This is a genomic window from Aliirhizobium wenxiniae (assembly GCF_019511445.1).
Classification (GTDB): Bacteria; Pseudomonadota; Alphaproteobacteria; order Rhizobiales; family Rhizobiaceae; genus Neorhizobium; species Neorhizobium wenxiniae_A.
In genome coordinates, this window is sequence record NZ_JAEUAN010000009.1 from 1 (window position 1) to 57671 (window position 57671).

A 57671-nucleotide genomic window follows, 5' to 3' on the forward strand; every position below is an offset into this window, starting at 1 on the left:
CCCCACAAGGGGGAGGGCTTAACCCAGCCGATCCGCCGAGTTCGTGTCGGGCAAGACGGGGCCGCAGGTTTTCTCCCCCCTTGTGGGGGAGATGGCCGGCAGGCCAGAGGGGGTTTCATCATCCGCGTCGCTCACCAGCAAATGGGATGCTACTTAATGTCTACCCATACGGAAATTCACACTCAGGTCACTCCTGAGGAGATAGCGCATACCTTTGACGAGGCCCCCGCCGAAGTCGATCTCAAGGTCTATGCCTTCGAAGACTGGATCACGCTCGGCCTATTCTGGCTGATGACGGGCTGCGTCTTCCTGCAATTCTTTACCCGCTACGTCTTGAACGACAGCTATGCCTGGACCGAGGAAATCGCCGTCAACTGCCTGATCGGCGTGGTATTTCTCGGCTCCGTCATGTGTGTGCGCATGTCGCGCCACATCCAGGTGGACGTGCTCTACCACTATCTGCCCGCGCATGTGACACGCGTGATGGCGACGATTGTCGACATCATCCGCATCGGCTTCTTCGCCTACGGCTCGTGGCTGATGTGGCGTTACATGGAAGTCGTCGCCGGCGAGGAAATGGTCACCGTCGACCTTCCGCGCGACATCATCTTCTATTCCGTGCTCGCGGCATTCGTCCTGATGCTGTTCCGTTCCATTCAGGTCTTCATCGCCAATATGCGCCGCGGTTATTCGGTGCTCGAGCGACCCGAAGCCTTCCAGAGCGAGGGCTGAGATATGCTGCTTCTCATTGGTTCTTTTCTGGCGCTGATGCTGCTCGGCGTGCCGGTCGCCATTTCGATGGCCGTGTCGTCGGTGTCCTACATCATCTTCTATGGTGTCGCGCCGGATATCATCGCCGCCCAGCGTCTTATCGCCGGTGTCGAGAGCTTTCCGCTTCTCGCCGTTCCCTTCTTCATCCTTGCCGGTAACCTGATGAATGTCGCCGGCGTCACCGGCCGCATCTATTCCTTCGCCGTCGCCCTCGTCGGCTGGATGAAGGGCGGCCTGGCGCAGGTCAACATCATCGGCTCCGTTGTGTTCTCCGGCATGTCCGGCACGGCGCTGGCCGATGCCGCCGGTATCGGCACGATCGAAATCAAGGCGATGAAAGACCATGGTTATCCGGTCGAGGCCGCCGTCGGCGTCACCGCCGCGTCTGCCACACTCGGCCCCATCTTCCCGCCGTCGCTGCCCTTCGTCATCTACGGCATGATGGCCAACGTCTCGATCGGCGCGCTGTTCATGGCCGGCATCGTGCCCGGCGTCGTCATGACGGTGCTGATGATGGTCACGGTCGCCGTCTTCGCCTTCGTCAAGCGCTGGGGCTCGGATACGCCGTTCAACATCCGCAACCTCTTCGGTGCGTCGCTCGAAGTCATGGTCGTCATGATGGTGCCACTCGGCATCTATCTCCTGACCTTGATGGGCCTGTCGCTGAACTTTGCAGTCGGCATCGCCCTGATCGTACTCATCGCCGCCGACTGGTATTTCGACTTCTCCGCCGTCATGGCGCTGATGACCCCGGTCATCCTGATCGGCGGCATGACGATGGGTTGGTTCACGCCGACGGAAGCAGCGGTCGCCGCCGTTCTCTGGTCGCTGTTCCTCGGGCTCGTGCGCTATCGCACGATGACCTTCCGGACCCTTGCCAAGGCAACGATGGATACGATCGAAACCACGGCCTCCGTGCTGTTCATCGTCGCCGCAGCCTCGGTCTTTGCCTGGTTGCTCACCGTCAGCCAGACGGCGCAGCTTCTGTCGACCGCGATCACCAGCCTTACCGACAGCAAATGGGTGTTCCTGATCCTCGTGAACCTGCTGATGCTGTTCGTCGGCTGCTTCCTCGATACGATCGCGGCAATCACCATCCTTGTGCCGATCCTGCTGCCGCTGGTGCTGCAGTTCGATATCGACCCGGTGCATTTCGGCCTGATCATGACGCTGAACCTGATGATCGGCCTGCTTCACCCGCCGCTCGGCATGGTGCTCTTCGTCCTCTCGCGCGTGGCCAAACTCTCGGTCGAACGCACGACGATGGCGATCCTACCCTGGCTGGTACCGCTGTTCATCGCGCTGATCCTCATCACCTTCATCCCGGCCATCACGCTCTGGCTGCCGACCGAGATGGGCCTGATCCGCTGACGATACTCCGCCTGCGCCGCCAGACGGCGCAGGCAACAAATTCCAACTGAAGGCATCATCATGTTGACGAAGATCGTTCGTCTCTACGGCAAGCAGGACTTGCACGTCGAAACCCAGGAATGCCCCGAACCCGGCCCCGGCGAAATCCGCCTGAAAATGGCCCGGGGCGGCATTTGCGGTTCCGATCTCCACTATTTCCAGGATGGCGGCTTCGGCCCGGTCCGCGTGCGAGAACCGATCATTTCCGGACATGAAGCCTCGGGGCATATCGAGGCGGTCGGCTCCGGCGTCACCGGCCTTGCGCCCGGCATGCTCGTCGCCGTCAACCCATCCCAGCCCTGCGGCCATTGCCACTATTGCGGCATCGGCCAGCCGATCCATTGCCTCGAGATGAAATTCATGGGCTCGGCCATGCGCCTTCCCCACGAGCAGGGCATGTTCCGCGAAAAGCTGATCGTCCCGGCGATCCAGTGCTTTCCTGTAGAAGGCGAAGCGTCAGCCGCCGAAGCCGCCTGCGCCGAACCGCTTGCCGTCTGCCTCCATGCGGTTGCTCAGGCCGGCGATCTTACCGGCAAAAACGTGCTCGTCACCGGCGCCGGCCCGATCGGCCTGCTTGTCGTCGCAGCTGCGCGCCACGCCGGTGCGGGCCGGATCACGGTCACCGATCTCGCTGATGCAGCCCTCTCCCGCGGCCCAGCCATGGGTGCCGACGAGACGATCAACGTCTCCAGACCCGATGCACTTGCGCCTTACCAGAAGGACAAGGGCACGTTTGACGTGGTCTTCGAATGCTCGGCCGCCGGCCCTGCCCTCGTCTCGGCCTTCCAGAGCGTCAGGCCGCGCGGCACGATCGTGCAGGTCGGCGTCACCGGCGAATTGTCGGTTCCGGTCAACATGCTGGTCGGCAAAGAAATCACCTGGCGCGGCTCGCAGCGGTTCCACGAGGAATTCGCCCGTGCCGTCAAACTGATCGGCGCAAGGGACATCGATGTCCGGCCGATCCTCTCTCACACATTCCCGATCGACGAGGCGCTCCAAGCCTTCCTGCAGGCCGGTGATCGCACCGCCGCCTGCAAGGTCCAGATCGCCCTCAGCTAAAAGGAAAGACAGATGCGACACACATGGCGATGGTTCGGACCGGTCGATAAGGTCACTGTCAGGGATGCAGCCCAGGCAGGCGCCGAGGGCATTGTCAGCGCCCTGCATCACATTCCGACCGGTGCCGTCTGGCCCGTCGATGAAATCGAGAAACGCCATCAGGCGATCCGCGACGGCGGTCTATTCTGGGATGTGGTGGAAAGCGTTCCGGTCTCCGAAGAGATCAAGACCCAGACCGGCGACTGGCGCGAGCATGTGAAGAACTGGCAGGAAACGCTCCACCGCCTCGCCGCCTCCGGCATCAAAACCGTCTGCTACAATTTCATGCCGGTGCTCGACTGGACCCGCACCGACCTGCGCTGGGAAACGAAGCATGGCGCAAAGGCGATGCGCTTCGATCTCACCGATTTCATCGCCTTCGACATCCATATCCTGAAACGTCCCGGCGCAGCGCAGGATTATCCCGAGCGGTTGCAGGAAGAAGCGGCCCGACGCTTCGCCTTGCTCGATGACGCCCGCATCGCAGCGCTCGGCAAAAATATCGGCGCAGGCCTGCCCGGCTCGGCCGATGGCTACACGCTCGACCAGCTGCTCGAAAAACTGCGCACCTATCAGGGCATCGACGCGAAAAAACTGCAGTCGCATCTCATCGATTTCCTTTCGGAAGTCACCCCGGTCGCTGAACGGGTCGGCATCAATATCTGCGCCCATCCGGACGATCCACCGTGGCCGCTGCTCGGCCTGCCACGCATCCTGTCGACCGGCGACGACTATGCCCACATGCTGCGTCAGGTGGATAGCCGCGCCAATGGCGTGACGCTCTGCTCCGGTTCGCTCGGCGCGCGCGCGGATAACGATCTCGCGGAGATCGCCACCCGCTTCGCCGACCGCATCCATTTCGTCCATCTGCGCAACGTCACCCGTGACGAAGACACTCTTCCCTGCTCCTTCTTCGAGGATGAGCATCTGGAAGGTGGTACCGATATGGTCGCCGTCATCGCCGCTCTCCTGACCGAAGAGAAGCGCCGCAAGGCGGAGGGCCGCGAAGACCACCAGATCCCGATGCGACCCGACCACGGCCAGGAAATTCTGGACGATTTGTCCCGCGGCGCCCAACCCGGTTATCCGGCGATCGGCCGCCTGAAGGGGCTGGCGGAACTGCGCGGCATCGAGCGCGCCTTGAGCCACAGCCAGTTCGGACTTGGCCGATGACGAACCATCTTTCAACCGAAACGCAGCTTCCCGCCGGCGTCGCCCAACCCGGTTATGACCGTTCAGAGCTTCGCCCCGGCATCCTGCATTTCGGCCTCGGCGCCTTCCACCGCGCCCATCAGGGCGTCTATACCCAGCGCGCGCTGCAGAGCGAGTTCGGCCCCTGGGGCATCGTCGCCGTCAACCTGCGATCACCCGAACCCGTCGAAGCATTGGCTGCGCAGGACGGCCTCTATTCGATCACCGTGCGCGATAGTGACGGCGACACGATCGAGGTCGTCGGCGCGACCGTCGACTGGCTTTGCGCCGCGACCGACCGGGAGCGTGTACTCACCTATCTCGCCAGCCCCTTCATCCATGTCGTCACCCTGACCGTCTCGGAAAAGGCCTATGGCCTGCATCCATCGACCGGCGGTATCGACGAGACGCATCCCGCCGTCGCCAACGATCTCGCCAATCCCGCCGCCCCGGTCGGCGCAGTCGGCTATCTCGTCGCCGGTCTCGCCGCCCGCCGTGACAAGGGCATGCGCCCCTTCACCATTCTCTGCTGCGACAACCTCCCCTCCAATGGCAAGGTCGTTCGCCGTCTGGTTCTGGACATGGCCAAACGCCGCGATCCCGAACTGGCGAAATGGATCGAGGAAGAGGTCACCTTTCCCTCCTCCATGGTCGACCGCATCGTCCCCGCCGCAACCGACGACACCCGCACCCGCGCCAAGAGCCTGCTCGGTGTCGACGATGCCATGGCGCTCGATACAGAACCCTTCATGCAATGGGTGATCGAGGACGAATTCGTCTCCGGTCGCCCCGCCTGGGAAGCCGGCGGTGCGCTGTTCGTGAAGAATGTCGAACCATACGAAAAGATGAAGCTGCGGCTACTCAACGGCTCGCACACGATGATCGCCCATCTCGGCTTGCTGAAGGGCCTTGAATGCGTGCGCGACGTGATGGCCGTGCCGGAATTCGTGGCGATGACACGCGACCATATGCGCGCCGCCGCGGCCACGCTCGACCCGGTCCCCGGCATCGATCTCGACCACTACATGGACCAGCTGATCGACCGTTTCAGCAACCGGGCGATCGCCCATCGCAATATCCAGATCGCCATGGATTCCAGCCAGAAACTGCCACAGCGCATTTTTTCGCCGGCCATGGATGCACTGGCCGCCGGTTCGAACGGCAAAAGCTTCGCTAGCGTCGTCGGCCTCTGGATCGCCGCGCTCACCCGCTTCAGCGACTGCAACGACCCGCGCCGCGACGAGCTTCTGGCGGCAGCCCAGGCGGCCGATCCGCAGGATTACACGGCAAGCTTCGTCGCCATCGACGGCCTTTTCCCGACTCCGCTAGCCCAGTCACTTGCTTGGCGGGATCTCGTCAACGCAGAGGTTGCGAAATGGCTCTGAGACGCTCTTTCCCCCTCGTCAGCAGGATTCGCGCATTTAGCACATCCCCCTCTGGCCTGCCGGCCATCTCCCCCACAAGGGGGGAGAGAACTTACAGCTATCGTCTGCCTCGATCGAGCCTCTGCGGCTCGGCCGGGTTAAGCCCTCCCCCTTGTGGGGAGGGTTGGGAGGGGGCTTTCCTCAAATACAACATACCCACCAGCTTCGGAGGAAACCCATCATGAAGGCGCTCGTCTGTATCGAGCCCGGCCGTCTCGCGCTGGAGGATCGTCTAGAACCGGCGCGCGGCGAAGGCGAGGTCAAGGTCCGCATCCGCCATGTCGGCATCTGCGGCACCGATTTTCACATCTTTGCGGGAAAACACCCGTTTCTCGAATATCCGCGCGTCATGGGCCATGAATTGTCCGGCACCGTCGCGGAGGCTCCGGCCGGCAGCAGGCTTAAACCCGGCGAACCCGTCTATATCGTTCCCTACCTTTCCTGCGGCACCTGCCAGGCCTGCCGCCGCGGCATCAGCAATGCCTGCCGCAACATTTCCGTCCTCGGCGTCCATAGCGATGGCGGCATGGCCGAATATCTCTGCGTACCGGAGGAAAACGTCATCCCGACCGGCAATATCCCGCTCGAAGATGCCGCGATGATCGAGTTCCTCGCCATCGGCGCCCATGGCGTCAAACGCGGTGCGATCACGCCGCAGGACCGCGTGCTCGTCACCGGCTCCGGCCCGATCGGCATGTCGGCGATCATTTTCGCCAAAGCCCGCGGCGCGCATGTCACGGTCATGGATACGCGCGAGGACCGGCTCGCCTTTGCCGTCGAAAAGCTCGGTGCCGACGAGACCATCTTTGCCGATGCCGACGCGGAACAGGTGTCCGAACGGCAGACCGGCGGCGAATGGTACGATGTAGTCATCGACGCCACCGGCAACGCCATCCCCATGCAGCGCGGTTTCAATTTCCTCGCCCATGGCGCCCGTTACGTGCTGCTCTCGGTCGTCCGCCAGGACATCACCTTCTCCGATCCGGAATTCCACAAGCGCGAGGCCACGCTGATCGCCAGCCGCAATGCCCAGCCGGATGATTTTGCCGAAGTCGTGCGCCAGATCGAGGCAGGCAAGGTCCCGACCCGCGCGCTGAACACCCACCGCGCACCGCTTTCCGACGCGGTGAAGCTGTTTTCCGAATGGTCGAAGCCGGAGGCAGGCGTGATCAAGGCCATTCTGGAGGTTTGAGGCTTTTGCAGCTGCCAGTTTGAGGAAGCTTCAGACGGCTGTTACGGCTTGCGCCTCAGGAAATTCGAGGCCCGCTTTGGCCACGCCGTCAACAACATTCTCCCTCATCCCTGTGCTTGTCACAGGGATCCAGCGGCCCAAGTCCTTGGGCCAGAAAACTCCTTTCACGGCGCAGACGCGCCGTGGCTGGATTCCTGTGACAAGCACAGGAATGAGGGAATTCAAAAGCAACCGTCGGCGAAAAAAGCTTCTCCCTCAACAATCAAGGCGCCGAATGGCGCCTTGATTGTATCCAGACTTAAGCTTCGGCTCACGCCGCCTTCGACCGTCCGAACTGATAGGCCTCGATCGACTGCGGCTTCATCTCAATCGAGAAGCCCGGCCGCGACGGCGGCATGTAGGCGGCGTCCTTGATCACGCAGGGGTCGACGAAATGTTCGTGCAGATGGTCGACATATTCGATCACCCTGCCCTCCTTCGTTCCCGATACTGCAATGTAGTCGATCATCGACAGATGCTGCACATATTCGCATAAGCCCACGCCGCCGGCATGCGGCCAGACCGCCTTGCCGAATTTCGCCGCGATCAACAGCACCGCCAGCACCTCGTTCAGCCCGCCCATGCGGCAGGCATCGATCTGCACGATGTCGATCGCGCCCTCGGCGATGAACTGCTTGAACATGATGCGGTTCTGGCACATTTCGCCGGTCGCCACCTTCACCGGCGCAATCGCCTCGCGGATCTTTTTATGCCCCGCCACGTCGTCAGGGCTGGTCGGCTCCTCGATGAAGAACGGCTTTGCGAAAGAGAGCGCCTTCACCCAGTGGATCGCCTGATCGACATCCCAGACCTGGTTGGCATCGATCATCATGTAGCGATCCGGCCCAATCACCTCGCGGCAAATGGTAAGCCTACGGATATCGTCTTCGAGATCACGCCCGACCTTCATCTTTACATGGCTGAATCCGGCATCGACCGCCTCCTGCGCCAACCGGCGCAGCTTGTCGTCGGGATAGCCCAGCCATCCGGCCGAGGTCGTGTAGCAGGCATAGCCTTCACGCTCGAGAATGGCGATCCGTTCCGCCTTGCCCTCTTCGGCCTTGCGCAGGATGTCGATCGCCTCGTCGCGGGTCAGCGCGTCGGTGAGATACCGATAATCGACAATATCGGCGATCTCTTCCGGCGACATGGTGGCCACGAATTTCCACACCGGCATGCCCGCCTCCTTGGCGAGCGCATCCCAGAGTGCATTGACCACCGCACCAGTAGCAAGGTGCATCGCGCCCTTGTCCGGCCCGATCCAGCGCAGCTGGCTATCGCCGGTCAGATGCCGCCAGAATTTTCCGGGTGCGGCGCGCATTTCCGAAAGGTCCTTGCCGACAACCAGATGCCGCATTGCCTCGATCGCCATGCAGCAAATGTCGTTGCCGCGGCCGATGGTAAAGGTCAGGCCGTGGCCGGAAACGCCGTCCTTGTCGGTTTCGAGAATGACATAGGCCGCCGAGTAATCCGGATCGGGGTTCATCGCATCGGACCCGTCAAGACTTGCCGAAGTCGGGAAGCGCAAGTCGAAAACACGAAGATTGGTGATGCGGGTCATGGCTGCGGCCTCCTCTGCCGACTTGAATTTCATGAAATCGGCGCGCCAGCCTCCAAACCGGCGCGCCGATAGATGGCCTTAGATATCGGCCTTGAAGGTCTGCTTCTGGGTACCGAGGCCTTCGATGCCGAGTTCGACGACGTCACCGGCCTTGAGGAAGCGCGGCGGCTTCATGCCAAGGCCGACGCCCGGAGGCGTGCCGGTGGAGATGACATCGCCCGGATGCAGCGACATGAACTGGCTGAGATATGAGACGAGGAACTTGACGCCGTAGACCATGGTCTTCGACGAACCGTCCTGCATCTTTTCGCCGTTCACCGTCAGCCACATGCCGAGGTTCTGCGGATCCGGAATCTCGTCCTTGGTCACCAACCAAGGGCCAAGCGGACCGAACGTGTCGCAGGATTTGCCCTTGGTCCACTGGCCCGAACGCTCGGCCTGGAAGGCACGTTCGGAAACATCGTTGGTCAAGCAATAGCCGGCAACGTAATCCAGCGCATCGTCCTCGGAAACGTATTTCGCCGTCTTGCCGATGACGACACCGAGCTCGACTTCCCAGTCGGTCTTTTCCGATCCGCGCGGAATGACGACATCGTCATTCGGGCCGACGATGGCGGACGACGCCTTCATGAAAATGATCGGCTCCGGCGGCACGGTTGCGCCTGTCTCGGCGGCATGGTCGGAATAGTTGAGGCCGATGCAGATGAACTTGCCGGTACCCGCGACACACGGGCCGAGACGCGGCGAACCTTCGACCAGCGGCAGGCTTTTCACATCGATAGCGCCAAGCTTTGCAAGCGCATCAGGGGCAAGTGCCGCGCCCGAAAGATCGGAAACATGGCCGGAAAGATCACGGATCTTGCCGTCAGCATCGACGATCGCAGGCTTTTCGGCGCCGGGCGCGCCATAACGCAGGAATTTCATGAATACAGTCCTCTTAAGTTTAAACTCTGCTTATTCAAAAGGTTCAGATCGACCAGCCGCCGTCGATGCCGACAGCCTGACCGGTCGTGTAGGTAGCGCCGGCGAGATAGACCGCCAGTTCCGCAATTTCTTCGGGGCTTCCGAGACGCCCCATCGGCTGGCGTGCGATAAAGGCTGCACGCGCCTCCTCGTAATTGCCCTGGGCGCGCATGCGCTGTTCCAGAGATGGGCTTTCCACCGTACCCGGGCAGATCGCGTTGCAGCGGATGCCGCGCGTCACGTAGTCGGCAGCAATCGCCTTGGTCAGCCCGATCACGGCCGCCTTGGTCGTGCCATAGGCGCAACGGTTCGGCACGCCCTTGGAGCTCGACGCGATCGAGGCCATGTTGATGATCGTGCCGTCGCCGCGTTCCAGCATGCCCGGCAGCACGGCCTTGATCGTGCGCACCATGGCGCGAACATTGAGATCGAAGGCAAAGTCCAGATCCTTGTCGGTCATTTCCAGTACCGAGCCGCCATGCACGACGCCGGCGCAGTTGAACAGCACATCGACCGCGTCGATGCGTTCGAAAAAGGCCGTCACCGAAGCGCTGTCGAGCACATCGAGCTTTGCCGTTTCGATATTGGCGCTGCCGTTGAGCGTCGCCAGCGCGCCCTCGTTGATATCGGTCGCAAAGACTTGTGCGCCCGCTTCGGCATAGGCCAATGCGCTGGCCCGCCCTATCCCCTGACCGGCGGCGGTCACGACGACCACCTTGCCTCCTAGCTTACCTGTCATCCTCTTCTCCCTTTAGATCATTTTCGTCTTTCTTCGAAACACGAAACTGCTCTATCTATTTGTTTCTACGCAATTCCTGACGCAAAACCGGTTTCCACTTTTGCTGGAATTGCTCTAATCCAGATGGAACACCTCATCCATCGATGCCCACCATTCCCCATCCTTTCGCGTTGCGAAAGGTCTTTGGCAGGGAATACAGTACGACCACCATTCCTGGTTCTTCTCACTCGCCGCCATTTTCGCCATATCGGCAGCGAAATCAGCACCATGATATTCCCAGTAACCGAACAGCAGGTTCTCCGGCTCGCGCAGAAATATCGAGTAGTTGGAAATATTGCAGTGCGATATGAGGTCAAGGATCTCGGGCCAGACCGCGGCATGCAGCGCCTTGTATTCCTCGACCTTTTCCGGCGCGAGGCCGATCACCATCCCCATTCTCTGCATGGTCTATCCTCACAATCCATAGAAGCGTCGGGCATTGCCGCCGAACACCGCATCGTGATCAGCTTCCGGCACGATCTCACGGCATTGAGCAATCCATCCGGCATAACTCCCGGCCAGATCAACGACCGGCCAGTCGCTGCCCCAGATCACCCGGTCCGCCCCGAACAATTCGAGAATGGTCTCGATATAGGGCCGCAGCGCTTCCGACTTCTGTCCGCCCGCCTCGGTCAACAGGCCGGAAAGCTTGCAGCAGACATTGTCGAGTTCCGAAAGCCGCAGCATCGCGTGCCGCCAGTCGCGATAATGCCCCGTAGCGATCCGCGGCTTCGCCCCGTGGTCAATGACCACCGGCAGGCCGGGATGACGGCGGGCGAAGGCGTGAAGGGCGACAAGATGCGGCTCAAGCACCAGCGCATCGAAAACCAGATGATGCGCCATCATCGCCTCGACAGCCGGCTCAAGCGCCGGATCGTCGATCCAGTCGGGATCGGCGATATCCTGCAGCATCGGTCTCAGCCCCTTCAGCTTCGGCGCCTTGGCAAGATCGGCGATCACCTCCGGCGCATCCGCGGCTTTCATATCGACCCAGCCGACGACACCGAGAATGGTATCGCTCTTCTCGGCGAGGCCCAGCATGAACCGCGTGTCCTCGACACTCGGCCTCGATTGCACGAGGATCGTGCCGCCGACGCCGGCAGCCTCGATTTCCGGCGCCAGATCTGCGGGTAGGAAATCGCGGTGAATGGCGGCAAGCTCCGGTGGCGGCCAGCCGCCGTTGCGATCTTTCAGCAGCCAGAAATGCTGGTGGGCATCGATGATCATCGTCTCAGCCACCCGAAACCGATGCATCCGCAGCGATCACACCCTTGTCCTGCAGCCGGGTCCAGAACGAGGCCGGAATTTCCTGTTCGAACCAGCCGACATTGGCCTTCATCTGCTCGGCATTGCGTGCGCCCGAAACGACACTGACAACAGCCGGATGCAGCGCCGGAAAGGCAAGTGCCGCCGCCTGCATTTCAACGCCTTCAGCCTCGCATGCCGCCTCGATCTCGCCGACGCGGGCGAGAATATCGGCCGGAGCCTCGGCGTAATTGAACTTGCGGTTTCCCGCGAGAAGCCCGGAATTGAACGCGCCGGCAACAACGATCCCGACGCCTTCGCGGTGACAGCGGTCGAGCAGGGCCAAGCTCTCCTGTTCGAGCAGCGTATAGCGCCCGGCCAGCATCGATACGTCGATATCGCATTCGTCCATCGCATCGGCGATCGCCTGCCACTCGTTGACGCCAAGCCCGATCGCCTTGATCAGGCCAGCTGTACGCAATTCGCCGAGCGCCCGGAACCCGCCGCCCTTGGTCAACTGGTCCCAGTAATGCTGGTGACGATCGCCATGGGTGGCGCGGCCGATATCGTGGACAAAAAGCACGTCGGGGGCAAACATGCCGAGCCGCTGGCGGCTATCCTCGAACGAGCGCAGGATCGCGTCATAACCGTAATCATAGGTCGGCCGGAACGGCAGCGGCGCGACAAAGGCATCCTCTTCCGGCCCGACACTGTTATCCGGCAGCATCAGCCGCCCGACCTTGGTGCTAAGCACATAATCGCCCCGCTCGCGGTCCGTCACCATCGTCCCGAGCCGACGTTCCGAGCGCGTATAGCCATAAAAGGGCGCGGTATCGAAATAGCGAATGCCGGCATCCCAGGCGGCCTCGAAGGCGCCGAGCGATTCCTGATAGGGGGTCAACCTGTAGAGATTGCCCATCTGGGCACAGCCCAGCCCCATGAGCGTGAACGAGACGTCGCGATTGCGCAGCCTGCGCCTGTCCGAAACCTTCATGATGTTCTGAAATCCCGATCGTGATCGAAAAGGAGCGCGCGGGAGATCTCCACCCGCGCGCCAGCTTGGTCAGTATAGAACGTTCTTGGCTTCCGGCTTGTCGATATTGTCCTTCGTCACCACGACGACGCCGGTATCGACGGTCTTGTCGACCTTCTGCTTGCCGAGGATCGAGAGCAGCGTCTGGATGCCCTTTTCGCCCATCTGGTAGGAGCCCTGAACGACAGTCGCCGTCAGCGTGCCGTCTTTCACGAATTCCTGCAGGTCCTGGTTTCCGTCAAAGCCGATCGCCACGACCTTGCCCGCCTTGCCGGCCTGCTTGATCGCCCGGCCCATGCCGATCGCCGTCGGCTCGTTGGCGCCGAAAATACCCTTGAGGTCACTGTTGGCGGCCAGAACGTCGGTGGTCTGGTTCAGCGCGGTCGCCATCTGCGACTGCGAATAATAAGGCCCGACGATTTCCAGCTTGGAGTTGGCCTTGATGTAGTCGGTGAAACCGCCGACGCGGCCGATTTCCGAACCGGCACCGGCGACATAGGACATGACGGCGATCTTGCCGGTCTGGCCGACCTTTTCGATCAGCGCCTTGGCGGCAAGCTCGCCGGCCTTGCGGTTATCGGTGGCGAGGAAAGACTGGTAATATTTGTCCGAACCCGCTGAAAGCTGGCTGTCGATGATGACGACCGGGATACGCGCTTCCCAGGCCTTCTTCACCGCCGGCACCAGCGCATCCGGATCGGACGGCGCAAGCAGGATCGCGGCGACCTTACGGTTGACGGCATTTTCCACCATGTTGACCTCGTCGGCGATGGCGGATTCCGCCGCCGGGCCCTGGAAGGTCATCGTGTGTTCGCCCTTGGCACCGCCGATCGCGGCTTCCGCACCCTTCTGCACATTCTGCCAGAAGGTCGAGTTGACCGTCTTGACGATGACGGCGATTTCGCCGGCCGATGCGGCGGAAGCTCCGGCAAAGGCAAGTGCCGACGCCATCAGGACCGTTGCAAGTCTACGCATGTCTTTCCTCCTCGAATGACCCCGGGAAATTCCGCAAAGGTCCGTTAAAAGGGAAGGCTCCTCCCCTCCCCGTGGCTTCCATAATCAGGCCCGGCCCCCGGCCGTTCCCTTGGTCCTCAGCGGCGGTTGCGCAGCTGGTCGATCCACACGGTGACCAGAATGACAAGGCCGATGATGATTTGCTGGGTGAAGGCGGAGACGCCATTCATGTTCAATCCGTTGCGCAATATGCCGATGACAAAGGCGCCGATCATCGTGCCGGAGATCGTGCCGACACCGCCGATCAGCGATGTGCCGCCGATCACCGCGCTGGCAATCGCGTCGAGCTCATAAGCCACCCCCTCGTTCGGCTGGGCAGTCACAAGGCGGGACATCAGCACGCAGCCCGTCAGCCCCGCAAGCGTCCCCGACACGACATAAGTAAAGGCCGTGACGCGCGAAACGTTGACGCCGGAAAGCCTCGCCGCGTCGGCATTCGAACCGATCGCATAGATGTAGCGCCCGAGCACCGTCCGGTTCAGCACGAAGGCGGCGATGAAAGCGATGACGATCATCAGCACGACCGGATAGGGAATTCCGGGAAAGGAGACGACCGGAAAACCCTGATCGTCGATGGATTCGATCCTGAACAGCGAGCCGTTGCCCAGTTCGCCGAAAGCCTCGCCAAGGCCAGATACAGCACGCGCGCCGGTGATCTGCAGTGCCACACCACGCGCGATCAGCATCATGCCGAGCGTCGCAATGAAGGGCGGTAGCTTCAACTGGGTGATGACGAAACCATTGATCAGCCCACAGAGCGAACCGGTCAGAATGCCGAGCAGCATGCCAATCCAGATAGGCAATTGCAGCTCCTTCACCGCAAGCGCCGCCACCACGCCGGCCAGTGCCAGAACCGAACCGACCGACAGATCGATACCGCCGGTAATGATGACATAGGTCGCACCGATGCCAAGCAGCGCAATCGACGTCACCTGCAGCGCGATCGTCATGCCGTTGCCGACGGTGAAGAAGGCACTGCTGGTGGCGGAGAACACTGCGGCCAGCACGAGCAGACTGCCGAGGGCCGCAAATTTCTGGATGATATCCTTCTGCCGCTCGCTGAGACGACGCCCCTGACCGGCGGCCTTCGGGGCCGGCTGTTGCGCCGGTTTTTCGCTGGTCATATCGGCCATGTACTCACAATCCCTGTTCGCCGCGCCGGCCGCTGCCGGACGCGTAATGCATGATTTCTTCCTGGGAGGTCGTTCGCGTCTCAAGCGTCGCGGTGATCCGCCCGCCATGGAAGACGGCGATACGATCGGACATGCCGAGAACTTCCGGTAGTTCCGAACTGATCAGCACGACGCCGATGCCGCGTGCCGCAAGCTCGTCCATGATCTGGTAGATGGCGAATTTCGCCCCCACATCGATGCCGCGCGTCGGCTCGTCGAAGAACATGATGCGCGGCTCGCGAAACAGCCATTTGCCGATGATGATCTTCTGCTGGTTGCCGCCCGAGAGCAGGCGAACCGGCTGGCTGAGGCTCGGCGTGCGGATATTCAGGAGATCGACATAGCGCTGCCCCGCCTCGCGATGCCGCTTGCGGTCGATCACCCCGAAACGGCTCGCGACCGCGCCCATCCGCGCCATGACCAGATTGGCATCGACCGGCATTTTCACCGCCAGCCCCTGCGCCTTGCGGTCTTCGGACAGATAGGCAATGCCCGCCTCGATGGCGCTGCGTGGATCGGAAATCTTCAATTCGCTGCCGTCGAGCGTGATCGTCCCGGCATCGAGCGGATCGGCCCCGAATATGGCGCGCGCCACTTCCGTGCGCCCCGCCCCCATCAACCCGGCAAAGCCGAGGATCTCGCCACGGCGGATCTCGAAATTGATGTCGGAGAACACGCCACGACTGGTCAGGCCGGTTGCGGAAAAGATCACCTTATCGCCCGGCACCCGCGTCGGCTCGGGAAACTTGTCCTCCAGCGACCGCCCCACCATCCGTGCCACGATGTCATCGACCGTCAGCGCAGCAAAATCATCGGTCGAGATATAACGTCCGTCGCGCAGCACGGTGACGCGATCGACGATCTCCGCCATCTCGTCGAGCCGGTGCGAGATATAGATGATGCCGGTGTCCTGGGCCTTCAGGTCGCGGATCACCTTGAACAGAAGCTGTGCCTCCTGCTCGGTCAGCGAAGAGGTCGGCTCGTCCATGATCAGCACGGTCGCATCGAGCGACAGCGCCTTGGCGATCTCCACCATCTGGCATTGGGCCACCGACAGCGTGCGCACCTGCACATTCGGGTCGATATCGACGCCAAGCCTGTCGAGACAGCGCTTCGCATCCGCCACCAGCTTCTTCCGGTCGACAAGAAAACCGCGGCGCGGCTCGCGGGCGAGATAGATGTTTTCCGCCACCGTCAGATGCGGAACGAGATTGAGCTCCTGATGGATGATGGCAATGCCGGCCGCTTCCGATTGAAGCGTCGAGGCAAACTGCACCGGCTCGCCCTTGAAGGTGATCGAACCGGAATTCGGCTGGTAGACACCGCTGATGATCTTCATCAGCGTCGATTTTCCCGCCCCGTTCTCTCCACAGACGGCATGCACCTCGCCGGCGCGCAGATCGAAACTGACGCCTGACAGCGCTTTTACGCCCGGAAATTCCTTGGACACACCCTCAAGCTTCAACAGCACGGCATGTCCAAGGGCATGACCAGCCATGCCTGCAGGTTGCGGCACTCCTCCCATCGCGATCTCCTCTTCGCGCAAGAGCTTCCCAGGGCTCTTGCCGATTATCAAATCGCGACCGCGCCATTTGGTCAAGCCAATTTGCAGATTTTTCTTGCATCATGCTAATTATTGACGCCAACTGCCCGTTAAATACGCAATTGGCCAGACCTCAATGACGGATACACGACGCCTCTATCAACAGACAGCAGACCGCGTCCGGCAGCTTATCGCCAAGGGCGACTATCAGGCCGGCGCGCGCCTTCCCGCAGAGCGCGAACTCGCCCAGCAGCTCGGCGTCTCGCGCCCATCGCTCCGGGAAGCGCTGATCGCGCTCGAAATCGACGGCACGATCGAGATCCGCATGGGGTCGGGCATCTATGTGCTCAACACGGCAAAACCGGCCGGCAATGGCCGATCCCTGGGTGAAAGCCCGTCGGAACTGATGAAGGCGCGTGCCGTCATCGAGAGCGCCATCATCGTCCAGGCGGCGGCAACAATGACGGAAAAGACGCTGGTCATGCTGCGCGCAACGCTCGGTGCGATGGCAGACGATATTGCCAACACGCGAAAGCCGATCGAGCAGGACCGCGCCTTCCACCTGATCATCGCCGAAAGCACCGGCAACACGCTGTTTGCCGAGATCGTCGAAAATCTGTTCGACGAACGCCACAGCCCGCTCTCTGCCGGCATCCGCGGCCATTTCGAGACGGCGGATAGCTGGACCGCAGCCTTGAATGAGCACCACGCTATTTTGGCCGCACTAGAGGCGCGCGATCCACTGGCGGCACAGGCGGCAATGCACTCGCATCTCACCGCCTCCGGTCGCCGCTGGTTGGAAAACTAGCGCGAATGCGCAGCTCTGAAACCGGCTTCTAGAAATCCCAGTCCTCGTCCTCGGTCGCCACCGCCTTGCCGATGACATAGGAAGACCCCGATCCCGAGAAAAAGTCGTGGTTCTCGTCGGCATTGGGCGAGAGTGCCGAAAGGATCGCCGGATTGACCTTGCAGGCTTCCGCGGGGAAAAGAGCTTCATAACCAAGGTTCATAAGCGCCTTGTTGGCATTGTAATGCAGGAATTTTTTGACGTCCTCGGTCAGCCCGACGCCGTCATAAAGGTCTTCGGTATATTTCGCCTCGTTGTCGTAAAGCTCGAGCAGCAGATCGAAGGCAAAATCCTTGATCTCCTGCCGCCTGGCCTCCGGCAATAGTTCCACGGCCCGCTGGAACTTGTAGCCGATATAATAGCCATGCACCGCTTCATCGCGGATGATCAGGCGGATCAGGTCGGCGGTGTTGGTGAGGCGCGCGCGGCTCGACCAGTACATCGGCAGATAGAAACCGGAATAGAACAGAAAGCTCTCAAGAAAGACCGAGGCGATCTTCTTCTTCAAGGGATCGCCGCTTTCATACTGCTCCATGATCAGCGCCGACTTGCGCTGCAAGAACTCGTTTTCCTCCGACCAGCGATAGGCATCGTCGACATCCGGAGTCAGGCAAAGCGTGGAGAAAATCGACGAATAGGAGCGTGCGTGCACGGCCTCCATGAAGGAGACATTGGACAGCACCGCCTCCTCATGCGAGGTGACAGCATCTTCCATCAGCCGCACCGCGCCGACGCCATTCTGGATCGTGTCGAGCAGGGTGAGGCCCGTAAAAACGCGGATTGTGAGCTGCTGCTCGTTGGGCTTCAGCGTTGCCCATGAGGGGATATCGTTGGAAAGTGGGACCTTTTCCGGCAGCCAGAAATTGCTGGTGAGCCGATTCCAGACTTCGAGATCCTTGTCGTCCTCGATACGGTTCCAGTTGATGGCGCGGATGGCGGCTGCGGGCTTGGGGTTCTTTACTTGGATGTTCATCTCGGTCACCGGAATTAGAGCGCACACGATACGCAGCCTTGCACTTCCGTGCCGGTCAGCGCCATCTGGCGAAGGCGGATGTAATAGATGGTCTTGATGCCTTTTTTCCACGCGTAGATCTGCGCTTTATTGATGTCGCGGGTCGTTGCGGTATCGCGGAAGAACAGCGTCAGCGACAGGCCCTGGTCGACATGCTGGGTAGCCGCCGCATAGGTATCGATGATCTTTTCAGGACCGATCTCGTAGGCATCCTGGTAATAGTCGAGATTGTCGTTGGTCATGAAGGCAGCCGGATAATAGACGCGGCCGATCTTGCCTTCCTTGCGGATCTCGATCTTGGACACGATCGGGTGGATCGAGGAGGTAGAGTGGTTGATGTAGGAAATCGACCCGGTAGGCGGCACGGCCTGCAGGTTCTGGTTATAAAGCCCGCCTTCCATGACGGCAGCCTTCAGCTCCAGCCAATCGTCCTGTGTCGGGATATGGATACCGGCCTGTTCGAACAGTTCGGCCACGCGCTCGGTCGCGGGTTTCCATTCCTGTTCGGTATATTTGTCGAAATACTCGCCGCTGGCATATTTCGAGTTCTCGAACCCCTTGAAGCTCCGGGCACGTTCAACGGCAATCCGGTTTGAGGCGCGGATGGCGTGATAGGTCACCGTGTAGAAATACATGTTGGTGAAATCGACGCCCTCTTCCGATCCGTAGAAGATCCGCTCGCGGGCGAGATAACCGTGCAGGTTCATCTGCCCGAGCCCGATGGCGTGGCTGTCGGCATTGCCCTTGGCGACGGAGGGCACGGACGTGATGTTGCTCATGTCGGAGACCGCTGTCAGTGCCCGGATCGAGGTCTCGATCGTTTTGCCGAAGTCGGACGAATCCATCGTATTGGCAATATTGAGCGAACCGAGATTGCAGGAAATGTCCTTGCCCATGTGCTCGTAGGAAAGGTCCGCGCCATAGGTGCTGGCATCGCTGACCTGGAGGATTTCGGAGCACAGATTGCTCATGGTGATGCGACCGGCAATCGGGTTCGCCTTGTTCACCGTGTCCTCGAACATGATGTAGGGATAACCGCTCTCGAACTGGATTTCGGCGATCACCTGGAAGAATTCGCGCGCCTTGATCTTCTTCTTCCTGATCCGGCTGTCGGCGACCATCTCCTCGTATTTTTCCGTGACGGAAATCTCGCTGAAGGCAACGCCATAGACGCGCTCGACGTCATAGGGCGAGAACAGGTACATGTCCTCGTTGTTTTTCGCGAGTTCGAAGGTGATATCCGGCACGACGACACCGAGCGACAGCGTCTTGATGCGGATCTTTTCGTCGGCATTTTCGCGCTTGGTATCGAGAAAACGCATGATGTCGGGATGGTGGGCGTTGAGATAGACGGCCCCTGCTCCCTGACGCGCACCAAGCTGGTTGGCATAGGAGAAAGAATCCTCCAGCAGCTTCATCACCGGGACAACGCCGGAAGACTGGTTCTCGATCTGCTTGATCGGCGCCCCGGCCTCACGCAGATTGGTGAGCGACAGCGCCACGCCGCCGCCGCGCTTGGAAAGCTGCAGCGCCGAATTGATGCCGCGCGCGATGCTTTCCATATTGTCTTCGATGCGCAGCAGGAAGCAGGACACCAGTTCGCCGCGCTGCTTTTTGCCTGCATTGAGGAAAGTCGGCGTTGCCGGCTGGAAACGGCCGGAAATGATCTCGTCGACCATATCCCTGGCAAGCGCTTCATTGCCCTGTGCGAGCGCCAGCGCCACCATGCAGATACGGTCTTCGTAACGCTCGAGATAACGTTTCCCGTCAAACGTCTTCAGCGTATAGGATGTGTAATATTTGAACGCGCCGAGAAAGGTCGGGAAACGAAACTTCTTGTCGTAGGCGTGGTCGAACAGGTCACGCACGAAATTGAACGAATACTGATCCAGCACCTCCTGCTCATAATAGCCCTCGGTCACCAGATAATCGAGCTTTTCCCGCAGGTTATGGAAGAACACCGTGTTCTGGTTCACATGCTGGAGAAAATACTGCTTCGCTGCCTGTCGGTCGCGATCAAGCTGGATTTTCCCCTGCTCGTCGTAAAGGTTCAGCATCGCGTTGAGGGCGTGGTAATCCAGTCCGGTTTCGGCCGACTTTGCCGTGGTCACCGGTTTATCTCCAGCCGGATGAGACGAAGTGTGAAGCGGCTTTTCGCCTGCATTGCGTATTACAGAGTTGCTTGTCGCGTCCAAAATCGTTCCAATCCGTGTCTGACGTTATAGACATCTTCCCGCGTGCCCAGAAGCTCGAACTTGTAGAGAAAAGGCACCTGGCACTTGGCGGAAATGATATCCCCGGCGATGCAATAGGCTGCGCCGAAATTGGTATTGCCCGCGGCAATGACGCCGCGAATGTTGGATCTGTTTTCCGCCTCATTGAGGAAGCGGATGACCTGTTTGGGAACGGCGCCCTTGTGTTCGCCGCCGCCATAGGTCGGAACGATCAGGACAAAGGGATTTGGCGCCTCAAGCGCCTCATCGCTGCTGATCGGTATGCGCCGGGCGGTCACGCCCAGCTTTGCCACGAACCGGTGGGTGTTTTCCGATTTCGTGGAAAAATAGACGACCTCGCCGATCACCATTACGGATCAGGCGAGTGCGCTGATCATGTCCGGGCGAAAACCGGCCCAATGCTGTTCACCGGCGATGACAACAGGCACCTGACGATAGCCGAGGCCCTGCACGAGTTCGTACGCCTCGGCATCGGTCGAAACATCGATGACACTGTAATCGATCCCCTGACGATCGAGAGCGCGGGTGGTTGCAGTGCATTGGACGCAGGCGGGCTTGCTGTAGACGGTAATTGTCATCGGTGGTCCTCGTGAAAAACAGGCGTGCGAAAGCGTTCGGACATCCGCCGATGTCCGGGCAAAGAAATAGGAAATGAAGGCAGACGCAGACGGTCGCCGGGCCGCTAACGGCCCGTCATTCGTACTGACGACGGTACAGGATACTCAAACTCATAAGACTTCACCCCGAAGTGGCTCATGCGGACTGTTCGGGGAAGCGCACGCACGGAAACATCCCGCACGCAAACGCGACCTTCCGGACACCCCGCCCGTGGACGTTTTCGTTTGAGGCAGGTCTCCTGGCTCGCGGGTCGTCGCATCCATCTCACCTTCCCGAGGTCTTTTAGGCCTCAGTGGTTACCGAGCGGATGCTCGTCGCTCACAGTTGCGGGGGCAGCTCCGGCGTTGCATGGCCTTTCATGGGCCTTGCGCACCGTATTCCCGTCTTAGCTTCCGACGCGAATCGGAAGAACCTCGAACACTATATATAGTAGACGACACGAAAAATCCGTCAACGGCTGGGATGGATATGTTGAGGGAAGTTGCCGAATAAATCCCCGGCATGTGGATAACTCGCCGCAACGTTTTGTTGGGTCGCACGGCAGCGCCTTAAATTGGCATCGTCATTCAAGTACGGGCGATCTTCTAAAGCACGTCGCGATCTTTGAGATTCGCTTGCCATGCTTTAGATCTTCGTTTTTGCGCATGTTTTTTTTCGAAACCGTCGCCCACTTTCGGGAGACATGCTGTAGCGAAGAGAAACCGGTTTCGTCGCGAAATCCGCAAGCCATCCCGAATATCGCAGCGACAAAAGCTCAGGCAGCATCCTTGCGCGGCACTGCACGCAGCCGCTCGATCAGATAGGCATGGGTCGCGGCATTGGCGACGATCAGCGTGCCGGTCTTTTCATAGACGTCCGGTCCGCGCCCCCACCAGTCCGTCACGATGCCGCCGGCTTCCTGGACAAGCAGAATGCCCGCAGCCGTATCCACAAAACCGGTTTCCTCGTAATAACCGGTGAGCCTGCCGCAGGCGACATGGGCGCAGGAGTTGGCCGCACTGCCGAGAACGCGGACAGCACCGATCGGCGCGCGGATGTCATCCAGCCGTTGATAGGCACCCGGATAGAGCGAAAGATTGGGAGTGGGCAGGCCGGTGCCGATGCACATCAGGGCAATGTCCTCACTCGCGCTGACTCGCAGCCGCGTGCCGTTGAGATAGGCTCCTTCCCCTTTCATCGCGGTGAACATCTCATCGGAAACGGGGTTATAGACCAATCCGCAGATTGTCTCATTGCCGCGACGCAGCGAAATCGTGATCGTATAGTGCTGGCCGTAGATGAAATTGGTCGTGCCATCGATTGGATCGACCAGCCAGTGGTGATCGCTATCCTTGCCATCCACAGGCGCAAATTCCTCACCGGTGAGGCCCCAGGGATAACGGGAAAGCAAGCGATCGCGGATCAGCATTTCCGATTCCCGGTCGGCATCCGAGACGAAATCACCCGGCCCCTTGATGCCGATCTCGATATCGCGAAAACGTTTGAAATGATCGAGCGTCAGGGCGCCTGCCTCCCGAGCAGTCGCGACCATGTGATCGAGAATGGCAGTGTAATTGATGGTCATTGACGAATAGCCCCGACTAACCCTTCCGGGTCATCTGTCGTGATCTGATCGACCTTGAGGGCAAGCAGGCGCTCGACCTGCGCGATGGTTTGCGGATTGATGTGGTTGATCGTCCAGGCATCGACGCGACGACCTGCAGCGTGAATCGGAGCGACGATATCGATCCCCGCATCCGCGGCGGCCAGCACGATATCGTAAGCGAGATAGATCATCTTGGCGTCCGGCGCGGTCACAAGCGCCTGCGCGATGAAGCTGCGATAATCACCCGTCGCCTGCAGTCGGGCGAGGCTCTCTCCGTAGCAAGGGTCATAGCCGGTTGCTATACCGGGAGCCGCCTTGGCCAGCGTGGCGATGGCGTCGAAATCACCCCCGGACAGGATCAGAGAGGACCTGATCGGGGCAACGCCTGCACCAAAATTGGCAATGAGTTGCGGAGTGAGCGCCTCCAGATCCTCTTTGAAATCGAGTTGAAGCAGCGCGTCCGGATGGAGCTTCTCGTTCGCGAGAAGTGCGCAGAGATCCTCTAGAAGCAATACCCGATCGGTGACGGGCTGCCCTTCATTGTCACGAAGATGAAGCTGCCGAAGTGCGGCAGCACCGGTATCACGCACCTTTCCACGGCCCGTCGTTTCGCGATCGAGCTCCAGATCGTGCAGCACCACACAGCCGTTATCGGCATGAACGACGAGATCGACTTCGACACTGGCGCCAAGGCGCATGGCCTCAACGATACGGTCGCGTGTAAAGACCGGATCGGACAAACGGCAACGTCCGCGATGCCATTTGAGCCATGTGCGATGGCCATTGCGCTCGATCAGGATTGGAGCGGTCACGGTAAACTCCGGTAAATCTGCAGGCTGCTGCAACGGGTTGCGAGGGCATGCGTGAAATTGTTTCAATCGCTCCGATTGCGTTTCAACCGGAGCGATGCCGACCGGCCCCTGCACAGCCGTGCACAGGCGAACCGATCGGTCGCGGTTCTAGTGATCTCTCATAACGCTTTCATGACAGAGCCTGACGCCTAAGGCCTTACACCGCGCCGCGACGCCATGGCTCGGTCACAGCCAGCCATTGCCGCGTCCGCGCCTCAGGGTTTTCATGCAGCACGATATCGGTGACGACGGCCGCAGATGTCGCTCCCTGTTCGAGAACCAGCGAAGCCCGTTCCGCGGATATGCCGCCGATGGCGACGAGGGGGAGAGTGCCGATCCGCCGTTTCCAGTCTCCCACGCGATCGACACCCTGCGGCTGCCATTTCATCTTTTTCAGGATGGTCGGCCAGACCGGGCCGAGCGCAACATAGTCAGGCGCGACAGCCAAGGCCATATCAAGCTCGGCAATATCATGGGTCGATATGCCGAGTTTTAAGGCCGACCGGCGGATCGCGCCGAGATCGGCATCGCCAAGGTCCTCTTGCCCGAGATGGATGAAATCACACCCCTCGTCGATCGCGAGCTTCCAGTAATCGTTGACGATCAATTGGCAGCCATAGGCGAAGCAGATCGCCCTCGACCGGCGGATTTCCTGCCGCAACACACTGTCCGGCTTGTCCTTGACGCGCAGTTGCACGAGTTTGACACCAAGCGGCACCAGTCTCTCGATCCACTCGGCATTATCGACGATGAGGTAGAAAGGGTCGAGCCTCACGAAAACACCGCCTTTCCGATGACCGGTGTCGAGGGCACGGCCATCTCCCGCGGCTCAAGCATGCCGGCGAGATAAGCGAGCCGACCCGCATCGATCGCCTTAGCAAAGGCTTCGCCCATGGCCGGCGGATCGCCGGCACTGGCAACGGCCGTATTGAGCAGCACGGCATCGTAGCCAAGTTCCATCACCACGGCCGCGTGCGACGGCCGACCAAGACCGGCATCGACGATCAGCGGGATATCCGGAAAAGCCGCACGCATGGCGACAAGCGCCGATGGGTTACGCGGCCCCGCTGCCGAGCCGATCGGCGCGCACCAGGGCATCAGCACCCGGCAGCCTGCGGCCAGCAGTTTTTCGCCAACAATCAGATCGTCCGTCGTGTAGGGGAAAACGTCGAAGCCTTCGTTGGTGAGAATACGCGCGGCCTCCACCAGCTCGAACACATCCGGCTGCAAGCTGTCGTGATGGCCGATAACCTCGAGCTTGATCCAGTTGGTACCGAACACTTCACGCGCCATTTTTGCCGTGAGAACCGCCTCCGATGCGCTGTGGCATCCGGCAGTATTAGGCAGGATGCGCACACCGAGTTGGCGGATCAGCTCGAAAAACGCGCCGCCTGTCCTGCTGCCCGAAGTTTCACGGCGAAGCGAAACCGTGACAATACCCGCGCCGGAACGTTTGACTGCTTCTGAAAGCACGGCCGGAGAAGGATAACGGGCCGTGCCGAGCAACAGACGCGAAGACAATTCCGTATCGTAGAGTTTCAGCATGATTCAGCCTCCCTGCATGGGCGAAAGGATTTCGATCCGGTCCCCCTCTTCCAGATGGGTCTCTGCACGATCCTCGCGGTGGACGAGATCGCCGTTGATGGCGGTCGCCAGCCATTCGCCCTCGTATTCCAGGGCGAGAAGCAGATCCGCAAGCGTTGTGGCTTCAAGCGCCAGGGCTTCGCCGTTGACGACAAAATTCATGCGGTCATTCCTTCCTGAAGCGCAAAACCGTTGGAGAACCGGCCGGCAGCCTTTTTCGCCATGGCTGGCGCCAGCAGAAAACCGTGGCGATGCATGCCGGCAATCGCCAGCCCCTCCCCTGTTTCCACCACGCGCGGAACATTGTCGTCGAAGGCCGGGCGGATGCCGACGCCGGTTTCCACCACACGCGCCTCGCCGAAAGCCGGATGCAGCGCATAGGCCGCGTTCAAGAGTTCCATCAGCGAGCGCGCCGAAATCGGTCCGTCGTCATCGGTCTCGATCATCGTGGCGCCGACCATGAAACGATTGTCGTCACGCGGCACGACATAGATCGGGTGGCGCGGGTGCAGCATCCTCACCGGGCGCGACAGCGACACCTCTCCGGTTTCGAGATAAAGCATTTCGCCGCGCACGCCGCGAAGACCGGGGATATGCGGAATGGCCGCCGGTCCGGTGCAATCGAGAACGGCGGTATAGTTCTTTTTCGGCGGCGGCCCCCAGCCCAGATGGAACAAGCCGCCGAGATTGCGGATCGCCTTGGCGAGGCCGGTCAACGCCCGGCGCGGATCGAGATGCGCCTCGTTTTCGAAAAACAGCGCCTTGTCGAAGCGGCCGGAAAGCGAGGGTTCGAGATCGGCAATCTCGTTTCGACCGAGCCAGGCATGACCGTTTGTGCGGGATGCAAAACGGGTGAGATCGGCCAGATCGCGCGGCTGCGCCACCACCAGCGTGCCATTGCGGACAACCGCGCCCGGCACTGCCCGATCCCACCAGTCGGCGGCATCGAGGCCAAGCGTCAACACGATGTCTTCCGCCGCCTCGCGCTCGCAATAGGGCGCCAGCATGCCACCGGCAAAAAACGACGCCCCCTGCCCGATCGTGTCCTGATAATCGACGATATCGACATCTTCGCCGCGCCGGAGCAGCTCATAGGCAACGGAGAGACCGGCCACGCCGGCCCCCTTGACGAGAAAGAGAGACATCAGGCTTCTCCCTTCACATCAGCCAGCGGCATGTAGAGATCGCCGCCATCGCGATATTTCGCTGCCATCGCCTCCAGCCCCTCCTTCTGCGCCTCGGCGCGGATATCGTGCGAAATCCGCATCGAGCAGAATTTCGGGCCGCACATGGAGCAGAAATGCGCCACCTTGTGCGCATCCTTGGGCAGGGTTTCATCGTGGAAACTGCGCGCTGTGTCCGGGTCGAGCGAAAGGTTGAACTGGTCTTCCCAGCGGAACTCGAAACGCGCGCGAGACAGGGCGTCGTCGCGCATCTGCGCACCCGGATGCCCTTTTGCCAGATCGGCGGCATGGGCGGCAATCTTGTAGGTGATGACACCGGTTTTCACGTCGTCGCGATCGGGAAGGCCCAGATGCTCTTTCGGCGTGACGTAACACAGCATGGCCGTGCCGAACCAGCCGATCATCGCCGCACCTATCGCCGAAGTAATATGGTCGTAACCGGGGGCGATATCGGTGGTGAGCGGGCCGAGCGTATAGAATGGCGCCTCGCCGCAGGTCTTCAGCTGCTTGTCCATATTCTCCTTGATCTTGTGCATCGGCACATGGCCCGGCCCCTCGATCATCACCTGGCAATCCTTTTCCCAGGCGATTTTCGTGAGCTCCCCCAGCGTCTCCAGTTCGGCGAACTGGGCGGCATCATTGGCGTCGGCGATCGAGCCGGGGCGCAATCCATCGCCCAGAGAAAAGGTCACATCATAGGCGCGGGCGATGTCGCAGATCTCATCGAAATGTTCGTAGAGAAAGCTCTCGCGGTGATGATGCAGACACCACTTGGCCATGATCGAGCCGCCGCGCGAGACGATGCCGGTTACGCGGTTGACGGTGAGGTGGATATAGGAAAGCCGCACGCCGGCATGGATGGTGAAATAATCGACGCCCTGTTCCGCCTGTTCTATCAGCGTATCGCGATAAACCTCCCAGGTGAGATCCTCGGCAATGCCGTTGACCTTTTCCAGCGCCTGATAGAGCGGCACCGTGCCGATCGGCACTGGCGAATTGCGGATGATCCATTCACGGATATTGTGGATGTTGCGGCCGGTCGACAGATCCATGACCGTATCGGCGCCCCAGCGGATCGCCCAGACCATTTTTTCCACCTCTTCCGCCATGGAGGAGGTGACGGCGGAATTGCCGATATTGGCGTTGATCTTGACCAGAAAATTGCGACCGATGATCATCGGTTCGCTTTCGGGATGATTGATATTGGCCGGGATGACGGCGCGGCCTTCGGCCACTTCGCGGCGGACGAATTCCGGCGTAATGTAATCCGGGATATGCGCGCCAAAACTCTCGCCGTCCCGCGACAGCGCCTCCTTTGCCGCCTGCCGGCCGATGTTTTCGCGGATGGCGATGAATTCCATCTCGGGCGTAATGATTCCCGCACGCGCATAGGCTAGCTGGGTAACCGCGCGACCGGCATTGGCCTTGAATGGCATGTTGCGAATGGGAAATTCCGGCGTCAGCCGCTCGCCGGTGGCAAAGCCGTTGTCCTCCGGCTTGACGTGGCGGCCCTCGTATCGGGCGACATCGCCGCGAGAAAGAACCCAGTTTTCGCGCAGGCGCGGAAGTCCCTGGTCGATCGCGACGATATGGGCAGGATCGGTATAAGGCCCGGAACTGTCATAGACCAGGACCGGCGGCTCGCCGGATGTCGGGTGAAGCGCAATCTCGCGCATCGGCACGCGGAGATCGGGATATTCTCGTCCTTCGAGATGGATTTTTCGAGACGCCGGAAATGCGCCCGAGGTAACGGTCGGGCTATGATTTTTGGCGGCAATATTCATCGTGAGGCTCCAAGTTTCAAGGTTGGAGACCCAGTCCTAGAGCCGGAAAGATGGAAGAACGCTGATCACGGAATCCGGGTTACGGATTTACAATTATCGCAGCGTTTTGCACCGTCCCTACGCCAGTATGAACTGGATCAGGTTCAACGGGTCACTGCGCGCGATAGCAGAATCTCAGCCCCTTGCCGGGACACCCCTGGTGAATGCGTTGAGGCTATGACAGCCGGATTACTCGGTCAAGTGGCAATGATGCGTTTTGAATTGCATGGCGAAACGCTCTGTTTTTACTCGGAAAACTACGATTTTCTGCAAACCTCAATGCGCGGTCAGCTGTGTGAGCAACGACTGCCAGCCGCATCTCGCCCCCTGACGCCAGGCGGCTGCATCGGCATGCGGTTGAAACTCGCTTCGGGTCTCGTCGGCACCCGATTTCTCTCCATACAGGCTCGTCAGCGCCATCATCGCAACGCCGATCGCACCGACCTCCGCCTGACCACTCCGCGCCACCGGGCGATCGAGAATGTCGGCCTGCAACTGCATCAGAAAATCGTTGGACGATGCGCCGCCATCGGCCAGCAAGCCGTCGAGCCTTGCCCCGAGATCCTTTTCCATGGCGACGAAAACATCCGATATCTGCAGCACGATGGCATCGAGCGTGGCGCGCGCCAGATGAGCGCGGGTCGTCGCCAGCGTCATGCCGGAAATCGTGCCCGAGACATTGTCGTTCCAATGCGGTGCACCCAATCCCGCAAGAGCCGGGACGAAGACAACGCCAGCCGAATCCGGAACGGTCTGGGCAAGAGCGGAGAGCGCCTTTGCATCCGGCAGGCCGAGCATCTCGGCGGCAAAGGCGGCGGCCTGCGCCGAAACGGTAATATTGCCTTCCAGCGCGTAAGCCACGCCGTTCCGGTCGCTCCAGGCGATCGTGCTGGAGAGACCGTTTTTCGACAACACCCGTCCGGGCGTCAGCGTCATCAGCGACGAACCGGTTCCGTATGTTGCCTTGACCAGACCCGGCGCACGGACGCGATGACCGTAAAGCGCTGCATGGCTGTCCCCCATCATCGCAAGGATCGGAACACCGGCATCGAGTGCCGTCGCGCCCTCGGCCACCTCGCCGAACCGGCTGTCCGACAGGCACACTTCGGGCAGGGCTGTAACCGGAACGCCGAAAAGGTCGCAAAGACCTTCGTCCCATGTCAACGAGCCGGTATTGAACAGCTGCGTGCGCGATGCATTAGAATGGTCGGTGGCGAATTCCTTTCCGCCCGTCAGCTTGTAGAGCAGCCAGCTATCGACCGTGCCTGCACGAAGCAGACCTTGTGCGGCGAGCGCCTTCGCCTCGGCCACGTTCTCCATCACCCAGGCGAGTTTGGAAGCGGGAAAAAGCGCATTGATGGAAAGCCCGGTCGCCTCGACCACAACAGGATCATGACCTTCGGCAATCAGCGCCTCGCAGGCCCTTGCCGTGCGGCGGCACTGCCAAAGTATGGCCGGTGCGATGGCCTTGCCCGTTTCGGCATTCCAGACGACCAGCGTCTCGCGCTGGTTTGCGATCGCAAGCCCGGCAATCCCGGCACCGGCCTTGCCGACAATCTCGGCGATCACCGCCTGCACCGTCGCCCAGATATCCTCGGCCGATTGCTCCGCCCAACCGGGGTGAGGATAGCTGGATGTCAGGGGAGCAGAGGCCTTGGCGACGACCTCCCCCGCCGAATTGACCAGGATCGCCTTGGTATTGGTCGTTCCCTGGTCAACGGCAATGATGAATTCTCCCCTCCCGGCTTCACTCATCCCCGCTTGCGCCCGATCGCCTTGCGTGCGGATCTGGCGATCCCGGTGGCCGTCAGGCCAAAGTGATCGAATAGCCATTCGACCGAGCCGGTCGGCACGAAGCCCGGAAAGCCCATCCGCTCGATCGGCACCGGAAGATTGGCCGAAGTGTGTTCAGCAACCGCGCCGCCGAGACCGCCGTGAATATTGGCTTCCTCGACCGTGACGATCGCCCCCGTCTCGCTGGCGGCGGCGGAAATCGCAGCCTCGTCGAGCGGCGAAATGGTCGCCATGTTGAGGACACGGGCGGAAATGCCCTCGGCTTCGAGTTCGACTGCCGCCTGGACGGCCAGATGCACCATTGTGCCGCAGGCAATGATCGTCACGTCATCACCCTTGCGGACGGTTTCTGCCTTGCCGGGCTGGAATTTCCGGTTTTCAACCACAAGATCCGGTACCGGCATACGACTCAGCCTGATATAGACCGGGCCTTCATATGCCGCCGCCCATTTGACCGCTTCTGCCGTTTCCCAGCTATCGGCCGGAACCACGACCTTGATATTGCTCAACGGTCGCAACCAGGCGAAATCCTCGATCGAATGGTGTGTCGGCCCGAGCTCGCCATAGGCGACGCCGGACGATTGACCGACAAGCTTCACGTTGAATCCGGCATAGGCGATATCGGCCTTGACCTGTTCGAGCGCACGGCCGGTCAGGAAGCAGGATGCCGCCGAGACGAAGGGGATGCGGCCGCCATTGGCAAGACCGGCGCCGACGCCCACCATGTTCTGTTCGGCAATGCCGACATTGACCAGTCGATCCGGGAACTTCTTCTGGAAGCCGCCGAGCTTGGAGGAGCCGACGGAGTCATTGACGACGGCGACGATGCGCGGATCGTTTTCGGCAAGCTCCTCGATCGTGCGTGCCCAGGCATCGCGACAATCGTAAAAACCTTGCTGTTTTGCAGCGGGTGCAGCCATCAGACCAGTTCCTCCATGGCGGTATTATATTGCTCGGCATTCGGCACGCCATGGTGCCAGGACGCCTTGTTTTCCATGAACGAGACGCCCTTGCCCTTGATCGTATTGGCAATGATGCAGAGCGGTTTCGAACGGCCGCCCGGCGGTTCGGACAGAGCGTTGACGAGCGCGCCGACATCATGCCCGTCAATCACTTCGACATCCCAGCCGAAGGCGCGGAACTTGTCGTCAAGCGGATCGAGACCGTTGGTCTCTTCCGTTCCCATGCCCTGCTGCAGCCGGTTGCGGTCGACGATGAGAGTAAACTTGCCGAGCTTGCGATTGCCCGCACTCATCGCCGCTTCCCAGTTCGAGCCTTCCTGCAACTCTCCGTCGCCGGTCAGCACGAAGGTGCGGTAGTCGCTGCCGGTCAGCTGCCCGGCGATCGCGATACCGAGCGCCACCGGCAGGCCATGGCCGAGCGGTCCGGTATTGGTTTCCACGCCGGGAAGATAGTTGCGGTTCGGATGGCCGTTCAGCTTCGACTGCGGCTGCATATAGGTCTTCAGCCATTCTTCCGGATAATAGCCGGCAGCGCAAAGGGCGGTGTAAAGCGCGCCCGTTGCGTGGCCCTTCGACATGATGAAGCGATCCCGCTCCGGCATATCCGGCTTTTTCGGGTCATACCGCATCACGCCGAAATAGAGCGTCGCGATGATGTCGATCGCCGAAAAATCGCCGCCGGGATGTCCGAGCTGGGCATCATGGACCATCGTGAAAGCCCTGCGGCGCATCCACAATGCTTTCTCGCGAATGGTATCGACGAGGTCATTCTTCAACATGGGTATTGGCCTTTCATTGCCGGACTGGGCCGGACTGGGCCGGACCTGACTGTTGCCGCAAGCGGCGCCTACATGGCGCCGAACAGGGCCTTCTGCGCGATCTTCAACGCGCCGATCGCGTCGTGGCGGCTCTGCGCTTCCTTCAATGCGTCGACATCGAGCGCATCGAGCCCCTTGTCGGCAGCTTTGAGGAAATCGATCGCGTGATTGGCGGTTGCGACGCTGTCTTCACGGAACGGGAACTGGTCGAGCTGCCACACGCCTTCCCACTTGTTCTTCCGCAGAACATAGAAGAACTCGAAGAGTTCGATCGGATGCAGGCTGCCGGCGACCAGATCGTCGTCCCAAGAGCGGTAGTTGTCGTTGACGTCCATGCCGAACAGACGGCCATAATCGATAGCCAGCTGGGCACCGTCGGCTGCCGATTCACCGCCCATGATGGCGTGGCCGAAATCGAGCAGGATGCCGACATTCGGCAGACCGATCTTCTCGATACCGAGAAGCGTGCGGGCAACCGAGCCAAAACTCATCCGCACCCGCGGCTCGCGCGGCTTGTATTCGATGACGAATTTCAGATCCGGGTTTTCGCTGGCGAGCTGGCCGACGCCATCGAGCGAGTGCTTCCACAGCGTGCCGTAATCGACCTGGAACGGATAATCCCAGCCATCCTGGCCCGGCCACAGCTTGACGTAATCGGCGCCGAAATAACGGACCTGATCGCAGGCCTCGGTCACCAGTTCATGGGTGCGGCGACGCACGCCCGCATCCGGATTGGTGAAGGAGCCCTTGACGAATTCGCGCGTGTAGATTTCCGGCGTGATGCCGATGACGCCGAGCTTGTTGCGATCGAGCGCCTCTTTGACCTGCGCATTGGAAAAGTCGCCGCCGAAGAAGGGATAGTTGATATCGACAACCGACAGATCCTTGACCTGGCCGGCCAGATCGATCGCCTCGATGACGCTGCGCGGCGTGCCGTAACCATCCGTCGCGTAACGGTCGAGATAGGTTGCGAAATGCCAGATCCCGGCGCCGAAACGTTGTTCAGTCATGATGCTTCCTCCGATTATTCCGTGTCGTCATTGTCGGCTTGCGGCGTGGCTTTGCGCATCCTCAGCGCCAAAGCAGCCCATCCCTCCTCAGGATGGGCATCAGACCGGATCAAAACCCAACAAAAGACTTTTGATTACTTTCGATCTCTTTCGTTTGGACATTAGTTGACACACGTCGGCATAACATTCAAGCGCTTTATTGGCACCTCAGCCTGCGAAATGCGCAAAAAACATGCCGCACTGCAACATAAGCGAGAATAACACCATGTGATCGCCACACAAAAGCGCAGACATCAAAAACATATTGACATTAAACGAAAGTGATCGATAGTTTGCCACAGACGCCACGGGAGGGTGGTCTTTTTTTTTCAACGGGAGGTAATCATGCAGCTTACGAAACGTCTTTTGATGTCCGTCGTCGCACTCGGCATTGCCGGCGCCATGTCAGGCACCGCACTTGCGGCCGATACGATCGCGATCATCACGCCGAGCCATTCCAATCCGTTCTTCAAGGCTGAAGCCGATGGTGCTGCAGCAAAAGCGAAGGAACTGGGTTATGCGACCATGGTTCTGGTTCACGACGATGATGCCAACAAGCAGAGCGAACTCTTCGACAGCGCCATTGCAGCCGGCGTGAAGGCCATCATTCTCGACAATGCCGGCGCGGATGCTTCCGTTGCCGCCGTACAGAAGGCCAAGGACAAGGGCATTCCCTCGTTCCTGATCGACCGCGAAATCACCACGACCGGCGTCGCCGTTTCTCAGATCGTCTCCAACAACTACCAGGGCGCCCAGCTCGGAGCGGAAGAATTCGTCAAGCTGATGGGCGAAAAGGGCAATTATGCCGAACTGCTCGGCAAGGAATCCGACACCAATGCCGGCATTCGCTCGCAGGGCTATCACGATGTCATCGACCAGTATTCGGAGATGAAGCTGGTTGCCAAGCAGACGGCCAACTGGTCGCAGACCGAAGCCTATACCGTTATGGAATCGATGCTGCAGGCACACCCGGATATCAAGGGCGTGATCTCGGGTAACGATACGATGGCCATGGGCGCCTATGCGGCACTTGAAGCCGCCGGCCGCAAGGATGTGATCGTCGTCGGCTTCGACGGTTCCAACGACGTCCGCGACTCGATCAAGAAGGGCGGCATCAAGGCAACCGTTCTCCAGCCGGCCTACCAGCAGGCACAGAATGCCGTCGAACAGGCGGACAAGTTCATCAAGACCGGCTCGACCGGCCTCGATGAAAAGCAGCTGATGGATTGCATTCTTATCAATGCTGACAATGCCGAAAAGCTCGAGACCTTCGCGCTGAAGCCATAAGACCGCCATCGCCACCCGGGGCGCCACAGGCGGCCCCGGGTGCCTCTTGCTTTAAAAGAAGTGCGGGTACCCATGAAGATCACGACCCTGTTTGTGGCAAGCCTTCTTGCCGCGTCCGTTTCCGGCTGCAAACTGGTGAAAACCGGCGATGGCGAAGCTGCTGCCGATCCCATCGCCGAGTCCGTCGAGACGACATTCGACGCCAAGCTCGTTCCGGCCCTGACTGAAAAGGCAGTCGATCTTGCGACGCTGCAAAATGCGATCAAGGGCAGCCTCGACAAGGCGGGCGAAAGCTATGGCACTCGCGTCGGTGGCGCCGGCGGCGGCTGGAATTTCCCGGTCAAGGGCACAGCCACCGTCCTGGAAGATACTCGCGCCAGCACCAAGGCCGGCGTTGCCGAAATCGACGTCGATGGCGACGGAAAGGCCGACGCGACGCTCCAGCTCGGCCCGGTCGTCAAGGGCAGCGCCTTGCGCGACACCACCAACCTTTATGATTTCTCTACATTCCGTGACCAGATCGAATACGCGAAACTGGGGCGCGCACTGAACGACAAGGCCGTCTCCAAGCTTCCCGCTGCCGATACCGAGCTGAAGGGCAAGAAAGTGGATTTCGTCGGTGCGGTGGTCATCCGCTCGGCCAGCGAAAAACCGCTGATCACGCCGGTCTCGATCGAGGTCGCGCCATGACGGAAGCAAATCCCATCGGCCTTTCGATCCGCAACGGCTCAAAAATCTATCCCGGCACCCAGGCACTGAAGAATGTCGATTTCGACCTGCGCATGGGGGCGGTCAACGTTCTCGTCGGTGAAAACGGCGCCGGAAAATCGACGCTGATGAAGATCATCGCCGGCGTCGAGCAGCTGAACGGCGGCACGATCGAAATAGACGGCCAGCAGGTCGTCTTTGCCGACAAGACGGATGCCGCAAAACATGGCGTCGGCATCGTGTTTCAGGAACTCAACCTGTTCCCCAACCTCACCGTCGCGGAAAACATCTTCGTCGGTCACGAAAAGACGCGCGCCGGAATCCATATCGACAGCCAGGCGCAGAGATCGGCTGCCGCAGCGCTGATGAAGCGTCTCGAACAGAATATCGACCCGGATACGCCGCTTGGAAACCTGCGGATCGGCCAGCAGCAGATCGTCGAGATTGCCAAGGCTCTGGCCGAAAATGCACGGATCCTGATCCTCGACGAACCGACCTCGGCGCTTTCGGCAGCAGAGGTGGAAGTGCTGTTCCGAGTGATCAACGACCTGAGGAAACAGGGCGTCGGCATCGTCTATATTTCCCACCGGCTGGAAGAGCTGATCCGCATCGGCGACTATATCACCGTTCTGCGCGACGGCGCGATCACCGGATCGCGTTCGATGCAGGGAGTCGATATTCCCTGGATCGTCGCCAACATGATCGGCAGCGCCTCGAAGGAATTTCCGAAGACCGGCGACCACGAACTCGGCCAGGAAGTCTTCCGCGTCGATAACGTCTGCCTTCCGAGCCCGGCCGGCGGTTATGCCGTCGATCACATGTCGCTTTCCGTCCGCGAGGGCGAGATAGTCGGGCTTTATGGCCTGATGGGCGCAGGCCGTTCGGAGCTTCTCGAATGCATCATGGCGCAGCACCCGAATTCCTCGGGCCAGATTTTCATCGGCGGCAAGCCGGTGAAGGAGAAAAGTGTGTCCGGCCGCATCCGCCGCGGTCTGGCGCTGATCCCGGAAGATCGCAAGCGTGACGGTCTCGTGCAGATCATGACGATCCGCGAAAACCTGACCATGTCGTCGCTTTATGATTTCACCCGCGGCTTTCACCTGTCGCTGAAGGCCGAAGCCGCCAAAGCGGCGGAATTCGTCAAGCGCATGGCGATCAAGATCGCCAGCCTCGAACACCCGGTCTCCAGCCTTTCCGGCGGCAACCAGCAGAAAGTCGTCATCGGCAAGGCGCTGATGACAAAGCCGAAAATCCTGCTGATGGACGAACCGTCACGCGGCATCGATATCGGCGCCAAGGCGGAGATCTTTCGCACCATGCGCCGGCTTGCCGCCGATGGCCTCGGCATTCTCTTCGTAACATCCGATCTGGAAGAAGTTCTCGCCCTTTCCGATCGCGTACTCGTCATGGCGAATGGACGGCTGACCGGGCAATTCCCGGCCGGCGCGAGCGCTGCGGAGGTCATTTCCGCGGCAACCCCAAATCTGAACAGGGTTGAAACACAATGAGCAGCATCGACGCCTCGGGCAACGCCAAGACCGTAATCGGCGGTCACAAATCCAGAACATCGGCGCTTCTGCTGCTTCTGCACATGCGCACCTTCGTGGCGCTGATCCTGGTCTTCACCTTCTTCGCCATCGCGGCACCGAACTTCCTGACGACAGGCAACATGCTGATCATCTCCAAGCATGTGGCGCTGAACGCCATCCTGGCGATCGGCATGACATTCGTCATCATCGCCGGCGGCATCGATCTTTCGGTCGGCTCGATCGTCGGGCTGTGCGCCATGGTGGCAGGATATCTGGTTCTCTACGGCATCGATCTCGGCTTTGTCGGTGTCGCCTACAGCGTCCAGTTCAACACGATCGAGATCTGCCTCATCGTGCTCGTCGTCGGCATATTCATAGGCTGGATAAACGGGATGCTGATAACAAAGCTGAATGTCGCGCCCTTCATCGCGACGCTCGGCATCCTCTATGTCGCCCGCGGCTCGGCACTTCTCTTCTCCGAAGGCCGGACCTTTCCGAATCTTTCGGGCAATCCGGAATACGGTTCGGACACGTTCCGGGTCATTGGCTCCGGCACATTCCTCGGCCTGCCCGTCTCCGTCTGGATCATGGTCGTGGTCGCATTGGGAGCCGCCTATCTCGCGACGCGCACGCCGCTTGGCCGGCATATCTATGCCGTCGGCGGCAACGAGCGCGGGGCTGCACTCTCCGGTGTCAATGTCGACCGCACCAAACTGTTCGTCTACATGTTTTCCGGGCTTTGCGCGGCACTCGTCGGCCTGATCATCTCGTCACAGCTGCAGGCCAGCCATCCGGCGACCGGCGAGACATTTGAACTCAATGCCATTGCCGCAGCGGTCCTGGGCGGTACATCCATGTCCGGTGGACGCGGCCGCATCGCCGGCACCATTGTCGGCGCATTCGTGATCGGCATTCTTGCGGACGGACTGATCATGATGGGCGTTTCGTCCTTCTGGCAGACCGTGATCAAAGGCCTCGTCATCATAGCCGCCGTGGTCGTCGATCAGGTGCAGCAGAAGCTGCAGGCCCGTGTCGTGCTACAGCAGAACGCGAATTGAGGATTTAAAGCGCAAGGCTGTTCCTGTAATGATCCCATAAAAGAGAGTCGAATAGTTTCGATTGTTTGCGGTTCAAGGATTTAGGCAGGCCGGAATGGAAGCGAAAGAAGAGCAGGATGCTTCGGAGTCGATGATCGGCCTGCTGTCCGAGCCGAGACGACGCCGTATCCTCGAATGGCTTCAGGAAGAAGGGTCGGCGCGGGTGAGAGATCTCGCCGGCGCCTTCCGCGTGTCGGAAGCGACGATCAGGCAGGACCTTGAGCGGCTGGAAAGCGAAGGCTTCATCACCCGCGAACATGGCGGCGCCTATCTCAACACCGCAGCCCCCGCAACCGGCACGATGACGCTCCACCATCAGGAGAACATGGACAAGAAGCGCCGCATCGGCGCGCTTGCCGCAAGCCTGGTCAAGGACGGCGAGACGCTGATCCTCGACGCGGGCACAACGACGACGGAAATCGCAACCCGGCTGACCAACCGGCGCGACCTGACCCTGATCACCAACGCGCTGAACATCGCCATTATCTTAGGCTCGGTGCCGACCTTTGCGGTGCATATGCCGGGCGGGCAGTTCAAATCGCCGACGCTGTCGCTCTCGGGCGACAAGTCGGTCGAGTATTTCCGCAACATCTTCGCCGGAAAACTGTTTCTCGCCACTGCCGGCGTGGCGCTCGATGCGGGCCTCACCTATCCGAGCTTTGCCGACTTGCAGCTCAAGGAAGCGATGATCAAGGCCGCGGCGCATGTCTATCTCGTCGCTGATAGCACCAAGATCAACCGCTCGTCCTTCACCCGCCTCGGATCGCTGGACGTGATCAATTCCTTCATCACCGATGACGGGATTTCCGACCGGGATGCGAAAGAGTTCGAGAAGCGCGGGATCGAGGTTCTGATAGCAAAATAAAGCGCATCTTCCGGCGACTGCGCAATATTTTCATCCCTATCGGAGTTTTCCGAGCGCGTTTACCTGTTGCAATTCAAGCGTCTGTTGAAATAAACTTGGCCCGTTCTCAGGGCGGGGTGTAACTCCCCACCGGCGGTATCGGGGTTTCCCCCGGAGCCCGCGAGCGCTTCCTTGAAAAAGGAAGGTCAGCAGATCCGGTGAGATGCCGGAGCCGACGGTTATAGTCCGGATGGAAGAGACCAACCCGCGGCGGCCTTTGACCGGGCTGCCCGTGGCGCTTGTTCGCCCAAGGGATAGTTTTGTCGGTGATAAGCCGATGCAACAGCCTTAACCGGCTTAACCCTTGAAAGACTTGAAATGACGATTTCCAGAATTGAAGACGCAATCGAAGCTTTTTCCCGCGGGGAAATGGTTGTGGTTGTCGATGACGAGGATCGCGAAAACGAAGGCGATCTGATCTTTGCCGCGGAAGATGCGACAAACGAAAAGATCGCGTTCATGATGAACAAGGCCCGTGGCCTGATCTGCATCGCCATGGACCACAATCGCATTGACGAACTCGAACTGCCCCTCATGGTGCCGAACAATACGGAATCGATGAAGACCGCCTTCACCGTGTCCGTCGATTACATTCCCGGCACCACGACCGGCATTTCGGCCGCCGACCGGGCCGCGACCGTCAAGGCGCTTGTCGACCCAACCGTCCGCCCTGCCGATTTTGCCCGCCCCGGCCATATCTTCCCCTTGCGGGCAAATCCGGAAGGCGTTCTCGGTCGCACCGGTCACACGGAAGCGGCAGTCGATCTATGCAAATTGGCAGGAAAATCCCCGGCAGGCGTCATCTGCGAGATCTCCAATGATGACGGCACCATGGCCCGGCTTCCCGATCTCGAGATCTTTGCCGAGCAGAACGGCCTGCTTGTCATCACCATTGAGGACCTCGTTCGATATTTAAACGACGCGAAGACCGGAGCGCTGGCCGCAGCCTGACAGGCTCTGCGCATTCGACAAAGTTACGGCGAGCCTCACCGACTCGCCGTTTTTATTTGTGCTCCAAAGGCAGGATGATCCGCGCCACAAGCCCATTGGGTTTTCGATCCAGCAGAGCAAGTTTTCCATGATGCGCCTGGACAATCTCGGCAACGATCGAAAGGCCGAGGCCAAACCCGGTTTCGGTGTCCTGGCGCGCCGTATCCACCTTGAAGAAGGGTTCGAGTACACGCGTGCGATATTGCTCGGGAATACCCGGCCCGTCATCACTGATGTCGATGATCGCCTGACCATCGATGACACGAAGCTCGACATTCACATGCGTGCCGAACTTTGTCGCGTTTTCGCAGAGATTAGTGATCGCACGCGTCAGCGCCAGAGGCTTGAAGTTGGTGACCATCCGCGCCGGGCCATCATACTGCATGTCATGCCCCATGTCTGCGAATTCGTCACACGTCGTCTGCAGTACGGAGGCAAGATCCGCGCGTTGCGAGACTTCCCGCTGGTAATTGTCGCGGAGGTAACCGAGGCTCTCCTTCAGCAGCCTGTCGATACGCTCGATATCTCCCAGCAACGCCTCCCTGACCTCATCCTCCTTCACCCGTTCGGCCCGCAGCCGCAGGCGCGTCAGCGGCGTCCTCAGGTCGTGGCTGATTCCGCGCAGCATCCGCGTCCGGGATTCCACCATAGTCGATATCCGCCGCTGCATGCCGTTCAGCGCGCGCGCGAGTGTCACGATCTCGACTGTCCCTTGTTCTTCGAAAATTGCCGGACCGAATGAAATATCCGCCTTCATTGCAGCCGAAGCGATACGTCGCAGCGGACTGGTGAGCGCCCTGACCGCGAAGATGGAAAACAGGATGATAAGCGTGACCGTCGCCACCAGATAATTCGAGCCGAATATCAGTGCATCGTTACGAAGAAAGCTTTCCGGCAGTTCCATGACGAGAATTCTCTCGTCATCGATCTTGGCTGCCAGGATGCGTTTACCGTCGACGAACGTTCTCCAGCCTCCGAATGGGACAGGATAATTCTCCGGCGGAATCAGCCGGTCGATTGCAATCTGGAGAAACGGCTCGTCGGGGGAGTATGTGGTGAAGCGCTCCGAATACGAGAGCGGCTGCAGCACCAAACGCAAGCCTTCGCGATTGGCAGCGGCAAGGATCACCTCTCTTTCGGCATCAGAAGCCGATCTGAGCACCGAGGCGATTGCCGACACCTCTGCCGACAAGCTTTCCATGTCAGGCGCGCCGTATTGTTCCCTGACCCAGCTTTCCAGTGTCGAACCGATGATGAAAGCGATGACAAGGCAGGCGAAAATGACTGCGGTGATCTGGCCGTGAATGGTTGAAAACAGCTGGGAAATCCGAAATCCCAAAGCGCCCCCCTGGGCAGTTATGCCCGATGAAAACCGTGATACGGCCTCTGTCGCAAGTCCGTCTCCAGTCAGGATAGTGCCTGAGATCCAAAAACGACATTAAGTTTTGTGTCGAACCCCTTGCACCCCTTGTCCGCAACAAACCGTAACACAAAGACATGCTGCGCCAACGCCATCCATGACAGGACAAATGTGTTGCACACACGGCTCGCCTTTCGGGGGCCTGCCCGTGTCAAATCACTGGAGCACCCATGTCTTTTATCCAACGGACCGATCGGCGACTTCTCGCAAGCGCCCTATACGTTACGCTCGCGATCGCCGGCACCGCTTCGACCTCGCTTGCTGCAGATGCGAGCCAGTCGGCACAGCCACCTGAACCCGCATTCGATCAGGAACGGTTCAACAACGAAAAACCGGACCGCAGCTGGAGCCTCATCGTTGGTGCCGGCGGGATCTACGAACCGGAATATGAAGGGGGCAAGGATTTTAAAATACAACCCGTCCCATTCGTGGTCTTCACCTATGGCGAATGGCTGGAGATCGATCCGACAGGCGTAACGGTCACGGCACTTGAGCACAACGGCTTCTCTCTTGCGGGCAAGGTCGGTTATGAAGGCGGTCGTGACGAAGACGACGCGGATCGCCTTAGAGGCCTCGGCGATATCGACTTCGCAGCTACGATTGGCGCCAAGGCCTCCTACAATTGGAACGGCTTCGAGATCTATGCCAGCGTCGACCAGACGATCAGCGGCAGCGAGAGCCTGATCGGCACATTCGGGGCCGAATACCAGGCACCGGTTACGGAACGGCTGATCCTCGGCGCAGGCGTCGAGGCGGTGGTCGCCAACGACAAGCATATGCAATCCTATTTCGGCGTGACCGCCGCCCAGGCTGCAAGATCCGGTCTTTCCGAATACAAGGCGGAAGCCGGCCTGAAACGTGTCAACGTTTCGGCATCAGCCATCTATATGCTGAGCGAAAACTGGCTGGTGCGCGGCGAAGCAGGCGTCGGCTTCCTGACCGGCGATGCCGCGGACAGCCCGATCGTGGAAGAAAAAACCCAGCCTTCCGCCTCTCTGTTCGTCGGCTACAAGTTCTAAGGCAAGCAGGCGCCATTCATGTTGAAAGCCGGGTGATGCCCGGCTTTTTCATTAGATACAACGCGCCTCGATATTGAGAGGCCTTAAGTCTTCAGGCCTGCTCGACATTCGCGGTAAACATATAACCACCAAGCCGCACCGTCTGTAGAAGGACGGGGGTTTTCGGATCAGCCTCGATCTTCTGTCTCAGACGGCTGATATGAACATCGACGCTGCGTTCGATCGGGCCCGCGAGACCGGTATGGGTGAGCGAAAGAAGTTCTTCGCGGGTAATGACGCGGCCGGGATTACGGCAGAAGGCCAGAAGCAGATCGAATTCCGTCGTCGTCACCGCAACTCTTGCGTTGCTCGGATCGTGCAACTGGCGACGCAGCGGATCGATCTGCCAACCTTCAAAGCGCAGTTTCCGCTGAACCGGCGTATTCACCAGACCATAGGATGCACGCCGAAGCAGGCTGCGGATACGGGCAACGACCTCGCGCGGGCTAAACGGCTTGGTGATATAATCGTCCGCGCCGACCTCAAGCCCAACGATACGGTCAACCTCTTCACCAAGTGCGGTCAGAAGGATGATCGGCGTCGTCTTTTCCGAGCGGATACGCCGGCAGATGCTCAGGCCATCCTCGCCGGGCAACATGACATCCAGGATGATGAGATCGAATTCGTTGCTCCGCAACAGGGCATTCATCACATGCCCGTCTTCGGCAACCGTCGCCACCATGCCGTTTTCCTGAATGGCCAGCGCCAGCAGCTTGCCGATTTCGGGATCGTCCTCGACAATCAGGATCTTCGCATTGGCTGAATTTACTTGCACGGCTTCTGTCCTTGATCGCCTGACTGCACGCGTTTCGCATGCCCGCCGGACAGCATATGTTTCGCTTTATTAAGTTTTGTTGCAAAGCATGGAAAGCGGCCGGCAAGGCAAGCTTCTACCGGATCACGGCTTGCCCGAAAACCTGCCCTCAAGGCTTGGTCAAAGGGTGTGCAACAATAAGAAACAAGACGAAATGAACCGGCCCTGTGGCCCGCACTAGGCTTGCCCCGAACATTCGGAGCAGACCTATCATGTCATCATACCCACGCAGCAAGCAGACGGGCTTCCACCTTTTCCTCGTCCTCATGACGACGCTGGTCACGAGCGTGGCATTTTATCTCAACCCCTCGATCGACATGGCCGTCTCCCAGTATTTCTTCGATGGCGAGCAGTTTCCCTTGAGGCATAACGGATCGCTGCAGGCGCTGCGGCAGGCGAATTTCTGGGCAGGCACTCTCGTTATCGGCGCCTCGGTCGCTCTGGTGATATCGCGCCGATTGCGGAAGGCGCTCGGTGTCAATCTGGGCCGCGCTCTTGTTCCGCTGATCACCTATGGCGTGGGTGTCGGCCTCATCGTCAACATGTTCCTGAAAGACACGTTTGGACGGGCAAGGCCGCGCGACACATTGGGCCTGGGTGGCGATCACCCCTTGTCCGCGGCCTGGGAACTGTCAGAAGCCTGCGCGTCGAATTGCTCCTTCACGTCCGGAGAGGCGGCAGGCGCGATGGCGATGATGTCTATGGTCTATCTCATTCCGGCCGGGCAAAGGACAACGCGCAGGATTGCGCAGCTTTTGCTTGGGCTGCTCGCGGTCGCATTGTCCTTCAACCGCATCCTGTTTGGCGGTCATTATCTCTCCGACGTCGTACTTTCCATGCTCATCGTCACGGTTGTGATGATGACGGCCGAATTGCTGGTTCGTCAGATCCAATGGGAAAGGCTTTTCCTCAAAAGAGGCCGCGCACGATTTGCGCGACGTACAAACGCCACCGGCATCGCCTTTACACGCGCCCGATGAAAGAGACCGGAGCTGGCCCATCAGCAATGTGCCAGCCGCCTCCCGGTCCATGCCCGACGACTTGGCGCAGGAGACGTATTGGCGTCCCGGCGCCTTTCGGCCTGAAACTCGAGCTTTCGAGCGAAAACGCTTCCCAACCCACAACATCGCCAACCCACAACATCGAAAGAGCTGACGACTATGCAAACTCCACTTCACGCCGGTTCTCATCAGCCCATCAGCCAGAACCTGCCCGACAGGGTCAGGAACGTCATCGCGACCTATCTAGATCTCCCGCGCGAACTCGTCATTGACGAGGCGAACCTATCGCATGATCTGGGCGCGGACTCACTGGAGATCACCGAGATGGTGATGGTCTTCGAGGAAGAGTTCGGTTTCAAGATCGACGACTACGCCGCCGATCGCTTCCTGACTGTCGGCGACATCATCAGGCACCTGCAGCTTCATGCGAGCGCTTAAGAACTGATCCGCTCCCCTGAAACCCGCTTGGCCGGACGGCGGCGGGCTCTCATGCGAGCCCGGATCAATCCGCTGTCGAACCTCCGCAATCGGCATCTGCGCAGGACCCCGATCTCCATCCGATAGAGGTTGCGCCGAATGGCCCGCAGAACATTTCCCCGTTTCATATTCCAGCTACTGATATCGGTCGCGTTAGCCGGTGCCCTTCTGGGCGGCCCCGTTATTCTGATGATTTTGGTTGAGCGCAGTTACTAGACGAGGCGGCTTTCCGGTGTTGCCACGGCCTCTTTCGCCCTGAACATCAGCGTTCCAACGCAGCCAGAAAAGATGACGAGGCCAGCCTGCGGAAGCTGGCCCCGTCCAGGCGCGCCGGGGATCGGCCCTAGGGGGAAATTGGGGCCGTGGATTGTGGCGCACCTGTTTACCGGACCTCTTTCATGTCCGCTTCGGCCGACTGGAGGAAAGGCCGGAAGATGTGGCCGGCACGATCGCCGGCTTCCGAGATGATCAGGTGCAAAGACGGGATCACGATCAGCGAAAGGAAGGTGGAAACCAGCAGTCCACCGATCACCGCGATTGCCATCGGCGCCCGAAACTCTCCCCCCTCTCCGATCCCGAAAGCCGAAGGCAGCATGCCGCCCACCATGGCAAGCGTCGTCATGATGATCGGGCGCGCCCGTTCTCGGCAGGCCTCGACGATCGCTTCGCCGCGGGAAAGCCCCTGTGCTTCCCGCTCGATGGCGAAATCGACCAGCATGATCGCATTCTTGGTGACGATGCCCATCAGCATCAGGATGCCGATCACCACCGGAAGGGATATCGGGTATCCGCTGACAAGCAGCGCTGCGACGACCCCGCCAATGGAGAGCGGCAGGGATGCCAGGATAGTCCATGGCGACAAGACGCTTCTGAAAAGCAGGATCAGAACGATCAGCACCAGCATGATGCCGCCACCCATCGCGACTGCAAAGCTTTCGAATATCTCGCCTTCGGTATCTGAATCGCCGGTCGCCTGGACACGCACGCCATCGGGCAGGCTCTTGACGCTCTCAAGCTGCATCAGGCGCTCCAGCCCCTGGCCTGACGTCAAGCCGTTTGCCATATCCACGCCGATCTCGATACGGCGCTGCCGGTCGAAGCGATCGATCGCCGCGACAGTTTCGTCAAAGCTGATCGAGGCAACTGCGGACAATGGCAATTGCCCACCATTCGCCGCAGGCACGCTCAGCGTTTCGAACACCGGCAACCTACCACGCGCAGCGCGATCAAGAAAGACGCGGATCGGAATCTGGCGCGATCCTTCGACGAAATTCGCCAGACGCGAATCCACATCGCCAATCGTCGAAATCCGCATCGTGCTGGCAATGGCTGCAGTCGATAGACCGAGCGTTGCTGCCTTTTCGGTATCGACCGTCATGCGAAGCTCCGGCCGCATCGCCATGTTTTCGCTCGACGGTCCGACGAAATTCCTATCCGCGGCCATCTCTCGCAGGATCCGGTCCGTCGCATCCTGAACGGCATCGCCGTCACTGCCCAGCACGGAGAAGGATATGTCGCGACCGCCGCGATCATTGAGGAAGCGCAGCCGAATATCGGGAATGTCGATCAACGCCTTTTCGAGTTCGGCTTCGATCGCAAAGGATGACCGGTTCCGCTCGGCCTTGTGCTTGAGGTCAACCGAAACGACGGCGTATCGCACATCCTGCTGACCGCTCATGCTCGATCCGGCCCGGACCAGCACACCCTCAACCTCATCGGCCATACCGATTTTCGCCGCTATCGCGTCGGTGACCTCACGGGTCTCGTCAAGGCTGGTACCGGGCGGCAGTTCTACGGTCAGCGTCAAACGCCCCGTATCTTCTTCCGGCAGAAACGTGGTCGGCACCGACATCAGCGAGATCATCGCCAAGGCGAACAGACCAAAGGCGGATGTCACCGTCACCCATTTCCAGCGCAGGGTCTGTTGCAAAAGTCGTTCATAGACGAGCGACAACGCCCCTTTCCGGGGCTCGACCGGCGGAGCCGTGGTCATGATATAGGCCGCCATGACCGGCGTAATCAACCGCGCAACGAGAAGGGAAAAGAACACGGCGATGGCCACGGTCAGTCCAAATTCCCGGAAATAAAGCCCGACCACACCGCTCATCAGCCCGACAGGCGCAAAGACGGCGATGATCGTTGCCGATATCGCAATCACCGCCAGGCCGATTTCGTCCGACGCATCAAGCGCCGCGCGATAGGCGGATTTGCCCATATTGCGATGCCGGACGACATTCTCGATCTCGACGATCGCGTCATCGACCAATATCCCCGTCACCAGCGTAATCGCCAAAAGACTGAGAATGTTGAGCGAGAACCCAAGCAGATCGATCGCAAAGAATGTCGGGATGATCGACAGGGGCAGAGCGACCGCCGCAACCAGCGTTGCCCGCCAGTCGCGCAGGAACAGAAACACGACGATGATCGAGAGTGCCGCGCCCTCAAGCAGGGTGTGCATCGCCGATCGATAATTTCCCTGCGTATAGGAAACAGTGTCATCGACGATTTCGAAACGAAGGCCGGGATGCCCGAGACCCAGTTTCTTGACTGCGCCTGCCACCTCCTTTGCAACAGTGACGTCGCTTGCCCCTTGCGAGCGATAGACGGAGAAACCGACAACATCCGTACCATTCAATGTGGCAAAGGCGCGGGGCTCGGCAAACGTATCGCTCACAGTCGCCACATCCGCCAGCCGCACCGAGTTTTCGCCTTTCAGCGAAAGCCGCGTTTCCGCAAGCCCCGCGACGGTACCGGCGGCGGCGACAGTGGTCAGCACCTGTTCGCGGCCTTCCATGTCGCTGCGCCCGCCCGATCGATCGAGCTGGCTCTCCATGATCGTCTCGTTCACCGTATTTACCGAGAGAGAAAGCGCCTGCAGCCGGTCGGCGTCGAGTTCGACGTGGATTTCCCGGTCGGCGCCACCGATACGCTCGATGCGTCCGACGCCGGAAAGTCCCTGGAGATCACGCTTCACCGTGTCGTCGATGAACCAGGAGAGTTCGGTCACTGTCATCTCCCGGCTGGAGACGGCATAGGTCACGATGGACTGCGCCTCTTCCTCGATCCGCTCGATGATCGGCTCATCGATCGTTCCCGGCAGATCGCCCCTGATCCTTGCGACGACATCGCGCACATCATTCATCGCCCGATCGGGCGTCACAAGACCGAGTTCGAATTCGACAGTTGTGACGGAGCGCCCCTCGCCGATCGTGGAGGACAGTTCCTTGATGGCCGGAAGCGCCGCGATTGCATTTTCGACAAGCCGCGTGACTTCGGTTTCCAGTTCAACCGGCGTGGCGCCCGATTGCTCGACGGTTATTTTCACCGCAGGCGTGATGATTGTCGGGAAATAGGTAACCGGCAACCGTGAGAAACTGTAGAGGCCGACAACCGTCAGGATGACGAACAGCAGGATGGATGGAAGCGGATTGCGGATCGCCCAGGCCGAGATATTGCCGTTCATCGCGCCATCTCCATGCTTTCCACAGTAAGCGCCGAGGCGATGTCAGCCGCTGCCGGCCGATCTGCCAGGGCGACAACGGCTCGAACCTTTTCTTGGGATTTCAGAAACCCGCCGGATTTCAGCACGACCATCTCGCCATCGCGGACGCCATTTAGGATTTCAACGAAACCATCCTGCCGGATACCGACAGTCACATCGCGACGGTCCACGACGCCATCCTTGACGACGAAAACATTGCTTGCGCCGCTTGCGGTATTGACCGCGCTGCCGGGCAGAAGAATGTTGCGCCTTGCCGATGCGCTGATGCTGCCGCGGGCGAAGACACCGGGTTTCAGTCCATTAGTTTCATCGAGTTCGATGCGCACTTCGCCGCTGCGTGTGAGCGGATCGACCTGCGCCGCGTTCAGCCGCACTCTACCGCCGAGCTGGCCTTCATATCCTGGCAAGCTTATCTGCGCGCGCATGCCCTCATCGAGCCGCAGAAAGCTCGTCTCCGTCACCTGCGTGGCAAATTCGATAGTGGCGTCCTTCGCGATAACGAAGAGCGGGCTCGCGGCCGCCGAGGTCATGGCGCCAATCCGGGCCGTTCGCTTGAGCACCAGCCCGGCATCCGGCGCGCGGACAGTGCTACGCTCGATCGTCAGCTCGATGTCCTTTCGCTCGCGGGCAATCAGTTCGGCATCTGCTTCCGAGAGAGCAAGCGACTGCCGCGCGAGCCTCAACTCGGCAACTGCGCGGGCATGGGCATTTTCGTGCTCGTCCAGAACCTGCTGGGACACAGCCCCCTTGGGCTGAAGCGCACGGCTGCGCTCCAGCACCTTGCGGGCTTCGGCCTCGCTCACCGCCGCAATCTCCAGCCTGCTGCCCTCGACTTCGGCTGCGGCTCTTGCCCGCAACATGCTCACCGAATTCTTGTCGAGCAGCATTCGCGCTTCTGTCATGTCGAGCAGGGCAAGCGGCTGCCCCTTCTCGACCCGTTGCCCGACTTCGATGAGGATATGTGCGATCACCCTGCCCTCGATGAAGGGATGAACCTCCACCTCTTCTCTGGCAACAAGCGAGCCGACGACGGGAATCTTTTCCACCACCTCGGCCTGCCGGGCAACGACGACCGTGACCGGCACCTGGCCTTCAGCCTGTGACGCCGAGTAAAAAGCAAGCCAAAGCAACAGCGCCGAAACGACGAGACGTAGTTGCGGCAGCACTGATCGGGATATCCCGCACATGAAGCATCCTTCCGGTTGATCCGCAGCTCTCTGCGGATGATTTAGAAGGAAGGGTAGCGATCAGCCGCCGCGTCAGTGTGTCGTCACGTTAAGAAAGGTTACGCCCGGCAGGATGATTGATAATCGGCGGCTAAAGCCCGATGATCGCCGGCCACCAGCCAAGGCCAACGAAGAGACTGCCGGCAATACCGGGAAGCAGCGGCAGAAAACGTCGATGCGGAGCAACCTGCTGCCGTTCGAGGATCTTTATGCCGAGCCAGACACTCCATAAAAGTCCCGTCAGGAACAAACCGCCGCGGATAGCGCCTGCACCACTTTCCCCGAAAGCCGTATAGCACAGCGGCTCAAGCAATTCCGCGCCGAGCCCAATAATCAGGCTGATAAGCGCGATCGGCGCATATTGATAACCGAGTTCGGTAAACAGCTGGCCGAAACCGCCATCCGCTCCTGCACGCTTCGCCAAAAATGCGCTCGCCGCCGTCAACAGCGCAAGAACAGCCGTCAACGCTGCCATGACCACCAGCATGAAGAGGACGATCATGACGAAATCAAGCCAGCGGAACACTTCCGCGCGCGCCGGATGAACACTCATCAGCCATGACGGGCCGATGGCGGTCACCCAGTTCCAGTGATGTTCGATTGCAAACACGCCGAATGCCTGTCGCCATTGCTGGTATTGCGGCAGGACCAGCCAGAGAAAGCCACCAAGCGCTACGCCGGTATCGAGAAACAGGAACCACGCTTCCGCCTTGTTGGCGCGGTGATCGCGGATCTCCTCGATCTCACGGCCCGGCCGGCGGAGATCCAGCCGGATACTGCCCGCCGCCTGGGGATGTACACAGCGGAAGCATTCGATGCAGTGCCGACTTTCGCTCTTGCGCGGCAGATCGATCATCGTCGGACAGGCACCCTTCTGGCTATAGGCGTCACCGCCGGGCAACCGGATTTTCGGCGTGAACTGCACGGCCCCAAGCCGCGAATAAAGCCCGAGCACCCGGCCGATCGGGCAGAGATGCCGGCACCAGACCCGTTTCTTGCGGCCATAAAGACCGCCGATCGCAATCGCCAGCAGCATCGTGCCGCCGAAAAGCCCTGCGGCAGCTTCGGGATGATCGCGCACACCGATCGTCTGGCCGTAAAGCGTCATGACGATGAAGCTCAGCGCGGGCGTTCCTTCCCAACGTATCCAGGCCGGGATCCGGCGCTGCAGGCCATACCGATTGGCAAGCTCTGACGCCGCGCCCATGGGACATAAAAGGCCACACCAAATCCGCCCGAAAACGATGACGGAAAGAAACACCAGCGGAAACCAGATCCCCCAGAGCAGGTATTGCAGCGCCAGCGTTCCATTCGACAGCGGGCCCGTCTCGGCTGGCGGATCGGGCAACAGAAGCGGCAGGCCAAGCACAGCTAAAAACAGGACAAACATCACGCCCTGGATGCCCCAGAAATACGGGCGCGTCCGCACGAAGAACGCTTCCAGCCCCACCAGCCAGGCCGAACGTTCGGGCAATTCGTCAGAAGCCGGCTGCGGCGATGGCTGGAACGATGCCGAGGAAGCGAAATCACGATGACGGTAAATCTCTGTCATTTCATCTCTTTCGGCATTTAAGCAACCTATGCGCGTAAATATGTCGCACATCCGTGACGGAACGAGATAGTCTATAAATCAGGATAGTCACTCTCATATTTAACATGGAGATCGACTGCAGTATTTGAGTTTTGTCATTTTATTTCATCATCTTACAACAAAAGTTGCGCCATTGACTCCACATTAATCCAAGCAGATGTTGACGCCATATTCTTCCGAAAAAGGACCTGTTATGCGCGAAAAAAACATCTTCAAGACGGCCCTTTTGCCGGCTGCCTTCGCTGCTGCGTCAATCTTTTCCGCCGGGTCGGCGGCAGCCCTGGAATACCCGATCGGTGAACCGCAGGAAGGCGGCGGCATGGAAGTCGCAGCCGTCTATCTGCAGCCGATCCTGATGGAACCTGCCCATATGATGCGTGCAGCCGCCGACTCCGACGTGCATCTGGAAGCCGATATCCACGCCACGCGGGACAACAAGAACGGGTTTGCCAATGGCGACTGGGTGCCGAACCTGACGATCAGCTATGTGCTGACCAAGGGCGGCGCAAAAGTCTCGGAAGGCCCGCTGATGCCCATGGTTGCCTCCGACGGGCCGCATTACGGCGACAACGTCAAGCTCGATGGCCCCGGCGAATACCACCTCGTATTCAAGATCGCAGCACCCGACGGCATGATGTTCGGCCGCCATGTCGATGACGAGACCGGCGTTGCCAAGTGGTTCGAGCCGTTCGAGACCAGCTATGACTTCACCTTCACAGGCGTGGGCAAAAAGGGTGGCTACTGATCACTCTTCCCCCCGCAAGGAACAGTGCCTTGGCCTCACCATGGCGCTGTTCCTGGCCTTTTCGCTTGTCCCGCCGGGGCAAGCGATTGCCGAAGACGATCCGAGCTTCACCATAACTTTCAACGATGGCGAGGTCTCGCCATCGCGTCTCGAAGTGCCGGCAGAAACCCGCTTCGAGATCCGGCTGATCAACAAAGGCCAGACGCCAGCGGAATTCGAAAGCATTCCTCTGAGCAAGGAAAAGGTGATCGGGCCGGGTGTCTCGACCTTCATCGTCATCAAATATCTCGATCCGGGCGAGTATTCGTTCTTCGACGATTTTCACCCGGACGCCTCGCCTGCGGTTCTTGTCGCGGTTCCTTCAGAGGACTGACATGTTTGCGTCCATTGCCTTTGTCGTCTGGCGCGAGAGCGTCGAAGCCCTGCTGGTGATCGGCATTCTCGATGCCTGGCTGGTCAGCCGGAACATCGAGACCCGCCGCGCCCGCGGCTTTCTCTGGGGCGGTGCCGCCGCGGGCCTGGCTGTTGCCGGTGTACTGGCAATCATCCTGCTCTGGCTTGGTGAAGCTGTCTCCGATGACACCCAGACGACCTACCAGACGGTGATAGCGCTGCTTGCGGCAGCTCTCATCCTTCAGATGGTATTCTGGATGCGCAGCCACGGCCGTTCGATGCGCAGCGAACTCGAAGCATCCCTGAGCACGGCAGTGACCGCCGGCAGTTGGTGGGGTGTTTTCGCCCTGGCGCTGATCGCCGTTGCCCGCGAAGGCAGCGAGACCGTCGTCTTCGTCTACGGCATTCTGTCCGCAGGCGTCATGGGCTCGCTGTTTTCCGGTATCCTTGCCGGATTGACCGGGTTTGTGGCAGCCGCAATCACCTATGCCCTGTTGATGACAGGCAGCCGCGTCATCTCCTGGCGGCTTTTCTTCCGCGTTTCGGAAATCGTGCTTCTCTTCCTCGCCTGCGGCCTGCTGATGACCGGCATCGACGGGCTGATCAATCTCGATATCCTGCCCCGCCTGTCACGCGCGCTGTGGAACAGCAACTTCCTGCTCTCCGACGGCACCACCGCCGGTGGCTTCTTCGCGTCGATGACTGGTTATCGCGCCCGCCCCAACCTGATGCAGCTCATCGCCTTCGGCGGCTACTGGCTCACGGTGCTGGCCGTCATCTACCGGCCACGCAAAGGCAAATTGTCCGCTGCATGAACTATCCGCGCTACAATGCGCGGATATAGCCGCTCAACCGCTCGGCCGCGTCCTCGATCTGCTTGGGATCGCGCAGATAACAGGCCCGCATGAAGGTCTCCCCACCCACGCCAAACGCGGTCCCCGGTGCCAGGCCGACACCGGTCGCATCGACGATCTTGAAGGCTTCCGCACGCGCATCCGTCACGCCGTCGATCTTGAGAAACGCGTAGAGCGCGCCCGGCGGGCGGCGGGTCTCGACCCGGTTCGTCGCCACCAGCGCATCGCAGAGAATGTCGCGCGAGGTCCGCGCCCGCTCAATATTGGTGCGGACGAAATCGTCCCCCTGATCGAGCGCTGCAATCGCCCCCTTCTGCATGAACTGCGCCACGCCGGAGGTGGAATACTGGATGAGGTTGGTCAGCGTCTGGCCGATTTCTGCCGGCGCCACCATCCAGCCGACACGCCAGCCGGTCATGCACCAGTTCTTAGAGAAGGACTGGGCAAAGATGATCCGATCGTCCTTGTCCATCACATCCATGAAGGACGGCGCGCGGGCGCCATCGAAATAATAAAGACCATAGATCTCGTCGGCGATAATCCAGAGACCATGCTTGCGGGCGAGATCGAGCACGGCAGCCAGATCTTCCTTCGTCGCGGTCCAACCGGTCGGGTTGGACGGCGAGTTGATGAACAGCGCCTTGGTATTCGGCGTGATCGTGGAAGCAAGGCGGTCGATATCGATCTTCCATTGCCCGTCGACGAAATCCAGCGCCACCGCTTTCGGCTTCACCTCGGCCACCAGCGCGGCATGCATCGCATTCGGCCATGACGGCGAAAAATAGATGATCTCGTCACCGGCCGAGACCGTCGCCTGGATCGCCAGCACGATCGACTGCATGCCCGACCCGGTCACATAGATATTCTCGACCAAAAGATCGGTCGCGTAATGGCGCTGGTAGTACCGGACGATCGCCTGGCGAAGCTCGGGGATGCCTTGTGTCCAGGTATAGAAGGTCTCACCCGCCAGCAGTGCATCTGCCGCCGTCTTCGTGATGAAATCCGGCGTCGGCAAATCACCCTCGCCGATCCAGAGCGGCATCAGGTTCTCGCGCCCCCTGGCATAGGTGACGATTTCGCCAATGCCGCTGCGCGGTGCTGCCGCGGCGCGGGCGCTGATATCCGGTCTGATAAAATTCATGAAAGGGTGTCTCGACTTGAAGAAAATCAAATTGCAGGGCGAAAGGACTAAGCGCGTCGATTGTGGTCGTCAACGGGCAGAACCGGAGCGGCAGCCGAAAAATCTCAGAGCCGCGCCCTTGTGCTGCGCGGCGTCGCCAGAAGCAGGTTCGTCTCGCTGGCGGTGATGCCCTGAACCAGCCTTATGCGGCGCAGCACATTGTCGAAATCGGCAAGCGTCGCCGTCCCCAGTTCGACGATCAGGTCCCACCTGCCGTTGGTCGTGTGGATCTCGGAGACCTCGGGAAACCCGCCAAGCGTCTGGATCACCCGGTCGGCCACCCGCCCCTCGATCTCCACCATCATGATGCCACGCACCGGCAGTTCCACCGCATCCGCTCTCAGGATCACCGTGTAGCCTAAAATGTCGCGGTTGCGCTCCAGCTTTTCCATGCGCGCCCGCACAGTCGCTCTCGACGTGCCGAGATCAGCCGCTAGATCCGAAATGCTGCGGCGGGCATCGTGACGCAAAAGCGTCACCAGCTTGTGGTCGAATTCATCCATGGACAAATTGATAGATCATGCTGCCGAAATGAAAAGCCATTTTATCAATTTTGGCAAATCGATCTATTCAATCCGCCACGAACTCATGATCATTTTCAGATAAACGGAGTGATGACATGCATTGCAGACTGATCGGTATTCCTCTTCAGGACGGCGCTTCCCGGCTTGGCTGTGAAATGGGCCCGAGCGCGCTGCGCGTCGCCGATCTGGCGGGCGCTCTTGAAGGTCTCGGCCATGAGGTCACCGATATCGGCAATGTCGTCATCGATGCGCTTCCCGATATCCGCCACCCCAATCCGGCCGTGCGCAACCTGCCGCAGATCGCTGCCTGGACAAAGCTTTTGACCGAGGTCGCCTATCGCGAGGCAGGCAAAGGCATGCCGATCTTCATGGGCGGTGATCATGCGCTTTCCGCCGGTACCGTCGCCGGTGTCGCCCGCCACGCGGCCGATGTGGGCCGTCCGCTCTTCGTCCTCTGGCTCGATGCGCACACGGATTTCCACACGCTGGAATCGACCACGAGCGGCAACCTGCATGGCCTTCCCGCCGCCTATTACACCGGCCAGCCCGGTTTCGAAGGCTACCTGCCGCCGCTCTCCCACGCCGTCGACCCGGCCAATCTCTGCATGATCGGCATCCGCAGCGTCGATCCGGCGGAGCGTGAGGCACTGAAGCGCAATGCCGTCACCGTACACGACATGCGCAGCATCGACGAACATGGTGTCGGCGTGCTTATCCGTCGTTTCATCGATGAGGTCACAGCCGCCAACGGCATGCTGCATGTCAGCCTCGACGTCGATTTTCTCGACCCGTCGATTGCGCCCGCCGTCGGCACCACGGTTCCGGGCGGTGCCACTTTCCGCGAGGCGCATCTCGTCATGGAAATGCTGCATGACAGCGGCCTCGTCACCAGCCTCGATCTGGTCGAGCTCAACCCCTTCCTCGACGAGCGCGGCCGCACCGCCACGCTTCTCGTCGATCTCACCGCCAGCCTGATGGGACGCACCGTCCTCGACCGACCGACAAGGAGCTACTGATGCCGGCCGAACAGAACCTCAACATCGTCCCCTTCATCAGCGTCGAGAACATGATGGATCTCGTGCTGTCCACCGGCACAGAAACATTCCTCAAGGAACTCGCCGCCTATGTGGAAGAGGATTTTTGCCGTTGGGAGCTGTTCGACAAGGTCGCCCGCATCGCCTCGCATTCCCGCGACGGCGTGATCGAACTGATGCCGGCCAGCGACGGCGCGCTCTACGCGTTCAAATATGTCAACGGCCACCCGAAGAACACCAGGAGCGGCCGCCAGACAGTGACAGCCTTCGGCGTGCTGTCGGATGTCGATAGCGGCTATCCGCTGCTCCTGTCGGAAATGACCATCCTCACCGCTCTGCGCACCGCCGCCACCTCGGCGGTCGCCGCAAAGCACCTCGCGCCGAAGGGCGCAAAGACCATGGCGCTGATCGGCAACGGCGCCCAGAGCGAATTCCAGGCGCTCGCCTTCCGCTCGCTTCTCGGCATCGAAAGCCTGCGCCTCTACGATATCGACCCGGCCGCCACCGAGCGCTGCCGCCGCAACCTCTCGCATCTCGGGCTGAACATCACCGCCTGCCGCTCGGCGGAAGAAGCGGTCGAGGGTGCGCAGATCATCACCACCGCCACCGCCGACAAGCAGAACGCCACCATTCTCAGCCACAACATGATCGGCCCCGGCGTGCATATCAACGCCGTCGGCGGCGATTGCCCCGGCAAGACGGAACTGCACCGGGACATCCTCACCCGCTCATCGATCTTCGTCGAATACCCGCCGCAGACCCGCATCGAAGGCGAGATCCAGCAGCTCGCCCCCGATCATCCGGTCACCGAACTCTGGAAGGTCATCACCGGCCAGACGACCGGCCGCGAGAGTGACACACAGATCACCCTGTTCGACAGCGTCGGCTTTGCCACGGAAGACTTTTCCGCGCTGCGTTATGTCTATGACAAGCTGAAGGGCAGCACCCGTTTCGAAAAGCTCGATCTGCTCGCCGACCCCGACGAGCCGCGCGACCTGTTCGGCATGCTCCTGCGCCGCCAGGCGGCAGCGCAGAATTCACCGGAAGCGGTTACCGCTTAACCCCGATTGGTCGGGTTGCGGCCCATATCGATCTTTTCCGGCCGGCCGTCGAGCTGAAGACGCGAAATCTTCGGCTCGGTGCGGGCGATCACCTTGCCACGACGGATCACCGCAAGCCGTGTCGGCTTCAGCCGCAGCGCTTCGAGCACGTCCTCCGCCTGCAGCATGACGAGATCGGCATTGCAGCCGACAGACAGGCCGTAGTTTTCAAGACCCATCGTCTTTGCCGAATTGACGGTCAGCGCATCGAAGATCTTCCGCTTGTCCTCGACGCCGGACATCTGCGCCACATGGATCGCCATATGGCCGACTTCCAGCATGTCGCCGGAACCCATCGAGTACCAGGGGTCCATCACGCAGTCATGGCCGAAGGAGACGTTGAGGCCCGCCGCCATCAACTCGCGCACCCGCGTCATGCCGCGGCGCTTCGGATAGGTGTCGTGGCGCCCCTGCAGCATGATGTTGATCAGCGGATTGGGGATGACGTTGATCTGAGCTTCCGCCATCAGCGGGATCAGCTTCGAGACGTAATAATTGTCCATCGAGTGCATCGAGGTCAGGTGCGAACCGGCAACCCGTCCCTGCAGGCCGAAACGCACGGTCTGGGCAGAGAGCGTCTCGATATGACGAGACATCGGATCATCCGTCTCGTCGCAGTGCATGTCGACCGGCAGGCCGCGATCGGCGGCAATGCGGCAAAGCGCTTCAACCGAAGCGGCCCCATCCTGCATGGTGCGCTCGAAATGCGGAATGCCGCCGACGATATCGACGCCCATGTCGAGCGCCCGTTCCAGCGATTTCACGCCATCGGCAGCACGATAGTAACCATCCTGCGGGAAGGCCACGAGCTGCAGGTCGATATAGGGCGCAACGCGCTCCTTCACTTCCAGCATGGCTTCTGCCGTGACCAGTCGCGGATCGGACGTGTCGACATGGGTGCGGATATGCAAAAGCCCCTGAGAGACGGCGAGATCGCAATAGGCGAGCGCCCGCTCGACCAGCGCTTCCTTCGTCAGCATCGGCCGAAGCTCGCCCCAGAGCGCGATTCCTTCCAACAGTGTGCCGGACGTGTTCATCCGCGGCAGGCCGAGCGACAGGGTGGCATCCATATGAAAATGCGGATCGACGAAGGATGTGCTGACCAGCCGGTTCGTCGCATCGATCGTTTCACGCGCTTCACCTGCGATATTCGCCTCGATCGCGGCGATCTTGCCACCGGTCACGGCGATATCGACGCCCTTGCGGCCATCCGGCAGGTTGGCGTTTTTGATGATGAGATCGAACATTTTAAAACTCCTCGGAATTAGATCGTCAGCGCTCGCCGCGCCGGTACGGCTGCATCAGCGCCTGCGGCACACGGGCACGCCGCGCCATCACGGCAAGCGCTGCAATCGACAGCAAATAGGGGATCATCAGGAAAATCTGGTAGGGCACGACGCCGCTCAACACCGTCTGCAGCCGAAGCTGGAAAGCATCGAACA

General features: G+C 60.2%; 54 protein-coding genes and 3 riboswitches (1 of these 57 running past the window's edge). Of the genes, 21 read left to right on the forward strand and 33 right to left on the reverse strand.

Annotated features, from left to right (window positions below):
• Positions 1–156 precede the first annotated feature (156 nt).
• The 6 genes from JNB91_RS12525 to JNB91_RS12550 all read left to right on the forward strand — a co-directional run bounded on the left by JNB91_RS12525 (position 157) and on the right by JNB91_RS12550 (position 7086).
• Positions 157–732, forward strand: coding sequence for a TRAP transporter small permease (locus JNB91_RS12525; RefSeq protein WP_220325851.1), 576 nt, complete (start codon positions 157–159; stop codon positions 730–732).
• Positions 733–735: 3 nt separating this feature from the next.
• Positions 736–2142, forward strand: a complete 1407-nt coding sequence (locus JNB91_RS12530; protein WP_220325852.1) for a TRAP transporter large permease — start codon at positions 736–738, stop codon at positions 2140–2142.
• A gap of 60 nt (positions 2143–2202) precedes the next feature.
• Positions 2203–3240, forward strand: coding sequence for an L-idonate 5-dehydrogenase (locus JNB91_RS12535; RefSeq protein ID WP_220325853.1), 1038 nt, complete (start codon positions 2203–2205; stop codon positions 3238–3240).
• Between the two features lie 12 nt (positions 3241–3252).
• The gene (gene uxuA / locus JNB91_RS12540; protein ID WP_220325854.1) at positions 3253–4452 is read left to right on the forward strand and encodes a mannonate dehydratase; all 1200 of its coding nucleotides are present in this window, start codon (positions 3253–3255) and stop codon (positions 4450–4452) included.
• Complete coding sequence (locus JNB91_RS12545; RefSeq protein WP_220325855.1) at positions 4449–5855, forward strand: mannitol dehydrogenase family protein; 1407 nt, start codon at positions 4449–4451, stop codon at positions 5853–5855. Before uxuA ends, JNB91_RS12545 begins: the two co-directional genes overlap by 4 nt.
• A gap of 220 nt (positions 5856–6075) precedes the next feature.
• On the forward strand, positions 6076–7086 hold the full coding sequence (locus JNB91_RS12550) for a zinc-binding alcohol dehydrogenase family protein (protein WP_220325856.1): 1011 nt from the start codon (positions 6076–6078) through the stop codon (positions 7084–7086).
• 310 nt (positions 7087–7396) lie between these two features.
• Here JNB91_RS12550 and JNB91_RS12555 read toward each other — a convergent pair whose 3' ends face one another.
• From JNB91_RS12555 to JNB91_RS12595, 9 genes are all read right to left on the reverse strand, one after another.
• Positions 7397–8686, reverse strand: coding sequence for an L-fuconate dehydratase (locus tag JNB91_RS12555; RefSeq protein WP_220325857.1), 1290 nt, complete (start codon positions 8684–8686; stop codon positions 7397–7399).
• Between the two features lie 78 nt (positions 8687–8764).
• Positions 8765–9610, reverse strand: a complete 846-nt coding sequence (locus JNB91_RS12560; RefSeq protein ID WP_220325858.1) for a fumarylacetoacetate hydrolase family protein — start codon at positions 9608–9610, stop codon at positions 8765–8767.
• Between the two features lie 43 nt (positions 9611–9653).
• Positions 9654–10388: an SDR family oxidoreductase gene (locus JNB91_RS12565; RefSeq protein ID WP_220325859.1), complete on the reverse strand. Its 735-nt coding sequence runs from the start codon at positions 10386–10388 to the stop codon at positions 9654–9656.
• 114 nt (positions 10389–10502) lie between these two features.
• Positions 10503–10832: an L-rhamnose mutarotase gene (locus JNB91_RS12570; protein ID WP_220325860.1), complete on the reverse strand. Its 330-nt coding sequence runs from the start codon at positions 10830–10832 to the stop codon at positions 10503–10505.
• Between the two features lie 9 nt (positions 10833–10841).
• Positions 10842–11654, reverse strand: a complete 813-nt coding sequence (locus tag JNB91_RS12575) for an amidohydrolase family protein (RefSeq protein WP_220325861.1) — start codon at positions 11652–11654, stop codon at positions 10842–10844.
• Positions 11655–11658: 4 nt separating this feature from the next.
• Positions 11659–12666: an aldo/keto reductase gene (locus JNB91_RS12580; protein WP_220325862.1), complete on the reverse strand. Its 1008-nt coding sequence runs from the start codon at positions 12664–12666 to the stop codon at positions 11659–11661.
• A 69-nt stretch (positions 12667–12735) separates the two neighbouring features.
• A complete protein-coding gene (locus tag JNB91_RS12585; protein ID WP_220325863.1) occupies positions 12736–13680 on the reverse strand; it encodes an ABC transporter substrate-binding protein in 945 nt (314 codons plus the stop codon).
• A gap of 116 nt (positions 13681–13796) precedes the next feature.
• The gene (locus tag JNB91_RS12590; protein ID WP_220325864.1) at positions 13797–14852 is read right to left on the reverse strand and encodes an ABC transporter permease; all 1056 of its coding nucleotides are present in this window, start codon (positions 14850–14852) and stop codon (positions 13797–13799) included.
• Between the two features lie 4 nt (positions 14853–14856).
• Positions 14857–16416 (reverse strand): sugar ABC transporter ATP-binding protein, encoded by a 1560-nt coding sequence (locus tag JNB91_RS12595; protein ID WP_220325865.1) that lies wholly within the window; start codon positions 16414–16416, stop codon positions 14857–14859.
• A 154-nt stretch (positions 16417–16570) separates the two neighbouring features.
• On the opposite strand from JNB91_RS12595, the gene JNB91_RS12600 reads away from it, so the two are divergent.
• Complete coding sequence (locus JNB91_RS12600) at positions 16571–17242, forward strand: FadR/GntR family transcriptional regulator (RefSeq protein WP_220325866.1); 672 nt, start codon at positions 16571–16573, stop codon at positions 17240–17242.
• Positions 17243–17270: 28 nt separating this feature from the next.
• On the opposite strand, the gene nrdF is transcribed toward JNB91_RS12600, so the two are convergent.
• From nrdF to JNB91_RS12675, 15 genes are all read right to left on the reverse strand, one after another.
• Positions 17271–18254 (reverse strand): class 1b ribonucleoside-diphosphate reductase subunit beta, encoded by a 984-nt coding sequence (nrdF, locus tag JNB91_RS12605; protein WP_220325867.1) that lies wholly within the window; start codon positions 18252–18254, stop codon positions 17271–17273.
• Positions 18255–18268: 14 nt separating this feature from the next.
• Complete coding sequence (gene nrdE / locus JNB91_RS12610; protein WP_346269318.1) at positions 18269–20404, reverse strand: class 1b ribonucleoside-diphosphate reductase subunit alpha; 2136 nt, start codon at positions 20402–20404, stop codon at positions 18269–18271.
• 59 nt (positions 20405–20463) lie between these two features.
• Entirely contained in the window at positions 20464–20871 is a 408-nt protein-coding gene (nrdI, locus tag JNB91_RS12615; RefSeq protein ID WP_220326052.1) for a class Ib ribonucleoside-diphosphate reductase assembly flavoprotein NrdI, read from the reverse strand.
• 12 nt (positions 20872–20883) lie between these two features.
• Complete coding sequence (nrdH, locus tag JNB91_RS12620) at positions 20884–21105, reverse strand: glutaredoxin-like protein NrdH (protein WP_220325869.1); 222 nt, start codon at positions 21103–21105, stop codon at positions 20884–20886.
• A 251-nt stretch (positions 21106–21356) separates the two neighbouring features.
• A riboswitch (cobalamin riboswitch) is annotated at positions 21357–21576 on the reverse strand.
• Positions 21577–21899: 323 nt separating this feature from the next.
• Positions 21900–22709, reverse strand: coding sequence for an inositol monophosphatase family protein (locus JNB91_RS12625; protein WP_220325870.1), 810 nt, complete (start codon positions 22707–22709; stop codon positions 21900–21902).
• Positions 22706–23542 carry a glycerophosphodiester phosphodiesterase gene (locus JNB91_RS12630; RefSeq protein ID WP_220325871.1) on the reverse strand — a complete coding sequence of 279 codons (837 nt, stop codon included), beginning with the start codon at positions 23540–23542 and terminating at the stop codon, positions 22706–22708. Before JNB91_RS12630 ends, JNB91_RS12625 begins: the two co-directional genes overlap by 4 nt.
• Before the next feature lie 196 nt (positions 23543–23738).
• A complete protein-coding gene (locus tag JNB91_RS12635; protein WP_220325872.1) occupies positions 23739–24356 on the reverse strand; it encodes a thiamine phosphate synthase in 618 nt (205 codons plus the stop codon).
• Positions 24353–25126: a thiazole synthase gene (locus JNB91_RS12640; protein ID WP_220325873.1), complete on the reverse strand. Its 774-nt coding sequence runs from the start codon at positions 25124–25126 to the stop codon at positions 24353–24355. The genes JNB91_RS12635 and JNB91_RS12640 overlap by 4 nt, the downstream gene beginning before the upstream one ends.
• A gap of 3 nt (positions 25127–25129) precedes the next feature.
• Positions 25130–25327, reverse strand: coding sequence for a sulfur carrier protein ThiS (thiS, locus tag JNB91_RS12645; RefSeq protein ID WP_220325874.1), 198 nt, complete (start codon positions 25325–25327; stop codon positions 25130–25132).
• Positions 25324–26310, reverse strand: coding sequence for a glycine oxidase ThiO (thiO, locus tag JNB91_RS12650; protein ID WP_220325875.1), 987 nt, complete (start codon positions 26308–26310; stop codon positions 25324–25326). Before thiO ends, thiS begins: the two co-directional genes overlap by 4 nt.
• A complete protein-coding gene (gene thiC, locus JNB91_RS12655; RefSeq protein WP_220325876.1) occupies positions 26310–28133 on the reverse strand; it encodes a phosphomethylpyrimidine synthase ThiC in 1824 nt (607 codons plus the stop codon). Before thiC ends, thiO begins: the two co-directional genes overlap by 1 nt.
• A 96-nt stretch (positions 28134–28229) precedes the next feature.
• Positions 28230–28341: riboswitch (TPP riboswitch) on the reverse strand.
• Positions 28342–28448: 107 nt separating this feature from the next.
• The gene (locus JNB91_RS12660) at positions 28449–29927 is read right to left on the reverse strand and encodes an FGGY-family carbohydrate kinase (protein ID WP_220325877.1); all 1479 of its coding nucleotides are present in this window, start codon (positions 29925–29927) and stop codon (positions 28449–28451) included.
• Complete coding sequence (locus JNB91_RS12665; RefSeq protein ID WP_220325878.1) at positions 29924–30886, reverse strand: transketolase family protein; 963 nt, start codon at positions 30884–30886, stop codon at positions 29924–29926. Before JNB91_RS12665 ends, JNB91_RS12660 begins: the two co-directional genes overlap by 4 nt.
• Positions 30886–31707 (reverse strand): transketolase, encoded by an 822-nt coding sequence (locus JNB91_RS12670; protein ID WP_430736272.1) that lies wholly within the window; start codon positions 31705–31707, stop codon positions 30886–30888. The genes JNB91_RS12665 and JNB91_RS12670 overlap by 1 nt, the downstream gene beginning before the upstream one ends.
• Before the next feature lie 68 nt (positions 31708–31775).
• Positions 31776–32756 carry a sugar phosphate isomerase/epimerase family protein gene (locus JNB91_RS12675; RefSeq protein ID WP_220325879.1) on the reverse strand — a complete coding sequence of 327 codons (981 nt, stop codon included), beginning with the start codon at positions 32754–32756 and terminating at the stop codon, positions 31776–31778.
• A 384-nt stretch (positions 32757–33140) separates the two neighbouring features.
• On the opposite strand from JNB91_RS12675, the gene JNB91_RS12680 reads away from it, so the two are divergent.
• From JNB91_RS12680 to ribB, 6 genes are all read left to right on the forward strand, one after another.
• A complete protein-coding gene (locus JNB91_RS12680) occupies positions 33141–34082 on the forward strand; it encodes a D-ribose ABC transporter substrate-binding protein (RefSeq protein ID WP_220325880.1) in 942 nt (313 codons plus the stop codon).
• A gap of 72 nt (positions 34083–34154) precedes the next feature.
• Positions 34155–34772, forward strand: coding sequence for a DUF2291 family protein (locus JNB91_RS12685; protein ID WP_220325881.1), 618 nt, complete (start codon positions 34155–34157; stop codon positions 34770–34772).
• Positions 34769–36298 carry a sugar ABC transporter ATP-binding protein gene (locus JNB91_RS12690; RefSeq protein ID WP_220325882.1) on the forward strand — a complete coding sequence of 510 codons (1530 nt, stop codon included), beginning with the start codon at positions 34769–34771 and terminating at the stop codon, positions 36296–36298. Before JNB91_RS12685 ends, JNB91_RS12690 begins: the two co-directional genes overlap by 4 nt.
• Before the next feature lie 83 nt (positions 36299–36381).
• Positions 36382–37377, forward strand: coding sequence for an ABC transporter permease (locus JNB91_RS12695; protein ID WP_223218170.1), 996 nt, complete (start codon positions 36382–36384; stop codon positions 37375–37377).
• A gap of 94 nt (positions 37378–37471) precedes the next feature.
• A complete protein-coding gene (locus JNB91_RS12700) occupies positions 37472–38281 on the forward strand; it encodes a DeoR/GlpR family DNA-binding transcription regulator (protein WP_220325884.1) in 810 nt (269 codons plus the stop codon).
• 98 nt (positions 38282–38379) lie between these two features.
• Positions 38380–38526, forward strand: a riboswitch (FMN riboswitch).
• Between the two features lie 112 nt (positions 38527–38638).
• On the forward strand, positions 38639–39271 hold the full coding sequence (gene ribB, locus JNB91_RS12705) for a 3,4-dihydroxy-2-butanone-4-phosphate synthase (RefSeq protein ID WP_220325885.1): 633 nt from the start codon (positions 38639–38641) through the stop codon (positions 39269–39271).
• A gap of 52 nt (positions 39272–39323) precedes the next feature.
• On the opposite strand, the gene JNB91_RS12710 is transcribed toward ribB, so the two are convergent.
• Positions 39324–40649, reverse strand: a complete 1326-nt coding sequence (locus tag JNB91_RS12710; protein ID WP_220325886.1) for an ATP-binding protein — start codon at positions 40647–40649, stop codon at positions 39324–39326.
• 251 nt (positions 40650–40900) lie between these two features.
• Between JNB91_RS12710 and JNB91_RS12715 the strand changes: the two genes are divergently transcribed.
• Positions 40901–41749 (forward strand): MipA/OmpV family protein, encoded by an 849-nt coding sequence (locus JNB91_RS12715; RefSeq protein ID WP_220325887.1) that lies wholly within the window; start codon positions 40901–40903, stop codon positions 41747–41749.
• 91 nt (positions 41750–41840) lie between these two features.
• Here JNB91_RS12715 and JNB91_RS12720 read toward each other — a convergent pair whose 3' ends face one another.
• Complete coding sequence (locus JNB91_RS12720) at positions 41841–42563, reverse strand: response regulator transcription factor (RefSeq protein ID WP_220325888.1); 723 nt, start codon at positions 42561–42563, stop codon at positions 41841–41843.
• A 251-nt stretch (positions 42564–42814) separates the two neighbouring features.
• Between JNB91_RS12720 and JNB91_RS12725 the strand changes: the two genes are divergently transcribed.
• Together JNB91_RS12725 and JNB91_RS12730 are read left to right on the forward strand one after the other, a co-directional pair.
• Positions 42815–43582, forward strand: coding sequence for a phosphatase PAP2 family protein (locus JNB91_RS12725; RefSeq protein ID WP_220325889.1), 768 nt, complete (start codon positions 42815–42817; stop codon positions 43580–43582).
• 180 nt (positions 43583–43762) lie between these two features.
• Positions 43763–44041 (forward strand): acyl carrier protein, encoded by a 279-nt coding sequence (locus tag JNB91_RS12730; protein WP_220325890.1) that lies wholly within the window; start codon positions 43763–43765, stop codon positions 44039–44041.
• 421 nt (positions 44042–44462) lie between these two features.
• Here the strand turns inward: JNB91_RS12730 and JNB91_RS12735 are convergent, their stop codons facing one another.
• The 3 genes from JNB91_RS12735 to JNB91_RS12745 all read right to left on the reverse strand — a co-directional run bounded on the left by JNB91_RS12735 (position 44463) and on the right by JNB91_RS12745 (position 50360).
• Complete coding sequence (locus tag JNB91_RS12735; protein WP_220325891.1) at positions 44463–47543, reverse strand: efflux RND transporter permease subunit; 3081 nt, start codon at positions 47541–47543, stop codon at positions 44463–44465.
• On the reverse strand, positions 47540–48769 hold the full coding sequence (locus JNB91_RS12740) for an efflux RND transporter periplasmic adaptor subunit (protein WP_222857522.1): 1230 nt from the start codon (positions 48767–48769) through the stop codon (positions 47540–47542). Before JNB91_RS12740 ends, JNB91_RS12735 begins: the two co-directional genes overlap by 4 nt.
• A gap of 130 nt (positions 48770–48899) precedes the next feature.
• Positions 48900–50360: a 4Fe-4S binding protein gene (locus JNB91_RS12745; protein WP_220325892.1), complete on the reverse strand. Its 1461-nt coding sequence runs from the start codon at positions 50358–50360 to the stop codon at positions 48900–48902.
• Between the two features lie 232 nt (positions 50361–50592).
• On the opposite strand from JNB91_RS12745, the gene JNB91_RS12750 reads away from it, so the two are divergent.
• Genes JNB91_RS12750 through JNB91_RS12760 form a run of 3 tightly spaced genes read left to right on the forward strand, consistent with a single transcriptional unit; the run spans position 50593 to position 52352 of the window.
• A complete protein-coding gene (locus tag JNB91_RS12750; protein ID WP_220325893.1) occupies positions 50593–51144 on the forward strand; it encodes an iron transporter in 552 nt (183 codons plus the stop codon).
• The gene (locus JNB91_RS12755) at positions 51134–51517 is read left to right on the forward strand and encodes a cupredoxin domain-containing protein (protein ID WP_346269319.1); all 384 of its coding nucleotides are present in this window, start codon (positions 51134–51136) and stop codon (positions 51515–51517) included. The genes JNB91_RS12750 and JNB91_RS12755 overlap by 11 nt, the downstream gene beginning before the upstream one ends.
• A gap of 1 nt (position 51518) precedes the next feature.
• Positions 51519–52352: an FTR1 family iron permease gene (locus JNB91_RS12760; RefSeq protein ID WP_220325894.1), complete on the forward strand. Its 834-nt coding sequence runs from the start codon at positions 51519–51521 to the stop codon at positions 52350–52352.
• 10 nt (positions 52353–52362) lie between these two features.
• Here JNB91_RS12760 and JNB91_RS12765 read toward each other — a convergent pair whose 3' ends face one another.
• Both JNB91_RS12765 and JNB91_RS12770 read right to left on the reverse strand, forming a co-directional pair.
• Entirely contained in the window at positions 52363–53532 is a 1170-nt protein-coding gene (locus JNB91_RS12765; protein ID WP_220325895.1) for a pyridoxal phosphate-dependent aminotransferase, read from the reverse strand.
• 104 nt (positions 53533–53636) lie between these two features.
• The gene (locus tag JNB91_RS12770) at positions 53637–54074 is read right to left on the reverse strand and encodes an Lrp/AsnC family transcriptional regulator (protein WP_112458223.1); all 438 of its coding nucleotides are present in this window, start codon (positions 54072–54074) and stop codon (positions 53637–53639) included.
• A gap of 116 nt (positions 54075–54190) precedes the next feature.
• Here JNB91_RS12770 and rocF point away from each other — a divergent pair, with 116 nt between their 5' ends.
• Both rocF and JNB91_RS12780 read left to right on the forward strand, forming a co-directional pair.
• Positions 54191–55111 carry an arginase gene (gene rocF, locus JNB91_RS12775; RefSeq protein ID WP_220325896.1) on the forward strand — a complete coding sequence of 307 codons (921 nt, stop codon included), beginning with the start codon at positions 54191–54193 and terminating at the stop codon, positions 55109–55111.
• Entirely contained in the window at positions 55111–56190 is a 1080-nt protein-coding gene (locus JNB91_RS12780) for an ornithine cyclodeaminase (RefSeq protein WP_220325897.1), read from the forward strand. Before rocF ends, JNB91_RS12780 begins: the two co-directional genes overlap by 1 nt.
• Here the strand turns inward: JNB91_RS12780 and JNB91_RS12785 are convergent.
• Together JNB91_RS12785 and JNB91_RS12790 are read right to left on the reverse strand one after the other, a co-directional pair.
• Complete coding sequence (locus tag JNB91_RS12785) at positions 56187–57476, reverse strand: amidohydrolase family protein (protein ID WP_220325898.1); 1290 nt, start codon at positions 57474–57476, stop codon at positions 56187–56189. The two genes, JNB91_RS12780 and JNB91_RS12785, sit on opposite strands and share 4 nt — an antisense overlap.
• A gap of 25 nt (positions 57477–57501) precedes the next feature.
• Positions 57502–57671, reverse strand: partial view of an ABC transporter permease gene (locus tag JNB91_RS12790; protein WP_220325899.1) — the final stretch only. Its footprint extends 775 nt past the window's final position; 170 of the gene's 945 nt are visible here — the last part of the coding sequence; the start codon falls outside the window, past its right edge; the stop codon is at positions 57502–57504.

What these genes read in the sequence shown, in the direction of transcription:
- JNB91_RS12525 (WP_220325851.1), top strand. Translation starts at nt 157, where the DNA reads ATGTCTACCCATACGGAAATTCACACTCAGGTCACTCCTGAGGAGATA.
- JNB91_RS12530 (WP_220325852.1), top strand. Translation starts at nt 736, where the DNA reads ATGCTGCTTCTCATTGGTTCTTTTCTGGCGCTGATGCTGCTCGGCGTG.
- JNB91_RS12535 (WP_220325853.1), top strand. Translation starts at nt 2,203, where the DNA reads ATGTTGACGAAGATCGTTCGTCTCTACGGCAAGCAGGACTTGCACGTC.
- uxuA (WP_220325854.1), top strand. Translation starts at nt 3,253, where the DNA reads ATGCGACACACATGGCGATGGTTCGGACCGGTCGATAAGGTCACTGTC.
- JNB91_RS12545 (WP_220325855.1), top strand. Translation starts at nt 4,449, where the DNA reads ATGACGAACCATCTTTCAACCGAAACGCAGCTTCCCGCCGGCGTCGCC.
- JNB91_RS12550 (WP_220325856.1), top strand. Translation starts at nt 6,076, where the DNA reads ATGAAGGCGCTCGTCTGTATCGAGCCCGGCCGTCTCGCGCTGGAGGAT.
- JNB91_RS12555 (WP_220325857.1), bottom strand. Translation starts at nt 8,686, where the DNA reads ATGACCCGCATCACCAATCTTCGTGTTTTCGACTTGCGCTTCCCGACT.
- JNB91_RS12560 (WP_220325858.1), bottom strand. Translation starts at nt 9,610, where the DNA reads ATGAAATTCCTGCGTTATGGCGCGCCCGGCGCCGAAAAGCCTGCGATC.
- JNB91_RS12565 (WP_220325859.1), bottom strand. Translation starts at nt 10,388, where the DNA reads ATGACAGGTAAGCTAGGAGGCAAGGTGGTCGTCGTGACCGCCGCCGGT.
- JNB91_RS12570 (WP_220325860.1), bottom strand. Translation starts at nt 10,832, where the DNA reads ATGCAGAGAATGGGGATGGTGATCGGCCTCGCGCCGGAAAAGGTCGAG.
- JNB91_RS12575 (WP_220325861.1), bottom strand. Translation starts at nt 11,654, where the DNA reads ATGATCATCGATGCCCACCAGCATTTCTGGCTGCTGAAAGATCGCAAC.
- JNB91_RS12580 (WP_220325862.1), bottom strand. Translation starts at nt 12,666, where the DNA reads ATGAAGGTTTCGGACAGGCGCAGGCTGCGCAATCGCGACGTCTCGTTC.
- JNB91_RS12585 (WP_220325863.1), bottom strand. Translation starts at nt 13,680, where the DNA reads ATGCGTAGACTTGCAACGGTCCTGATGGCGTCGGCACTTGCCTTTGCC.
- JNB91_RS12590 (WP_220325864.1), bottom strand. Translation starts at nt 14,852, where the DNA reads ATGGCCGATATGACCAGCGAAAAACCGGCGCAACAGCCGGCCCCGAAG.
- JNB91_RS12595 (WP_220325865.1), bottom strand. Translation starts at nt 16,416, where the DNA reads ATGGGAGGAGTGCCGCAACCTGCAGGCATGGCTGGTCATGCCCTTGGA.
- JNB91_RS12600 (WP_220325866.1), top strand. Translation starts at nt 16,571, where the DNA reads ATGACGGATACACGACGCCTCTATCAACAGACAGCAGACCGCGTCCGG.
- nrdF (WP_220325867.1), bottom strand. Translation starts at nt 18,254, where the DNA reads ATGAACATCCAAGTAAAGAACCCCAAGCCCGCAGCCGCCATCCGCGCC.
- nrdH (WP_220325869.1), bottom strand. Translation starts at nt 21,105, where the DNA reads ATGACAATTACCGTCTACAGCAAGCCCGCCTGCGTCCAATGCACTGCA.
- JNB91_RS12625 (WP_220325870.1), bottom strand. Translation starts at nt 22,709, where the DNA reads ATGACCATCAATTACACTGCCATTCTCGATCACATGGTCGCGACTGCT.
- JNB91_RS12640 (WP_220325873.1), bottom strand. Translation starts at nt 25,126, where the DNA reads ATGCTGAAACTCTACGATACGGAATTGTCTTCGCGTCTGTTGCTCGGC.
- thiS (WP_220325874.1), bottom strand. Translation starts at nt 25,327, where the DNA reads ATGAATTTTGTCGTCAACGGCGAAGCCCTGGCGCTTGAAGCCACAACG.
- thiO (WP_220325875.1), bottom strand. Translation starts at nt 26,310, where the DNA reads ATGTCTCTCTTTCTCGTCAAGGGGGCCGGCGTGGCCGGTCTCTCCGTT.
- thiC (WP_220325876.1), bottom strand. Translation starts at nt 28,133, where the DNA reads ATGAATATTGCCGCCAAAAATCATAGCCCGACCGTTACCTCGGGCGCA.
- JNB91_RS12660 (WP_220325877.1), bottom strand. Translation starts at nt 29,927, where the DNA reads ATGAGTGAAGCCGGGAGGGGAGAATTCATCATTGCCGTTGACCAGGGA.
- JNB91_RS12665 (WP_220325878.1), bottom strand. Translation starts at nt 30,886, where the DNA reads ATGGCTGCACCCGCTGCAAAACAGCAAGGTTTTTACGATTGTCGCGAT.
- JNB91_RS12670 (WP_430736272.1), bottom strand. Translation starts at nt 31,707, where the DNA reads ATGTTGAAGAATGACCTCGTCGATACCATTCGCGAGAAAGCATTGTGG.
- JNB91_RS12675 (WP_220325879.1), bottom strand. Translation starts at nt 32,756, where the DNA reads ATGACTGAACAACGTTTCGGCGCCGGGATCTGGCATTTCGCAACCTAT.
- JNB91_RS12680 (WP_220325880.1), top strand. Translation starts at nt 33,141, where the DNA reads ATGCAGCTTACGAAACGTCTTTTGATGTCCGTCGTCGCACTCGGCATT.
- JNB91_RS12685 (WP_220325881.1), top strand. Translation starts at nt 34,155, where the DNA reads ATGAAGATCACGACCCTGTTTGTGGCAAGCCTTCTTGCCGCGTCCGTT.
- JNB91_RS12690 (WP_220325882.1), top strand. Translation starts at nt 34,769, where the DNA reads ATGACGGAAGCAAATCCCATCGGCCTTTCGATCCGCAACGGCTCAAAA.
- JNB91_RS12695 (WP_223218170.1), top strand. Translation starts at nt 36,382, where the DNA reads ATGCGCACCTTCGTGGCGCTGATCCTGGTCTTCACCTTCTTCGCCATC.
- JNB91_RS12700 (WP_220325884.1), top strand. Translation starts at nt 37,472, where the DNA reads ATGGAAGCGAAAGAAGAGCAGGATGCTTCGGAGTCGATGATCGGCCTG.
- ribB (WP_220325885.1), top strand. Translation starts at nt 38,639, where the DNA reads ATGACGATTTCCAGAATTGAAGACGCAATCGAAGCTTTTTCCCGCGGG.
- JNB91_RS12715 (WP_220325887.1), top strand. Translation starts at nt 40,901, where the DNA reads ATGTCTTTTATCCAACGGACCGATCGGCGACTTCTCGCAAGCGCCCTA.
- JNB91_RS12725 (WP_220325889.1), top strand. Translation starts at nt 42,815, where the DNA reads ATGTCATCATACCCACGCAGCAAGCAGACGGGCTTCCACCTTTTCCTC.
- JNB91_RS12730 (WP_220325890.1), top strand. Translation starts at nt 43,763, where the DNA reads ATGCAAACTCCACTTCACGCCGGTTCTCATCAGCCCATCAGCCAGAAC.
- JNB91_RS12735 (WP_220325891.1), bottom strand. Translation starts at nt 47,543, where the DNA reads ATGAACGGCAATATCTCGGCCTGGGCGATCCGCAATCCGCTTCCATCC.
- JNB91_RS12740 (WP_222857522.1), bottom strand. Translation starts at nt 48,769, where the DNA reads ATGTGCGGGATATCCCGATCAGTGCTGCCGCAACTACGTCTCGTCGTT.
- JNB91_RS12745 (WP_220325892.1), bottom strand. Translation starts at nt 50,360, where the DNA reads ATGACAGAGATTTACCGTCATCGTGATTTCGCTTCCTCGGCATCGTTC.
- JNB91_RS12750 (WP_220325893.1), top strand. Translation starts at nt 50,593, where the DNA reads ATGCGCGAAAAAAACATCTTCAAGACGGCCCTTTTGCCGGCTGCCTTC.
- JNB91_RS12760 (WP_220325894.1), top strand. Translation starts at nt 51,519, where the DNA reads ATGTTTGCGTCCATTGCCTTTGTCGTCTGGCGCGAGAGCGTCGAAGCC.
- JNB91_RS12765 (WP_220325895.1), bottom strand. Translation starts at nt 53,532, where the DNA reads ATGAATTTTATCAGACCGGATATCAGCGCCCGCGCCGCGGCAGCACCG.
- JNB91_RS12770 (WP_112458223.1), bottom strand. Translation starts at nt 54,074, where the DNA reads ATGGATGAATTCGACCACAAGCTGGTGACGCTTTTGCGTCACGATGCC.
- rocF (WP_220325896.1), top strand. Translation starts at nt 54,191, where the DNA reads ATGCATTGCAGACTGATCGGTATTCCTCTTCAGGACGGCGCTTCCCGG.
- JNB91_RS12780 (WP_220325897.1), top strand. Translation starts at nt 55,111, where the DNA reads ATGCCGGCCGAACAGAACCTCAACATCGTCCCCTTCATCAGCGTCGAG.
- JNB91_RS12785 (WP_220325898.1), bottom strand. Translation starts at nt 57,476, where the DNA reads ATGTTCGATCTCATCATCAAAAACGCCAACCTGCCGGATGGCCGCAAG.